Source organism: Brevibacillus sp. NSP2.1 (assembly GCF_000470975.2).
Lineage (GTDB): Bacteria > Bacillota > Bacilli > Brevibacillales > Brevibacillaceae > Brevibacillus > Brevibacillus agri.
On sequence record NZ_CP048274.1, the window covers coordinates 1,800,016 to 1,855,042 of the forward strand.

General features: G+C 53.1%; 67 protein-coding genes and 2 tRNA genes (2 of these 69 running past the window's edge). 40 read left to right on the forward strand and 29 right to left on the reverse strand.

Annotated elements, in window-relative coordinates:
- The 4 genes from M655_RS08890 to M655_RS08905 all read left to right on the forward strand — a co-directional run.
- Window positions 1-628 carry the 3' portion of an ABC transporter ATP-binding protein gene (locus M655_RS08890; protein WP_026557503.1) on the forward strand. It extends 302 nt beyond the left edge of the window, so only the last 628 of its 930 coding nucleotides appear in the window; the start codon falls outside the window, past its left edge; the stop codon is at window positions 626-628.
- Window positions 625-1,620, forward strand: a complete 996-nt coding sequence (locus M655_RS08895; protein WP_007784592.1) for a DUF2705 family protein — start codon at window positions 625-627, stop codon at window positions 1,618-1,620. The genes M655_RS08890 and M655_RS08895 overlap by 4 nt, the downstream gene beginning before the upstream one ends.
- Before the next feature lie 87 nt (window positions 1,621-1,707).
- Window positions 1,708-2,151, forward strand: a complete 444-nt coding sequence (locus M655_RS08900) for a small multi-drug export protein (protein WP_005828934.1) — start codon at window positions 1,708-1,710, stop codon at window positions 2,149-2,151.
- Between the two features lie 81 nt (window positions 2,152-2,232).
- Complete coding sequence (locus M655_RS08905; RefSeq protein WP_026557502.1) at window positions 2,233-2,493, forward strand: DUF2573 family protein; 261 nt, start codon at window positions 2,233-2,235, stop codon at window positions 2,491-2,493.
- Window positions 2,494-2,706: 213 nt separating this feature from the next.
- Here M655_RS08905 and M655_RS08910 read toward each other — a convergent pair whose 3' ends face one another.
- The 3 genes from M655_RS08910 to M655_RS08920 form a co-directional block, all read right to left on the reverse strand.
- The gene (locus M655_RS08910) at window positions 2,707-3,984 is read right to left on the reverse strand and encodes a 2-oxoacid dehydrogenase subunit E2 family protein (RefSeq protein WP_235694719.1); all 1,278 of its coding nucleotides are present in this window, start codon (window positions 3,982-3,984) and stop codon (window positions 2,707-2,709) included.
- Window positions 3,985-4,087: 103 nt separating this feature from the next.
- A complete protein-coding gene (locus tag M655_RS08915; RefSeq protein ID WP_005828931.1) occupies window positions 4,088-4,657 on the reverse strand; it encodes an RNA polymerase sigma factor in 570 nt (189 codons plus the stop codon).
- Window positions 4,658-4,710: 53 nt separating this feature from the next.
- The gene (locus M655_RS08920) at window positions 4,711-6,375 is read right to left on the reverse strand and encodes a DNA repair helicase XPB (RefSeq protein WP_026557501.1); all 1,665 of its coding nucleotides are present in this window, start codon (window positions 6,373-6,375) and stop codon (window positions 4,711-4,713) included.
- A gap of 141 nt (window positions 6,376-6,516) precedes the next feature.
- On the opposite strand from M655_RS08920, the gene M655_RS08925 reads away from it, so the two are divergent.
- The 5 genes from M655_RS08925 (at window position 6,517) to M655_RS08945 (ending at window position 11,867) form a co-directional block, all read left to right on the forward strand.
- Entirely contained in the window at window positions 6,517-7,839 is a 1,323-nt protein-coding gene (locus M655_RS08925; protein ID WP_007784581.1) for a hemolysin family protein, read from the forward strand.
- A 126-nt stretch (window positions 7,840-7,965) separates the two neighbouring features.
- The gene (locus tag M655_RS08930) at window positions 7,966-8,973 is read left to right on the forward strand and encodes an ABC transporter substrate-binding protein (protein ID WP_005828928.1); all 1,008 of its coding nucleotides are present in this window, start codon (window positions 7,966-7,968) and stop codon (window positions 8,971-8,973) included.
- A gap of 90 nt (window positions 8,974-9,063) precedes the next feature.
- Window positions 9,064-10,116, forward strand: coding sequence for an ABC transporter substrate-binding protein (locus M655_RS08935; protein ID WP_005828927.1), 1,053 nt, complete (start codon window positions 9,064-9,066; stop codon window positions 10,114-10,116).
- A gap of 28 nt (window positions 10,117-10,144) precedes the next feature.
- A complete protein-coding gene (locus tag M655_RS08940; protein WP_026557500.1) occupies window positions 10,145-11,077 on the forward strand; it encodes an ABC transporter permease in 933 nt (310 codons plus the stop codon).
- Entirely contained in the window at window positions 11,070-11,867 is a 798-nt protein-coding gene (locus M655_RS08945) for an ABC transporter ATP-binding protein (protein WP_005828925.1), read from the forward strand. The genes M655_RS08940 and M655_RS08945 overlap by 8 nt, the downstream gene beginning before the upstream one ends.
- Before the next feature lie 9 nt (window positions 11,868-11,876).
- On the opposite strand, the gene M655_RS08950 is transcribed toward M655_RS08945, so the two are convergent.
- Complete coding sequence (locus M655_RS08950; protein WP_005828924.1) at window positions 11,877-13,106, reverse strand: MDR family MFS transporter; 1,230 nt, start codon at window positions 13,104-13,106, stop codon at window positions 11,877-11,879.
- A 140-nt stretch (window positions 13,107-13,246) separates the two neighbouring features.
- On the opposite strand from M655_RS08950, the gene M655_RS08955 reads away from it, so the two are divergent.
- The 7 genes from M655_RS08955 (at window position 13,247) to M655_RS08985 (ending at window position 19,684) form a co-directional block, all read left to right on the forward strand.
- Window positions 13,247-15,043, forward strand: a complete 1,797-nt coding sequence (locus M655_RS08955; protein WP_026557498.1) for an SgrR family transcriptional regulator — start codon at window positions 13,247-13,249, stop codon at window positions 15,041-15,043.
- 104 nt (window positions 15,044-15,147) lie between these two features.
- The gene (locus M655_RS08960) at window positions 15,148-15,573 is read left to right on the forward strand and encodes a tellurite resistance TerB family protein (protein ID WP_005828922.1); all 426 of its coding nucleotides are present in this window, start codon (window positions 15,148-15,150) and stop codon (window positions 15,571-15,573) included.
- Window positions 15,574-15,797: 224 nt separating this feature from the next.
- On the forward strand, window positions 15,798-16,607 hold the full coding sequence (gene surE / locus M655_RS08965; RefSeq protein WP_025845854.1) for a 5'/3'-nucleotidase SurE: 810 nt from the start codon (window positions 15,798-15,800) through the stop codon (window positions 16,605-16,607).
- Window positions 16,600-17,640 carry a hypothetical protein gene (locus M655_RS08970; protein WP_026557497.1) on the forward strand — a complete coding sequence of 347 codons (1,041 nt, stop codon included), beginning with the start codon at window positions 16,600-16,602 and terminating at the stop codon, window positions 17,638-17,640. Before surE ends, M655_RS08970 begins: the two co-directional genes overlap by 8 nt.
- 148 nt (window positions 17,641-17,788) lie before the next feature.
- Window positions 17,789-18,271: a hypothetical protein gene (locus tag M655_RS08975; RefSeq protein ID WP_005828919.1), complete on the forward strand. Its 483-nt coding sequence runs from the start codon at window positions 17,789-17,791 to the stop codon at window positions 18,269-18,271.
- Between the two features lie 99 nt (window positions 18,272-18,370).
- A complete protein-coding gene (gene thpR, locus M655_RS08980; protein WP_005828918.1) occupies window positions 18,371-18,967 on the forward strand; it encodes an RNA 2',3'-cyclic phosphodiesterase in 597 nt (198 codons plus the stop codon).
- Window positions 18,968-19,015: 48 nt separating this feature from the next.
- Complete coding sequence (locus M655_RS08985) at window positions 19,016-19,684, forward strand: hypothetical protein (RefSeq protein WP_003842325.1); 669 nt, start codon at window positions 19,016-19,018, stop codon at window positions 19,682-19,684.
- 102 nt (window positions 19,685-19,786) lie between these two features.
- Here M655_RS08985 and M655_RS08990 read toward each other — a convergent pair whose 3' ends face one another.
- The 6 genes from M655_RS08990 to M655_RS09015 all read right to left on the reverse strand — a co-directional run bounded on the left by M655_RS08990 (window position 19,787) and on the right by M655_RS09015 (window position 24,557).
- Window positions 19,787-20,665 carry a M23 family metallopeptidase gene (locus M655_RS08990; RefSeq protein WP_025845848.1) on the reverse strand — a complete coding sequence of 293 codons (879 nt, stop codon included), beginning with the start codon at window positions 20,663-20,665 and terminating at the stop codon, window positions 19,787-19,789.
- A 154-nt stretch (window positions 20,666-20,819) separates the two neighbouring features.
- Window positions 20,820-21,299, reverse strand: coding sequence for a chemotaxis protein CheW (locus tag M655_RS08995; RefSeq protein ID WP_007784566.1), 480 nt, complete (start codon window positions 21,297-21,299; stop codon window positions 20,820-20,822).
- 89 nt (window positions 21,300-21,388) lie between these two features.
- A complete protein-coding gene (locus tag M655_RS09000; protein ID WP_025845844.1) occupies window positions 21,389-21,700 on the reverse strand; it encodes an AzlD domain-containing protein in 312 nt (103 codons plus the stop codon).
- The gene (locus M655_RS09005; protein ID WP_026557496.1) at window positions 21,697-22,440 is read right to left on the reverse strand and encodes an AzlC family ABC transporter permease; all 744 of its coding nucleotides are present in this window, start codon (window positions 22,438-22,440) and stop codon (window positions 21,697-21,699) included. The genes M655_RS09000 and M655_RS09005 overlap by 4 nt, the downstream gene beginning before the upstream one ends.
- Window positions 22,441-23,865 carry an aminotransferase-like domain-containing protein gene (locus tag M655_RS09010; protein WP_026557495.1) on the reverse strand — a complete coding sequence of 475 codons (1,425 nt, stop codon included), beginning with the start codon at window positions 23,863-23,865 and terminating at the stop codon, window positions 22,441-22,443.
- 170 nt (window positions 23,866-24,035) lie between these two features.
- On the reverse strand, window positions 24,036-24,557 hold the full coding sequence (locus tag M655_RS09015) for a hypothetical protein (RefSeq protein ID WP_005828212.1): 522 nt from the start codon (window positions 24,555-24,557) through the stop codon (window positions 24,036-24,038).
- Between the two features lie 99 nt (window positions 24,558-24,656).
- On the opposite strand from M655_RS09015, the gene M655_RS09020 reads away from it, so the two are divergent.
- Both M655_RS09020 and trpB read left to right on the forward strand, forming a co-directional pair.
- On the forward strand, window positions 24,657-25,361 hold the full coding sequence (locus M655_RS09020; protein ID WP_051353912.1) for a TerC family protein: 705 nt from the start codon (window positions 24,657-24,659) through the stop codon (window positions 25,359-25,361).
- A 158-nt stretch (window positions 25,362-25,519) separates the two neighbouring features.
- Window positions 25,520-26,686, forward strand: a complete 1,167-nt coding sequence (gene trpB, locus M655_RS09025; protein WP_005828216.1) for a tryptophan synthase subunit beta — start codon at window positions 25,520-25,522, stop codon at window positions 26,684-26,686.
- A gap of 66 nt (window positions 26,687-26,752) precedes the next feature.
- Here trpB and M655_RS09030 read toward each other — a convergent pair whose 3' ends face one another.
- Window positions 26,753-27,841, reverse strand: coding sequence for an HD-GYP domain-containing protein (locus M655_RS09030; RefSeq protein WP_005828218.1), 1,089 nt, complete (start codon window positions 27,839-27,841; stop codon window positions 26,753-26,755).
- A 160-nt stretch (window positions 27,842-28,001) separates the two neighbouring features.
- Window positions 28,002-28,619, reverse strand: a complete 618-nt coding sequence (locus tag M655_RS09035; protein WP_026557493.1) for a MerR family transcriptional regulator — start codon at window positions 28,617-28,619, stop codon at window positions 28,002-28,004.
- 256 nt (window positions 28,620-28,875) lie between these two features.
- Between M655_RS09035 and M655_RS09040 the strand changes: the two genes are divergently transcribed.
- From M655_RS09040 to fabI, 3 genes are all read left to right on the forward strand, one after another.
- Window positions 28,876-29,604, forward strand: coding sequence for a ZIP family metal transporter (locus M655_RS09040; protein ID WP_005828222.1), 729 nt, complete (start codon window positions 28,876-28,878; stop codon window positions 29,602-29,604).
- A gap of 68 nt (window positions 29,605-29,672) precedes the next feature.
- On the forward strand, window positions 29,673-29,825 hold the full coding sequence (locus M655_RS09045) for a hypothetical protein (protein ID WP_005828225.1): 153 nt from the start codon (window positions 29,673-29,675) through the stop codon (window positions 29,823-29,825).
- 119 nt (window positions 29,826-29,944) lie between these two features.
- Window positions 29,945-30,718, forward strand: coding sequence for an enoyl-ACP reductase FabI (gene fabI / locus M655_RS09050; protein ID WP_005828227.1), 774 nt, complete (start codon window positions 29,945-29,947; stop codon window positions 30,716-30,718).
- A 149-nt stretch (window positions 30,719-30,867) separates the two neighbouring features.
- On the opposite strand, the gene M655_RS09055 is transcribed toward fabI, so the two are convergent.
- Both M655_RS09055 and M655_RS09060 read right to left on the reverse strand, forming a co-directional pair.
- Window positions 30,868-33,351, reverse strand: coding sequence for a UvrD-helicase domain-containing protein (locus tag M655_RS09055; protein ID WP_026557492.1), 2,484 nt, complete (start codon window positions 33,349-33,351; stop codon window positions 30,868-30,870).
- A 104-nt stretch (window positions 33,352-33,455) separates the two neighbouring features.
- Window positions 33,456-34,826, reverse strand: a complete 1,371-nt coding sequence (locus M655_RS09060; RefSeq protein ID WP_005828230.1) for a hemolysin family protein — start codon at window positions 34,824-34,826, stop codon at window positions 33,456-33,458.
- 244 nt (window positions 34,827-35,070) lie between these two features.
- On the opposite strand from M655_RS09060, the gene M655_RS09065 reads away from it, so the two are divergent.
- Window positions 35,071-35,850, forward strand: a complete 780-nt coding sequence (locus tag M655_RS09065; RefSeq protein ID WP_005828232.1) for a YitT family protein — start codon at window positions 35,071-35,073, stop codon at window positions 35,848-35,850.
- Window positions 35,847-36,791: an MBL fold metallo-hydrolase gene (locus tag M655_RS09070; RefSeq protein ID WP_005828234.1), complete on the forward strand. Its 945-nt coding sequence runs from the start codon at window positions 35,847-35,849 to the stop codon at window positions 36,789-36,791. Before M655_RS09065 ends, M655_RS09070 begins: the two co-directional genes overlap by 4 nt.
- On the opposite strand, the gene M655_RS09075 is transcribed toward M655_RS09070, so the two are convergent.
- Window positions 36,761-37,120: a YugN family protein gene (locus M655_RS09075; RefSeq protein ID WP_005828236.1), complete on the reverse strand. Its 360-nt coding sequence runs from the start codon at window positions 37,118-37,120 to the stop codon at window positions 36,761-36,763. The genes M655_RS09070 and M655_RS09075 overlap by 31 nt on opposite strands.
- A gap of 109 nt (window positions 37,121-37,229) precedes the next feature.
- Between M655_RS09075 and M655_RS09080 the strand changes: the two genes are divergently transcribed.
- The gene (locus M655_RS09080; RefSeq protein WP_026557491.1) at window positions 37,230-38,075 is read left to right on the forward strand and encodes a PHP domain-containing protein; all 846 of its coding nucleotides are present in this window, start codon (window positions 37,230-37,232) and stop codon (window positions 38,073-38,075) included.
- A gap of 339 nt (window positions 38,076-38,414) precedes the next feature.
- On the opposite strand, the gene M655_RS09085 is transcribed toward M655_RS09080, so the two are convergent.
- The 5 genes from M655_RS09085 to M655_RS09105 form a co-directional block, all read right to left on the reverse strand.
- Window positions 38,415-38,705 carry a DUF3995 domain-containing protein gene (locus M655_RS09085; RefSeq protein ID WP_286085990.1) on the reverse strand — a complete coding sequence of 97 codons (291 nt, stop codon included), beginning with the start codon at window positions 38,703-38,705 and terminating at the stop codon, window positions 38,415-38,417.
- On the reverse strand, window positions 38,669-38,836 hold the full coding sequence (locus M655_RS09090) for a hypothetical protein (protein WP_242507476.1): 168 nt from the start codon (window positions 38,834-38,836) through the stop codon (window positions 38,669-38,671). The genes M655_RS09085 and M655_RS09090 overlap by 37 nt, the downstream gene beginning before the upstream one ends.
- Before the next feature lie 158 nt (window positions 38,837-38,994).
- Window positions 38,995-39,513, reverse strand: a complete 519-nt coding sequence (locus M655_RS09095; RefSeq protein ID WP_026557490.1) for a TetR/AcrR family transcriptional regulator — start codon at window positions 39,511-39,513, stop codon at window positions 38,995-38,997.
- Window positions 39,514-39,691: 178 nt separating this feature from the next.
- A complete protein-coding gene (locus M655_RS09100) occupies window positions 39,692-40,144 on the reverse strand; it encodes a GNAT family N-acetyltransferase (protein ID WP_007784544.1) in 453 nt (150 codons plus the stop codon).
- Between the two features lie 81 nt (window positions 40,145-40,225).
- Complete coding sequence (locus M655_RS09105) at window positions 40,226-40,735, reverse strand: YjcG family protein (protein WP_005828248.1); 510 nt, start codon at window positions 40,733-40,735, stop codon at window positions 40,226-40,228.
- 149 nt (window positions 40,736-40,884) lie between these two features.
- On the opposite strand from M655_RS09105, the gene M655_RS09110 reads away from it, so the two are divergent.
- Window positions 40,885-41,043 carry a hypothetical protein gene (locus M655_RS09110; RefSeq protein WP_005828250.1) on the forward strand — a complete coding sequence of 53 codons (159 nt, stop codon included), beginning with the start codon at window positions 40,885-40,887 and terminating at the stop codon, window positions 41,041-41,043.
- A gap of 2 nt (window positions 41,044-41,045) precedes the next feature.
- Here the strand turns inward: M655_RS09110 and M655_RS09115 are convergent, their stop codons facing one another.
- Entirely contained in the window at window positions 41,046-41,750 is a 705-nt protein-coding gene (locus M655_RS09115; RefSeq protein WP_005828252.1) for an alpha/beta hydrolase, read from the reverse strand.
- 246 nt (window positions 41,751-41,996) lie between these two features.
- On the opposite strand from M655_RS09115, the gene M655_RS09120 reads away from it, so the two are divergent.
- From M655_RS09120 to M655_RS09140, 5 genes are all read left to right on the forward strand, one after another.
- Window positions 41,997-42,587: a phosphatidylglycerophosphatase A family protein gene (locus M655_RS09120; RefSeq protein WP_005828254.1), complete on the forward strand. Its 591-nt coding sequence runs from the start codon at window positions 41,997-41,999 to the stop codon at window positions 42,585-42,587.
- A gap of 18 nt (window positions 42,588-42,605) precedes the next feature.
- Window positions 42,606-42,746: a hypothetical protein gene (locus tag M655_RS09125; protein ID WP_155808619.1), complete on the forward strand. Its 141-nt coding sequence runs from the start codon at window positions 42,606-42,608 to the stop codon at window positions 42,744-42,746.
- A 210-nt stretch (window positions 42,747-42,956) separates the two neighbouring features.
- Window positions 42,957-43,211 carry a hypothetical protein gene (locus tag M655_RS09130; protein WP_152344101.1) on the forward strand — a complete coding sequence of 85 codons (255 nt, stop codon included), beginning with the start codon at window positions 42,957-42,959 and terminating at the stop codon, window positions 43,209-43,211.
- A 394-nt stretch (window positions 43,212-43,605) separates the two neighbouring features.
- A tRNA-Ile gene (locus M655_RS09135) sits at window positions 43,606-43,682 on the forward strand.
- A 44-nt stretch (window positions 43,683-43,726) separates the two neighbouring features.
- Window positions 43,727-43,802 (forward strand) — tRNA-Val (locus M655_RS09140).
- 97 nt (window positions 43,803-43,899) lie between these two features.
- Here the strand turns inward: M655_RS09140 and M655_RS09145 are convergent.
- The 6 genes from M655_RS09145 to M655_RS09170 form a co-directional block, all read right to left on the reverse strand.
- Complete coding sequence (locus M655_RS09145; protein WP_026557489.1) at window positions 43,900-45,051, reverse strand: site-specific integrase; 1,152 nt, start codon at window positions 45,049-45,051, stop codon at window positions 43,900-43,902.
- Between the two features lie 136 nt (window positions 45,052-45,187).
- A complete protein-coding gene (locus M655_RS09150; protein ID WP_035422766.1) occupies window positions 45,188-45,550 on the reverse strand; it encodes a hypothetical protein in 363 nt (120 codons plus the stop codon).
- Window positions 45,547-46,170 (reverse strand): ImmA/IrrE family metallo-endopeptidase, encoded by a 624-nt coding sequence (locus M655_RS09155; protein WP_035422765.1) that lies wholly within the window; start codon window positions 46,168-46,170, stop codon window positions 45,547-45,549. Before M655_RS09155 ends, M655_RS09150 begins: the two co-directional genes overlap by 4 nt.
- Window positions 46,171-46,234: 64 nt before the next feature.
- Window positions 46,235-46,960, reverse strand: a complete 726-nt coding sequence (locus M655_RS09160) for a DUF5131 family protein (RefSeq protein ID WP_026557488.1) — start codon at window positions 46,958-46,960, stop codon at window positions 46,235-46,237.
- Between the two features lie 55 nt (window positions 46,961-47,015).
- Window positions 47,016-48,074: a three-Cys-motif partner protein TcmP gene (locus tag M655_RS09165; RefSeq protein WP_051353897.1), complete on the reverse strand. Its 1,059-nt coding sequence runs from the start codon at window positions 48,072-48,074 to the stop codon at window positions 47,016-47,018.
- A 119-nt stretch (window positions 48,075-48,193) separates the two neighbouring features.
- Entirely contained in the window at window positions 48,194-48,547 is a 354-nt protein-coding gene (locus tag M655_RS09170; protein WP_026557487.1) for a helix-turn-helix domain-containing protein, read from the reverse strand.
- A 152-nt stretch (window positions 48,548-48,699) separates the two neighbouring features.
- Here M655_RS09170 and M655_RS09175 point away from each other — a divergent pair, with 152 nt between their 5' ends.
- Both M655_RS09175 and M655_RS09180 read left to right on the forward strand, forming a co-directional pair.
- Complete coding sequence (locus tag M655_RS09175; protein WP_026557486.1) at window positions 48,700-48,930, forward strand: helix-turn-helix transcriptional regulator; 231 nt, start codon at window positions 48,700-48,702, stop codon at window positions 48,928-48,930.
- A 26-nt stretch (window positions 48,931-48,956) separates the two neighbouring features.
- Entirely contained in the window at window positions 48,957-49,151 is a 195-nt protein-coding gene (locus M655_RS09180; RefSeq protein ID WP_026557485.1) for a hypothetical protein, read from the forward strand.
- On the opposite strand, the gene M655_RS09185 is transcribed toward M655_RS09180, so the two are convergent.
- The gene (locus M655_RS09185) at window positions 49,152-49,361 is read right to left on the reverse strand and encodes a hypothetical protein (RefSeq protein ID WP_026557484.1); all 210 of its coding nucleotides are present in this window, start codon (window positions 49,359-49,361) and stop codon (window positions 49,152-49,154) included. It abuts the gene before it with no gap.
- Window positions 49,362-49,478: 117 nt separating this feature from the next.
- Between M655_RS09185 and M655_RS09190 the strand changes: the two genes are divergently transcribed.
- The 6 genes from M655_RS09190 to M655_RS09215 all read left to right on the forward strand — a co-directional run bounded on the left by M655_RS09190 (window position 49,479) and on the right by M655_RS09215 (window position 51,629).
- Window positions 49,479-49,712 carry a hypothetical protein gene (locus M655_RS09190; RefSeq protein WP_035422764.1) on the forward strand — a complete coding sequence of 78 codons (234 nt, stop codon included), beginning with the start codon at window positions 49,479-49,481 and terminating at the stop codon, window positions 49,710-49,712.
- An 18-nt stretch (window positions 49,713-49,730) separates the two neighbouring features.
- The gene (locus M655_RS09195) at window positions 49,731-50,045 is read left to right on the forward strand and encodes a hypothetical protein (RefSeq protein ID WP_026557483.1); all 315 of its coding nucleotides are present in this window, start codon (window positions 49,731-49,733) and stop codon (window positions 50,043-50,045) included.
- Between the two features lie 100 nt (window positions 50,046-50,145).
- Window positions 50,146-50,700, forward strand: a complete 555-nt coding sequence (locus M655_RS09200; protein WP_026557482.1) for a hypothetical protein — start codon at window positions 50,146-50,148, stop codon at window positions 50,698-50,700.
- Window positions 50,697-50,873, forward strand: coding sequence for a hypothetical protein (locus tag M655_RS09205; RefSeq protein WP_157797597.1), 177 nt, complete (start codon window positions 50,697-50,699; stop codon window positions 50,871-50,873). The genes M655_RS09200 and M655_RS09205 overlap by 4 nt, the downstream gene beginning before the upstream one ends.
- Window positions 50,870-51,040, forward strand: a complete 171-nt coding sequence (locus M655_RS09210; RefSeq protein WP_173597757.1) for a hypothetical protein — start codon at window positions 50,870-50,872, stop codon at window positions 51,038-51,040. Before M655_RS09205 ends, M655_RS09210 begins: the two co-directional genes overlap by 4 nt.
- Window positions 51,041-51,095: 55 nt before the next feature.
- Entirely contained in the window at window positions 51,096-51,629 is a 534-nt protein-coding gene (locus tag M655_RS09215; RefSeq protein ID WP_026557481.1) for a hypothetical protein, read from the forward strand.
- Window positions 51,630-51,993: 364 nt separating this feature from the next.
- On the opposite strand, the gene M655_RS09220 is transcribed toward M655_RS09215, so the two are convergent.
- Window positions 51,994-52,731 (reverse strand): DUF2634 domain-containing protein, encoded by a 738-nt coding sequence (locus M655_RS09220; RefSeq protein WP_286085991.1) that lies wholly within the window; start codon window positions 52,729-52,731, stop codon window positions 51,994-51,996.
- A gap of 48 nt (window positions 52,732-52,779) precedes the next feature.
- Between M655_RS09220 and M655_RS09225 the strand changes: the two genes are divergently transcribed.
- Together M655_RS09225 and M655_RS09230 are read left to right on the forward strand one after the other, a co-directional pair.
- Window positions 52,780-54,066: an IS110 family RNA-guided transposase gene (locus M655_RS09225; RefSeq protein ID WP_221843694.1), complete on the forward strand. Its 1,287-nt coding sequence runs from the start codon at window positions 52,780-52,782 to the stop codon at window positions 54,064-54,066.
- 409 nt (window positions 54,067-54,475) lie between these two features.
- Window positions 54,476-55,027, forward strand: the 5' portion of a protein-coding gene (locus tag M655_RS09230) for a hypothetical protein (protein ID WP_026557479.1). Its footprint extends 384 nt past the window's final position; the window shows 552 of its 936 coding nt (coding positions 1-552); it begins with the start codon at window positions 54,476-54,478; the stop codon falls past the right edge of the window.

Consider the following 55,027-nt stretch of genomic DNA (forward strand, 5'->3'; position numbering starts at 1 on the left):
GTTTGCCCGCATGAGCGGAGGGATTACGCAGGAGCGGATCGAAGAAATCGTCCGCTTCGTCGACCTGGAACGGGCGATTGACGACAAAGTCAAAACGTATTCGCTCGGGATGCGGCAGCGGCTGGGGATCGCGCAAGCGCTGCTGCACCGGCCGAAAATCTTGATTCTCGACGAACCGACAAACGGGCTTGACCCGGCAGGGATTCGCGAGCTGCGCCAGTTCATTCGCCGTCTGGCCGAGGAGGAGGGGCTTGCGGTCTTCATTTCCAGCCACCTGCTCAGCGAGATCGAGATGATGTGCGACCGGGTGGCGATTATCAAGCAGGGAAAAGTCATTTCGGTCGGACTAGTGCGCGAGTTGATGGAGCAGTTTGCCGACCAGGTGGAATGGACGATCCCGCACGCCCACCTGCCAAAAGCGCTGGATGTATTGCGCGGGCACAACGCCGTGACGGATATTTTGGCGGTCGGGGAGGAAAGCGTGAAGACGCGGATGGATATGGAGCGGGTAGGCGAAGTCAACCAGAAGCTGGTGCAGGCGGGAGTCCCGGTAATCGGGATTGCCACGAAAACCGTGACGCTGGAAGACTTGTTCCTGACGCTGACAGGGGGAGGGGGAGAGAAATGAATCAAAGCATGCTGGGCCTCGTCCAAAACGAAACCGTCAAATTGCTGCGCCGCCGCCGCTTTCTCGTGGTCGTGCTCATCCTGGCCATTCTGATCCCGATTTTTACATACGCCCAGTACCGCTCGGTCGTGACGGCTCAGGAGCGGATGGGCACGACGGACTGGCGGCCGCTCTTGACCCAGCAGATCGTCGACATGCAAAACCGGCTCGCGTCCAGCCGTCTTCCGGAAGAATGGCGCGATTTTATCAAAATCCGGATTCAGCAGCAGCAGTATTACCTCGACCACAATATCAATCCGATGGCGCCCGGAGGCCCGACATTTGCCCGCGGCTTCATGGATCAGGCGATCTCCATGTTTTTGCCGATGATTATCGTCGTGCTGGCGGTCGATATCGTGTCGGCCGAGTTTAGCGAAGGGACGATCAAGCTGCTTTTGACCAGACCCGTGCGGCGCTGGAAGGTGCTGACCAGCAAGTACATCACGCTGTTGCTGTTCACCTCGCTTACGGTACTGATGACGCTCATCTTGGCCTACTTGCTGTCGGGTGTCGTGTTTGGCTATTCCGGCTGGGATTTGCCGATTCTCACAGGCTTCGAGGTGACAGGCGGGGAGCTTGTGACGTCGGGAGCGTTCATGCTGCCGCAGTGGCAATTTCTGCTCATGCAGTATGGGCTCGGCTGGTTTGTTTGCATCGTCGTCGGAACCGTTACGTTCATGGTCTCCGTCCTCATTCGCAGCGCCGCCGCAGGCATGGGCATCATGATGGCGGCGCTCATCAGCGGGACGATCCTGACGCAGATGGCTTCGTCGTGGGAGTCGTCCAAATACTTGTTTGTCGTCAACCTGCAGCTCACCGACTACCTCAATGGCACGCTGCCTCCGATCAAAGGAATGACGCTGCCGTTCTCGCTGGCTGTACTGACGATCTGGGCAGTCGCGGCGCTGATTGTAGCATACACCGTCTTTACCCGCAGAGACGTAACTTCCTGATCTGGAAAAAAACGCTACCTTTTTCCGTTTCATTCGTATTTCATGGAAGGACCAAGAATGGCACCGAGAGGAGATTGGCGTGAGATTATGGACATGTTATGGAAATGCGGGACGGTTGCACTGACGAGTATGCTTGAACTGTGGGGAGCGATTCCGATTGGCTTCATGCTGCAACTGCCTCCGTTGCTTACCGGGATATTCAGTGCCCTTGGCGCGATTGCCAGCGCCGGGATTGTCATCTATTTGGGCGGTTCGCTCAGAAGCTGGCTGATGAAGCGCGTGGAGAAAAAAGCAGGGCGCCAGAGCCGGATGGGCCGCATCTGGGAGAAGTACGGCGTAATCGGCCTCGGATTGGCTTCTCCGCTGTTGACAGGCGCTCCGCTGGGGGCTGCGATCGGCATTTCGCTCGGCGCACCGACAGGCAAACTGATGTGGTGGATGTCGATTGGCATCGTGATCTGGAGCGTCATCCTTACGGCAGCAGTCGCCTACGGTCTGCTCCAGTTCTTGACACCAAAACCGATGGGCTGAAAAATCTCCCTTTTGCCGGGCAGAAATCTTGCATACAATGTTCCAAGAAATGAAAAAGGAAAGGAAAGCGGGGGATGATCCATGAGTGAGAAAAAAGAAGCGCTGGTGCCCGAACTGGATGAACTGCTGCACAAGTTTACCGAGCTGTTGACGGGTGAAGCGACGCCGGAGCGCGTCGAGATGGTAAAAGTATGGTGCCTGTACACCACGATGGCAAAAGCGATGCCGCCGCTCATCCTGCATTGGGGTAGCGAGCCGGAGCACCAGGCTGCGCGCAATCAAATCCGGGAAATTATCGAGCAAATCAAGCAGTGGAACCAGGCGAAAAACCAGACTCAGTAGCTTATAAAGAAGAAACGCCGTCTTTTTGCGATGCAGGGCAAAAGACGGCGTATTTTTTTGCGAAAAAAAGTCGTCACGATTCAGCCGTTGCTGGCGGGACGCGGCGAATTTCTAGATGCCGCGTGGGGGCAAAATCCGCGCGCGAGCCAACAAAAAAGACACGCACCTGATGCGACAGGTCGTGTCTGCCAGAAACGCGTCTTCCGGTTGCGGCTAAGGCTTCCAGGTCATCTGCTTGGAAGTTTCGATCAATTCGTCCAAGGAAATGCCGTGGGCGGTTACTACTACGTAGAGCGACTGGTTATTGGACTGGGCGTTGAAATGAACGGCGTGCTCGGCGACAGAGCTTTTCTTGTCCGGATTGTCAAACGAGACGGCGATGGCCTGCTCGCCGTTTACGGCAAAGAGCTGGGTAGCGGAGAACGTGCCGGGGATCGACAGGCTGCGTTTGCCTTTCGCATTGCGAACTACCTCGATGCGAATCCAGTCGTCGTTGCGCTTGTAATCCGCTGAGAGGCGCGTGACCTTTTGGCTCGTCTCCGATTCGTACTGGACAGAGATCGTGCTCAAGGAAAAGCTGTTCGCGTTTTGCGCAAGCACGGGAACAGGCATATCCGATGCCTGGACGGCTGTATCCGTGTCCGAGAAGGTCGACAGCGTGATCGGCTGCTTGGCTGTCATAGCCAGCGTCGGCCCTACAAGGCCGCTGTCACTGCTTTCCGCTTGTTTCGCTTGTTTGGCTTCCGGTTCGCCCATGGCAGTAATCCCATAGGCTTGCTGGTCTTCTGCGGCGGCTCTGGCTTTTTTCCCGGCGACCAGGTTGTTCTCGGCTCCGTTTGCCTCTTTTGCCAGGGCTGCCTTGGCGTTTGCGCCTTGTTCCTCTGAACCTGTCAGAACGCTGCGGGAAGCTATGGACGCCTCTCCCTCGGCTTGCGGCGCTTGCGTCTGGGGTGCTGCTGTTTTGGGTTCCTGCGTATTTAGCGCAAGCTCATGGCTGGCCGATGGCGAAGCGGCGTTTGGCGTAGCCGGGGAAGCAGGCTGAGACGCTTTGGCTGTTGCCTCGTTTTGCTTTGCCAGCGGTTGCTCGCTGCTAGCATAGGCATTTGCCGCCGATTGGGCAGAGGCAGGCGAGGATGCCGGAGCAGCGTCCTGCATTTGCATCGCTTCGGTGGCATGCGTCGCGATCTGGGTGCCAGCGCCTGCCTGGTTTGCTGCGGGCTGTTGTGACGCTGTCTGGAATTGACCGTCTTGGAGCTGCTGGTAGCTGATGAAGCCCACTGCCAAAAGGACTGCCGCTGCGCTGACCCAGGCGAATGAAGGGAAGCCTTTGGTCCGACGCTTGCTGGGCATAGGTGCTGCCGCTTGCTGTGGAAGCACAGCGACGGTTGCGGCGTGAGGGGGCACACCTTGTCCGGCGTTCTGGTAGATGGCCTGCATGATCCTCTCTTCCAGGTTCGCTTGAGGCGGTGGAACCTCTTTCAAGAACTGCACCTCCTCTTCGGTTGTCATTTGTGTTTCGATCCATGCGATACAATCCTCACAGGTCTCTATATGGGAAAAAATATCGCTATCCGTGTCATCTAGCCATGCTTTTCTAAATGCCTGGCAGTTCATGTACGAGCCCCCCTTCCTTGCGTGATAACAATTTTGCGAGTTCTTGGCGAGCGCGCAAGTAACGGACGCGTGCTGTAGACTCGGCGATGCCGAGAAGAGTAGCAATTTTTTCGAACGGATATTCATGCGTGCAGCGAAGGACGATCACTTCCCGGTAGGAATCCGACAGCAAGGCGAATGCCTCCTCGATCTCCCTGCGCTGCTCCTTGTTCATGAGCGATTCTTGCGGAGACTCGTCCCGCGTATTGGACGGCACATACGCCAACTGCTCGTCGGAGTCGTGAAACTTCCGTCTGCGTAAAAAGTCAATGCTCTTGTTGCGAGCAAGCGTATGTAACCAGGATGAAAACTGAGAGTCGCCTCGGAACGTGGACAGCTTCTCATACGCCTTCACGAACACTTCCTGAGTCAGATCCTCCGCATCAGCGCGATTGTTCACCATTTTGTAGATGAATACGTAGATCATATGCTGATATCGCTGGATGAGGTCGCGATACCCTTCGATGTCGCCCTGAAGAATCCGCTGAATGATTTCGGCGTCGGATTGCATTGAATCTCCGGCCTCCCTTCCCTCTATGTGACGCTGGCTTTTTCCGAAACGTTTCAGACCAGCATCTCGTTTTCTATAATTTCGTATGGATAGCCTTGCTCGACGAGAAAAAGCTGACGGTGGAGCGAAAACTCCTGCTCTCTCGTATCGCGTGTCACCAGTGTATAAAAGTGAGCGGTGTTATTTTCGGTTTTTGGTCGCAAGATTCGTCCCAGTCGCTGCGCTTCTTCCTGGCGGGAGCCAAACGTGCCCGAGATTTGAATCGCCACATTGGCGTCCGGCAAATCAACGGCGAAATTGGCCACCTTGGAGACGATCAGGCGTGTGATTTCCCCTTTTTTAAATTGTTGATACAGCGTCTCGCGCTCTTTTTCCGGCACTTTGCCCGTAATCAGCGGCAGTTGCAGGGCAGTCGCCATCTGTTCCAGTTGGTCGACGTACTGGCCGATAATCAGCACCCGGTCGCCTTCGTGGCGCTCCAGCAGCTTTTTGACAACGTCCAGCTTTTTCGGGTTTTCGGCGGCGATCCGGAACTTTTGCCGTGCCGTCGCATGCGCATACGCTTCCCGCCACTTCGGCTCAAAAGGCAGCCGGATTTCCCGGCAGCGCGCTTCCGCAATCCAGCCCGCATCCTCCATCGCTTTCCAAGGAACCTCGTACTTTTTCGGCCCGATCAGCGTAAAGACGTCTTCTTCCCGGCCGTCTTCCCTGACGAGCGTAGCCGTCAAGCCCAGTCGGCGTGTCGCCTGAATCCCGGAAGTAACACGAAAAACAGGTGCAGGCAATAAATGCACCTCATCGTAAATAATAAGCCCCCAGTCACGCTCTGAAAAGAGTTTCATATGAGGAAATTCATCCAGAGAGGTGGGGCGGTATGTGAGAATTTGATAAGTTGCCACAGTTATCGGCTTTACTTCCTTGTGATCGCCGGTGTATTCGCCGACAAGCTCGGGATCAAGATCGGTTTTGTCCAGCAGCTCGGCGATCCATTGCCGCACGGAAGTCGTATTCGTCGTCAAAATAAGCGTAGCAGTCTGCAACTGGGAAATCGCGCCAATGCCAATGACGGTCTTCCCGGCTCCACAGGGCAGCACGAGCACGCCGCTTCCGCCTAGAGCGGAGCCGCCGCGGTAAAAGGCGTCTACCGCTTCCTGCTGGTACGGGCGCAAGGCAAATGGCTTTCCCGCAGCGCTGTTCGCCCGCAAGCTGACCGGGCACGACTCGCCTTGCGAATAGCCCGCCAAATCCTGGACAGGCAGCCCCAACCGGATCAGCTCCTGCTTGATGAGGCCGCGCGCGTAGCTTTTGAGCACGTAGCCGTCTTCGAGCAGGGCCGCGATCGACTTGTATGCGGCAAGCTCCGTGAGAACGAGCGGATCGTCGCTATGTAAAACGAGGTCGTCCCCGCGGCGTTCGAGCCGGATCAGACCGTATTTGCGCATCGTTTCGTCGATTTCCTTGACGATGGTTGGCGGCACGCTGTATTTGCTGTACGCGCCGAGGATGTCTGTCACCTCGTGCGGCTGCATCCCGCTCGCGGCCGCATTCCAGAGCGACAGCGGCGTCATCCGGTACGTATGGATGTACTCCGGGCTTTTCAGCAGTTCGCAAAACCCGCTGATGGCCTGTCTGGCTTCGGCAAACTGCGGATGCTGCGTTTCCAATAAAATAGTGCGATCGCTTTGCACGATCATCGGCAAGTCTGGACGATAAGACAAGAGATTCACCTCGTTACAAACGGCATATGAATCAGCACTATGGTATCACAATCCGGAAAAGAAAGAAAAACGAACAGGTAACATTTACGGTTGGATGGGAAACAATATCCCAAAGCATGGTCGGAAAGGAAGGCGAGGAGCATGGGAACGTGGGGAAGCTTGTTCAACTTGGGATTGGTCTTGATCCTCGTTTTCCTCAACGGGTTCTTTGTCGCAACCGAATTTGCCGTCGTAAAAGTGAGGGAATCGAGGATTGCCCAACTGGTGGCGGAAGGGAACAAGCGCGCCGTAAACGTCGAGCAGGTCATCCAAAATTTGGACGCTTATTTGTCTGCGTGCCAGCTTGGCATCACGCTGGCGTCTCTCGGGCTTGGCTGGCTGGGCGAGCCTGCGGTGGCTCATCTGCTGCATCCCGTTTTTCGCTATTTTCAGCTCAACGAGACGCTGGTGAGCAGCATTTCCTTTATTATCGCGTTTTCGGTCATTACCTTTCTGCACATTGTACTGGGGGAGCTGGCACCGAAAACGTTGGCGATCCAGCGCACGGAAATGGTCGTGCTGGCTGTGGCCCGGCCGATTCAACTGTTTCACAAAATCATGTATCCGTTCATTGCGCTCTTGAACTGGTCGGCCAGCCGCTTTCTCGCGCTGTTTCACATTTCGATGGAGCCGCATCAGGAAGCGCATACCGAAGAAGAAATCCGCATTCTCGTCAACGAAAGCCACAAAAGCGGGCTGATCGACCAAACCGAGCTGATGCTCGTCGACAACATCTTCGACTTTTCCGAGACGATGGCCCGAGAAATCATGGTTCCGCGCACAGACATGGTGGTGCTGAACTTGCGCGATCCGTTCGAGGAAAACGTCCGGCTGGTGCAAAACGGCCGTTTTACCCGCTATCCGGTCGTGGACGGTGACAAGGATCACGTCGTGGGGAGCTTGCACATCAAAGATTTGCTGACGGGTCTGTTGGAGGGCGAGCACAAAGATTTGCAGACGCTGATGCGCCCGATCCTGACTGTGCCCGAGACGATCTCGATCAGCCGTCTTTTGACGATGCTGCAAAAACAGCGGGGACAACTGGCGATCATCATTGACGAGTACGGCGGGACAGCGGGGCTGGTCACGCTTGAAGATATTATGGAAGAAATCGTCGGAGACATCCAGGACGAGTTTGACGATGAGCGCCCGGAAGTCGAGAAAAACGACGGGATTTTGTCGCTCGACGGCCGGATGCTCCTGGAGGAAGTGGGCGACTACCTGGACATTGATCTGGAATCAAGCGAGGTGGATACGCTTGCCGGCTGGATTTACATGCAGATTGACCACCCGCCGCGCGTGGGCGACCGGGTGCGCGAAGGCAAGTACGAGTTCGTGGTCGGGGAAGTCGATCATTACCGGATTACCAGAGTTTTTGTCAAAAAACTGGCGAACGTCGAGGAAGAAATCGGTACGAAAGATTGATGAAAAAAGCTTTTCAGGACGCAATAATATGCTATAATGGGACACAAGTTGCACAAATGCAAAAAGGCCCGGCCGCCGGAGGGTGGTCAGTGGCTAAGAGAGCAGAGCTTAGAGGAGGAAGTACAGATGAGACGAGCAGTCAGTATGGTACTGACCACATTGCTGGCCTTTTCTTTGGCAGCATGTGGAAATCAAACAGGTGGACAAAGCGAGGCTACCACGGCTAATTCCGGCCAGGAGCAAACCGTGAAAATTGGCCTGACGCAATTCGTAGAGCATCCGGCACTGGATGCGATTCATCAAGGAATTTTGGATGGCTTGAAGGAATCCGGCTACGAAGAGGGCAAAAATCTGGAGGTTGACTACCAGAACGCCCATGGCGATATGAACAACACGGTATCAATTGCGCAAAAGTACGCCGGAGACAAAAAGGATTTGGTCGTAGCGATCGCTACCCCGTCCGCTCAGGCTGCAGCCAAGGCGATTGCCGACAAACCTGTTGTGTTCAGTTCCGTAACAGACCCGATCTCGGCTCAACTGGTCAGCAGTCTGGAAAAACCGGACAAAAACGTGACCGGTACGAGCGACAAAGTATCCATGGAACAGCAATTGAAGCTGGTCAAAACCTTCCTGCCACAGTTGAAAAAGCTGGGCGTCATCTACACCACCTCTGAAGTAAATTCGGAGGTTCAGGTAAAAGAACTGGAAGAAGCAGCGAGCAAAGAAGGCGTAGAAATCGTCAAGGCGGGCATTTCCCAGCTCTCCGAGGTGCAACTGGCAGCTCAGGGACTTGCTGGAAAAGCAGACGCCATGTTCATTCCGATTGACAACACCGTCGTGTCTTCGTTTGAGGCCGTACTGGGAGCAGCGGAAGCGAACAAGATTCCTGTCTTCGCTTCTGACACCGACACCGTCAAGCGCGGCGCAGTCGCCACGTACGGAATCGATTACTACCTGATTGGCAAACAAACAGGAGAGATGGCTGCCCGCGTCCTGAAAGGACAAGCGGTCGCCGACACTCCAGTCGAAATTTCAAAGCAGGCCGACCTGTACATCAATGAAACGGCTGCCGGGAAGTTTGGTCTCACGATTTCTGAGGCACTCAAACAGCAGGCGAAAGAAATCATCAAGTAAAAAGAGAGCGTCAAGCTCTCTTTTTATTCTTTTAAAACTGTTTTATCCGTGTTAAAATTAGTAAAAATTTTTCAAGGGGGTATTTATCGCATGGTTAAACAAAAAAAGACTATCAGAAAAATTCAGAGTATTTTATTTCCTTTGCTGCTTTTGTCTGTTACCGCATGTGGACAGCAAAGCGCTACTCCGGCGAACAACGGGCAGGAAACCCCTGCTGCGAATCAGCCGGCGCCTTCTGCTGAGAACAAGCAGTTTACGATTGGCATTTCCCAATTCGTAGAGCACCCTGCCTTGGATGCAGCGCGTGAAGGATTTGTGGCGCAGCTTGCGAAAAACGGCTACGAAGACGGCAAGCAAGTGAAAATTGACGTGAAATCGGCGCAGGCGAGCATGGACACAGCGATTTCCATCGCGCAAAAATTCGAGGCGGACAAAGTAGACCTCGTGCTGGCGATCGCCACTCCAACCGCGCAGGCAGCAGCGCAGACGAGCAAAGAAATTCCGATTTTGTTTACGGCAGTTACTGACCCGGTCGAGGCTGGTCTGGTAAAATCAATGGAGCAGCCAGGCGCGAACGTGACAGGTACTTCCGACATGAACCCGGTCGAAGAGCAGCTCAAGCTGGTAAAGGAGCTGAAAGCGGACGCGAAGTCGGTAGGCGTCATCTACAGCTCGGGTGAAGTAAACTCCAAGGTACAGGTAGACGCAGCCAAAGCGGTTGCGGACAAGCTCGGCCTGACCATCCAGGAAGCGGCAATCACGAGCGCGACAGAAGTGAAGCAAGCGGCCGAGTCGATGGTAGGCAAAGTCGATGCGTTCTACGTGCCGACCGACAACATGGTCGTATCGTCCATCGCGGCTGTACTGGGCGTAGCGGAAGCGCAAAAAATTCCGGTGATCGCAGGCGAGGAAAACTCCGTGAAGAGCGGGGCGATTGCCACTTACGGCATCGACTACACCAAATTGGGCGAGCAAACTGCGGACATGGCCGTGAAAATTTTGAAGGGCGAAGCGAAGCCGGCTGACATGGCGGTTGAGATGCAAGCAGACATGAAACTCGTCTTGAACAAAAAAGCAGCGGAGAAAATGGGAGTGACCATTCCGCAATCCATGCTCGACCGCGCAGGCGAAGTGATCGAGTAATAAACGCAGCAACAGGAGGATTTCTTCTATGAATTTGGCAATAATGGGAGCCATCGAGCAGGGCTTGCTATTTGGAATTTTAGCTCTGGGCGTGTATTTGACCTTTCGCATTCTGAACGTACCTGACTTGACGGTAGATGGCAGCTTTGCCCTGGGCGGCGCGATCGCAGCCAAGTTTATCATCGATGGAACCAACCCGTACCTGGCTACCCTCTTGGCGTTCGTCGTCGGAGGCCTGGCAGGGGCATTTACCGGCGTTTTGCATACAAAAGGGAAGGTCAACGCACTGCTGGCAGGGATTTTGACGATGATCGCCCTTTATTCGATCAACCTGCGGATCATGGGGAAGGCAAACTTGCCTTTGCTTCGTGAAGATACGTTGTTCACCTATGTAAAAGACTTGAGCATTCCGAATTTGACAGTAAACGGAGTCACTTTGCTGACAGGCGTGTCCGTCGTGTTTCTCGTCGGGATTTTGCTGCTCAAGCTGGTAATCGACTGGTTCCTGCACACCGATCTTGGCCTCGACCTGCGCGCGACGGGCGACAATCCGAAGATGATTCGCAGCTTCGGTGTCAACACCGATACGACGACCATTATCGGTCTGGCGCTGTCCAACGGTCTGGTAGCGGTATCTGGCGCATGGGTTGCCCAGTACCAGGGCTTTGCCGACGTCGGCATGGGGATCGGGATGATCGTGATTGGTCTTGCTTCTGTTATTGTCGGAGAAGTGCTGTTTGGCAGCTCCTCCATTTTCAGAGTCACGCTCGCCGTCATTCTCGGCTCGATCGTGTACCGTCTGGTGATCGCATTGGCTTTGCAAGCAGGGCTGAATCCGTCGGACATGAAGCTGATTACCGCTTTGATCGTGATCGTGGCACTGACCGTCCCGACCGTTGCCAAAGGCATCTGGAGAAAGCAAGCGGTACGCACGGCAAGGGGAGGAAACGGACATGCTTAAAATTTCGAACGTCAACAAAGTGTTCAACGCAGGCACGGTGAACGAAAAAATCGCCCTGCGCAACGTCAACCTGCACGTCAAGCGCGGAGAGTTCATCACCGTGATCGGCAGCAACGGGGCCGGAAAATCGACAATGATGAACATGATCTCCGGCGGGCTGTTCCCGGATAGCGGAACGATCACGATTGACGGCAAGGACGTGACGCGCCTCGGCGAGCACCAGCGCGCCGAGCTGATCGGGCGGGTGTTCCAGGACCCGATGGCGGGTACTGCGCCGAACATGACGATTGAAGAAAACCTGGCGATTGCGCTCGGCCGCGGCCGCCGCCGCACACTCGGCTTCGGGGTGAACAACCACAAGCGCGAGCTGTTCCGCGAGCAACTCAAGCAGCTTGACCAGGGGCTGGAAAACCGTTTGAAGACAAAAGTCGGATTTCTCTCCGGCGGTCAGCGCCAGGCGCTCAGCCTGTTGATGGCTACTTTTACGGAACCGAAAATTTTGCTGCTGGACGAGCATACAGCGGCGTTGGACCCGAAGCGGGCGCAGCTCATCGTGGAGCTGACCGACAAGATCGTCGCGCGCCACAAGCTGACGACGATCATGGTCACGCACAATATGGAGCAAGCGTTGAACATGGGGAACCGCCTGCTGATGCTGCACGATGGCGGCATCATTCTCGACATTCCGGACGAGAAGAAGCGGACGATGAAGCCGCAGGATTTGCTTCGCGCGTTCGAAGCAGCCCGTGGCGGCGAGAGCTTCAGCGAAGACCGCTTCCTGTTGACCTGACGCTTTTTATCAGCCTTCCTGCGCATGCGGGAGGGCTTTTTCTTTGCTGCGCAAATAGTGGTGCATCGCCCACGCTCCAATCGCCAAAATGACGGCGACAAGGGTGAACAGAAGCGCACCGCCATTGTGCAGCAAAACAAGGCTGCCGAGATACGGACCGAACGTGCGGGAAATGTCCCAATGCGTTCCGGTGATGGCAAAGTACCGTCCGCGCATGGAAGGCGGGGAAATGCGTGTGACAAAAGCCAAAAGCTGTGTCAGGCCGACGCTTTCGCCGATGACGAGCAGCACTTGCATGGCGAGCAAAAGCGGCAAGTAGTCGATGTAGGCATAGCCAAGCGAGACGAGCATGAAGCAGCCGTACGCGCCAGTAATCAGCAGGCGGGCAGGCAGATGCTGGGTCCATTTGACCAGCAGAAATTCGAACAAAATAAGCAGGACGCCTTTGACGGCAATGAGCAGCGCAAGTGCGTGCAAGTAGTCAGGCAGTGTATGTTTCAGGTGCAACTGCAAATTCGTCTCGGTTTGCGCGTAAAACAGGCTGATCGGCAGCGACAGCGTCATGATTGCGAGTGCCGGGCGATACGCTTGCCAGCTTTCGCGCTTGCCGCTACGGGCGTTTTCTCCGGCTTGGGCAGGCAGGTCAGGCAGCGGGGTTTGCGGAATTTTCCACCAGACGGCAATCGCGTAGAGCAAGAGCGAGATAGCGGTGAGCAAAAACGCCATGGCGGGATCGTACTGGTACAAAATGACCCCGATGAGCGGGCCGATCGCCGCCCCGATGCTGCTGGACGTATTCAATAGCGCAAAGGCGCTCGCCATCTGCGCGGGCAAAATCGCGTCGGCCAGATGGGCGCGGCTTGCCGGGATGAACAGGGAGCGGCCAGCGCCATTGATGATGTACAGCACCGCGAAAGCTGCGATAGAATCCGCAAAGGCCATTCCGAGCATGGCGAAACCTTGGATGAGCAGCGCTGCAAGCATGATCGTTTTGCGGCGAATCCGGTCCGTCAACCCGCCTGCAAACAAGGTCAGAACAATCTCGGAAAAGGGCTGCAAGCCAATCACCAGCATGGTCACGGTGACGGAGCCGCTGACGTTTTCGCTCAAGTACAGGACCAGAAACGGAGCGATCATCGTGCTGGACAGGGACGTGAGCGTTTCCCCGAACAGGCGGACCCACAGCAAGGGCGGATACGCAGCAAGAAAACGGGCAAGGGAAGCGAGTAACAGATTCATAAGTGTGTGTCCTTTCTCCGGTTTTTTTCGGTTTGGCTTTGTTTCTTTCGAGAATTGTAAGCTGGCGCAGTCAGGAGAAAAAGCGTAGGATTAGGAGAAGCATTTTTTCATGTTTTTTGGCGAAATCGGTGGTGAATCTCGTGCAGCTTGTTGAACAGTACATTCGTTTATGCGCGGCCAGGCCAAAGGAAGCGTTTGGTCGGCCGCTGGACATTACATTGGCAGAGGTCGCGGCGATCTTGTGTTGTACGTTGCGCAACGCTACGCTGACCCTGAAAAAGATGCAGGCGCGCGGCTGGCTGCTCTGGCAGCCGGGACGAGGGAGAGGGAACCGTTCGGTGCTGACGCTCGTCCTCGACCCGGCAGACTTGCTGCTGTCTGTGGCCAAGGAGCTCGTCCAAACCGGCGAGATTCGCGCTTCGCAGGAGCTGTTGGAGCAATACGGGCAGGCTTGGCCGACTTTTGCCCAACATTTTTCCCGCTGGATGAATATCCAGTTTGGAGCGCGGATTACCCGGGAAAAGGGTAGTAGTGGCCGAGTGGATACATTGCGTCTTTTTTTCGACCGACCGTTTGCAGGGCTGGACCCGATCCACGTGTTGCTGCGCTCGCAGACGCATTTGGTCAAGCATTTGTTCGATACGCTGGTCCGTTTCGATCCGGCAACGAAGCGGGTGGAGCCGCATCTCGCCTTTTACTGGGAGGCGGATGAGGACGGGACGCGCTGGACGTTTTATTTGCGAAAAGGGGTGCTGTTTCATCATGGATGCACGCTGACGGCTGACGATGTGCGTTTTTCCCTGCTGCGCCTGATGCAGCAATCGTTCAAGCACCGCTGGCTTGCCCGCTCGATTGCGGCGGTGGACGTCTGCGATGACTATGTGGTGACGATCAGGCTGAAGCAGCGGGATGAGCTGTTTTTGCAAGCGCTGAGCAGAGAGCAGATGGCGATCGTTCCGCGCGATTATGCCGAGCAGATGGGAGAGCAATTCGCCCGGCTTCCGGCAGGGACAGGGCCGTTTCGGGTTGTGCGCCATGACGACTCCATGCTCGTGCTCGAAGCGTTTGCGCCGTACTTTGCCGGGCGGCCGTTTTTGGACCGGATTGAACTTTGGTGCGTCCCTGGGATGCGCCAGCCGGAGCTGACCGAGGAGAGCATGCTGGTCGTGGACAAAGCGCATCCGGCCTATGAGCTGGCAGATGCCTCCTGGAGAGACGTCGTCCGCCAGGAGCAATGCTTTCAATACGTCAGCCTGAATGCAGCCAAAAAAGGGCCGCTCGCAGACGATGCGTTCCGCGCCTTGGTCGCCAGCATGCTATCTGGCGCAGCGCTGAGAGCGGCGCTGCAAGGCGGAAGAGAGCAGGCTGAGGTATGGGGAGAACGGATGCAGCAGGATACACGTCTGCCCGATGCCAAAGAGGCCGCGCGCTTGATTGCAGCCAGCGGCTACCGCGGGGAGAAGCTTGCCCTGTACACCTACCCAGATGCGGACCACGTGGAGGATGCCGAGTGGATCAGGGAAAAGGCGAAGGAATACGGCATCGTCATCGAAATCCGCTACGCGTCGCCTGAAGAGCTGGCCCAACCTGCCGTGCTGCAGGCAGCCGACCTGGTCGTGGACAGCGCCAATGCGGATGAACGCACAGAGCTGTCGCTCGTTGAATTTTTGCGGGCAGAGGCGCTGAGCATTACGCACCACCTGGACGAGCGGACAAAAGCGGAGGTCGAGCAACTGATTCGCCAGATGGGGCAAACTACAACGACAGAGGAGCGGCAGGCTGTCGTGCGCGCGATCATGGACAGGCTGAAGGCCCGCCATCTGTTTGTTCCGCTGTACGCGAACCGCATCGAGATGATCGCGCACCCGCGATTGTCGGGGGTAAGCCTTGACGCATACGGCTGGATTGACTTTCGGTCCGTTTTTTTGAGAGAGTAGCATAAATTTGTCACATAATCGTGTGAAACCGCTTTCCTCTTTCATCGTATTATTAGATGTAGATATTATCGTTTGTTACTTAAGCTCGGAGGAGGAACCGCACGTTGTATACGAGAACAGAAAAGGACAAACATATTTTGTTTGCCTCCATTCGTTTGATGATTTGCGTTGGGCATGCCGACGGTTATATAGGTTCAAGAGAAGTGGATCGCATTCATGACATCGTCAATTCGGAACATTTTACCTTGAAAGAACGGCAAATTTTAATGGATGACATCGACTATCCGAAGCGCCCGGAGACGATTGTGGAGGATCTGGTTGACATGAGCCAAAGCGAGAAGCTCGTGATGATGCGCAAGCTGTATCACATGGCTTTGATCGACCGGAAGCTGTCGCCGTCGGAGACGAAGGAAATCGCGCGGATCGCCTGCCTGATTGGCATCTCGGAGGAGAAGCAGGCGCAGGTTGAGGAGTGGATTCGCGAAGGCATTGCCTGGCGCGACCGCTGGAAGGACATTGTCGGTGAATAGGCAAGGCCCCCGTTGTTGGGGCCTTTTTTTTCATACAGATAAGTATAAGGGCAACGAAGGCTGCGCCAAAAGCTTGGCGCAGCCAAGTTTTCTAATAGGCAAAGAGGCGGCGCTCTCGACCGGAAGCTTCTGGAAGCTTGGCTTGGCAAAGCTTTCTAAAGTACAATAAAAGGAAGCCACGTGCAAGTGAAGATGGGCGCCACGATGAAGGAGGAGATCTTGTGTTGCGAATTTTAGTGACGAATGACGACGGCATTGATGCTCTGGGCATCAAGCGATTGGTGGAAGCACTGCTCGTACTGGACCAAGCGGAAATCTTTGTGGTGGCTCCCGTTGAAGAAAAAAGCGGTGTCGGTCATGGGGTAACCTATCGTACCGCACTGGCACCGGAAAAACGCGACTTTTACGGTCTTCCCGTCAAAGCGTGGGCCGTGAACGGCAATCCGGCCGACTGCGTCAAGGCGGCGTACCATTTGCTGTTTGCCGCGGACGAAAAACCGGATATCGTCTTTTCCGGAATCAATGTCGGAACGAATCTGGGGCGTGACATTTATTACTCCGGCACGTGCAGCGGGGCGCGGGAAGCGGTCATTTTGGGCGTTCCTGGCGTAGCCCTGTCCTACGATAACTGGTATGACCAGGAAAATTACGGCGATGTCGTGCAGATGATTGAGCCGCTGGTGAAAGAGTTCAGCGAACGGGCAGTAAAAGGCGAGCTGCCCCCGGAAGTTTTCTGGAACGTCAACATCCCGCACGTTCCGTTGGCGCAGGTGAAAGGCATCGTCCCGGCCACGCTTTCGCTGCATCATTATGAAGACAAGTACAGCGAGGAAGCGGAAGGGTACTTTTTGACACGCGAGTATCCGCAAGTCATGCCGATTGCCGAGCCGTTTGACTACGACCTCGTGAAGCATGATTATATCGCCATCACGCCTGTGCACATTGATGCGACGGACCGTGCGCTGCTCGCGCAGATGGATGGCTGGCCGCTGATGCAGGCGTGGGCAAAACAGGGGGAGCAACCGGATGAGTGAGGACTTTTATCCTGTGCTCAGCCCGGACCCTGCCCTGCGATCGCCCGAGGCGGCGACGCAGGGCGAGGTGCTCGACAAGAGCGCGTACCGTGATTTGTACGAGCTTGCGAGCGAGGCCGGGCTGCCCTATTTTGCCCGGTTGAACGGGCAGGGCGAAGTCGAGCTGTACCTGGTGTTTGAATCGGTGGACGCCTTCGTCGAGCAGACGCGCGATGCTGTCTCCGTCGAATTCAAGACGTACCAGGGAAAGCTGCTCGGCGTGATCTGGACTTTGTCCGATCCGCTGCAGCCGCTCGGCTTTCCGCTCACTTTTGACATCCGGCAGGCGGAGCAGCGGGGCATGGCGCTGAAAATGCTGGAGCAGCCGCGCACCTTTTTGCACTATTTGGCTTACGAGGGAGGCGAGCTGACGCACATATACTCCGAGGCCATTTCGTTTTCCACAGCAGAGGTTGAGCGCACCCGGGAAATGATTCGCTCGCTGTTCGAGGGGAGAAGCGAAGCCATACCGCAGGAGGCGCAGGTGCGCGAGGAGGAGACGCTCAGCATCCCGGCGCTTTCCTTGCCCGACGCTGTGCTTGCAGAAGAAGGGCTGGCCTTTGTTTTCCGCTACAGGCGGATGGTTGAGGCACATGGGGCAGAAGGCGCGCAGCATCTGTTAATGAGTACGGTCCGCCAGGCGGTCTGGGTGATGCGCAGGCACGCGCGCAGCGAAGTGAGGGAATCGTCGTTTACGGTCTGGGTCGCAGAGCGCGGCGAGCTGCTGGAGCTGATTGTGACGCCCGGCCTGTCCGATCTGTTTGAAGTCGTCCATATGTCCGAGGACGAGGCGAACCCGTTTTCCCGTTTCCTGCTGACTTTGCCGGAGTATGTGGAGACTAAAGAAGTTTCGCCTTTGCGCTTGGGAGCGTTTCCCTTTTTGCGCTATGAAAATGGCGCACTCTACCAATTGGAGCTGGACGAGCGTGTACAGGAGCACCTGCGAGCCCTGTTTGTGAAAGCGTTTCCGGGAATGCCCGTCCCGTACGAATGAATGTTGCAACATTGTGAAAAAGAATTTTCATAGGAATCTTTTGCCCTTCGAGGAAATATGGGTAAATAAGTCATTTTTCAACAAAGGATACGACAAGGGGAGTTTCGAAGTAGTAAAGCAGATAATCCGTTGGGGAGAGGTGACGACGATGTACGCTGTAGAGCCCGATTTGTTCCAGGCTGTTTCCGAATGCGCTCACCGTTTTCAAGGGGAGATCGAACTGTTGGCAAAGCGTCATGCACTTACGATTGAGGGAGGACTTCCGGCTCTTGAGCTGCAGGTTCAACCGCAATGCCAGGCTTTGCTGGAGTACAACTTGTGGGGAGAAGCGGGACTCGTCGCGATCCACGGCAAATTAAGCTTGCGGGATGGGATCAAAAAAGATTCGTTTTCCATCATGATGAAATTCTCGTTGTCTCACGATCCTGATCTGGACATCGAAGGCAAGAAGCAGCGCATTGAGGAAATTTTGTACGGAGAAGCGGACCTTTTCTGGAACATTCCTCCTGCGGGACATGTGGGACATGTCGAATTGACGCTTCGTTTTACGTATCAGCCTGGCTCCGGGCGACTCGGCGAATATGTGCGCAGCGTTTTGGGCATCGTAACCGGAAAGATGATGGCTGCCTGACGCGGCGTGGATGTAAAAAATGGCTCTCCGTCACAGGGGGGCTATTTTTCGTTCGCGGCAAGGCAGGCGTTTGGATAAAAAGGAGGCAGGAATCCGTCTATGCGTTTGTTCGTGGCCCTGGACATTCCCGAAGAGGCTGTCCGCTATATTGCCGATGTACAAAAGCGGCTGAAATCGGAAGTACAGGCAGACAGATGGCAGCCGCTGCACAATCTTCATTTGACGCTGCATTTTCTCGGCGAAGTCGACGAAGCGCTCGTCCCGGCCATCTGTGAGGACATGGACATCGTCAGCGCGATTATCGAACCGTTTCAACTGCGCATCGGCGGCTTCGGGGCGTTTCCCCATGCCCAGCATCCCCGCGTCCTCTGGCTCGGCCTGCGCGGGCAAACGAATCCGCTCAAGCAGCTTCACCTGCTGCTCGGCAGACGGTTCGAGCTACATCAGGGGGTGTCGTATGATCGCAAGCGCTACCGTCCGCACATCACGCTCGCCCGCGGACCGCAAGCATCGCCGGAAGGGCTGCCGCTGCTCGACTGGAACGAGCGGTACTTGGCAGCCGACGCGCCTCGCTGGAAGGTGCGGCATGTCCATCTGTACCGTTCGGAGCTTTTGCCGGAGGGAGCTGTGCATACGGTGATCCACACGAGCACGTTTGATAAAGATCACAGCAAAAAACAAGCGGTACCTGAATAGACTAAGAAAAGGACCAGGGAAAGCTTTCCAGAAAGCGGTGGAAAACGGATGGGTGAGTTCACGACCGGCATTCTTTATCCACGCAAATACGAACCGAAAGTGCTGATTGCCTTGTCCAAGTCTTCGCAACCGTACTTCCACAGAAGCATCAATGGCGACTGGAACGCATTTTTCCTGCAGGATGAGTGGATTGAAACTTCCTCGACGCTTGAGTTTTTGCTTCAACTGTCGAAGCAATTCGTGCCGCTGCTTTGGTTTCACGACGCAGAAGACAATGGCTGGGGGTTTCGTCTGTTCGATGCTGGTTTCGAAGTCTCTTCGGCGACGATCAGCTATTCACTGGATGTGGAGATGGCGGAGGCGGAGTTCGGCAGACTTTATCCGGAGATTGACCTGCAGGAAGGGATTACAGACAGCGAGGACGTTCGGCAAAAGTATGAAGACATACTGGACCGGGTTGTGCGTTCGGAGTTGTATCGGCGAGAGGTAGGCAAAGGAATTACGCGAATCAAGCCGCAATCGTTCAGTCGGATCGCGGGGCCAAAACAAGTGCAGCAGTTGCGCTCGCTGTTTGATTTGCAACTGCTGACAGATGTAGACGAAGAAACCGGCGCTTCGCTTTTGTACGATTCGGTGGATCTTTTCAAAGAGATTTTAGGGATCGAAGAAATGGTCTGGGTGAATTATGCGTATTTGGCAAGTGGGGGCAGGGAGTAGAAAACAGAAAGGGCGGGATGGCTCCCGCTCTTTTTTTGTACAGATAAGAATTGTGCCGCCAAGTTTTCCAATCGGGAAGCAAGGGAGTCCGCGATCGGGGAATCAGCCACGGACAAACATCCCTTGGACGATCGCAGCGTGCGACTGAAACCGGATCGGAATCGAGACGGCGGTGTACGGGTCGAGGGCGTTGGAGACTTGAAAATGCAGATGCGCTTCGCTGGAATTGCCCGAGTTCCCGCACCGCCCGAGCACATCCCCGGCTGCGACCCGGTCGCCTGGCCTCACCGTGATGGAATGCTGCTGAAGGTGGGCCAGCACGCTAAATTCGCCCTGTCCGTGGTCGATCTCGACGAAATTTCCGGCAGGTTGCTGCTCGTTCATCACCCCGACGGGCGAATTGTCCGGCACGTCAGCGACTACCTTGACCACGGTTCCGGCGCACGGAGCCACAATCGGCTGCCCGAAGGCGTAGTAGCTCTCGTTGACAGAAGGATCGCCGCTGCAGGAACGGCCGTCCTTGAGCAGCAAAAAATCGTAGGCGTAGCGCTGGTTGTCATACGCGTAATGGTAGTTGACCAGCTCGTTCATGCCGCCCCAAAAGGTGAACCATTCGCCCCGAAAAGGCAGGCGGTAAAGGTGGCGGCTGACGATGCGATCCGTTTCCGGATGGGGCGTCAGATGGGCGAGGCGAAGCCCGTGGATGGTTCCTTGCGAGTCGATCGCCGCGGACAAGCCTTTTTGTCCATCGCTTGTAGTCCAGACGAAACGGCTCATCCCCGCAAGCGGCACGACGGAGAGTGGCTGTTCCGCATATGGGGTGCCATCGCGCTGAAAGTCGGAGGCGAAGGAAACAAATTCCTCCAGACTGACCTCGTCCCGAAAGGCCGCGCTGCACATGCTGTACAGCGTTTTATACTGACCGCAGCAGAGAGCGAGCGGAATTGCTTTTGCCAGCGGGAAAAGCGGATGAGTATGCACAGGATTCACGCTCCGTTAAAAAGAAAATGATTGCAACGAGTAGTACGCATCAAGCTGCCGCCAGGTTTCGCAAAGACCGCCGTCCAAAGCGGCAGGACAACCGTACAAAAAAACCAGTACAGTTGTCATGTACTGGTTTCGCTCAGGCTATCGCCTACACTTTTTTCCATTGACCAAAAATTTCATCGACATCCAAAAGCATAATCAACTTATCGTCCAGGCGGGCAATTCCTTGCAAATACTTGCCCTCTACGCCAGCGACGATCGGTGGCGCCGGTTCGATCAGATGCTGTGGAATGTTCATCACTTCGGACACCGCGTCGACGATGATGCCGATATTCAGCCCTTCCAGTTGCAAATCGACAAAGCGGGTGTCATCCGTCTGGGCAATCGGCTCCAGGCCGAACATTTTGCGCAGGTTCACGATCGGCAAAATCCGCCCGCGCAGGTCGATGACGCCTTCCACGTACACAGGCGACTTGGGGAAACGGGTGATGGGCAGTGGCTTGATGATTTCGCGCACCAAAGCAATGGAGAGCCCGTAATACTCGCTTCCCATTTTAAACAAGATCGATTGGGCCGTCGCCGCTTCTGCCTCCCAATCTGTACCGTTGCTTCGTTTTGTCAGTTCCATTTATACAATTCCTCCCCGGACCGCTTTCCTATGTCTTTACCCACATTGTACCATGGACAAACCTCTGCGGCGGCATTTTTTCCGCCAGGTTAGGGCAGGAGCTGCAGCGAGGCGATCACGACAATCGCCATGCTGACGCCAAAGCTGAGAAAGGCGTTTTTGCTGAGCAGCATGACGATGAGGCAGGCGATCCCGGCGACGAAGAATATCGGCTGGAAGACGAGCGACTGGTTTTGCACGAACAGCGCCGGGAAAATGAGCGCTGCGAAAATCCCTACCGGAATGTAGCTCAGCCCGCTTTTCAGCCGTGGCGACATCCAGTGGCTGGGCAGGCGCATGAAAGCGCGGCGGGAGAAGTACGTGGCGATACTCATGAGGACAAACAGCCAGAACAGATTCATGCAGTCTCGACCCCCTGTGCCGATTCGGCTTGTGGCGATGAAGCGGCTTTTTCCTTGGCAGGCAAGGCGAATCCGATGCAAAAGGCGACCAGTCCCGCTACGAGCAGATGCAGCCCGTTTGGCAAAAGCAAGGCGACGCCGACGGCCAGCCCTCCGCACAAAAGAAACGTGAGGATGCGCGAAAGCGAGGTGAGCTGAAAATAGGACAAGGCGATGAACATCGCGATATAGCTGAACCCAAGGCCAAGCGCCCCCGGATCAGGAATCCACTCTCCGGCGAGGCTGCCTGCCCACGTGCCCAACACCCAGCAAGCGTGCAAAGTCAGGCTGACCCCGTACAAATAAGCCGCCTCGCTCTGATGATGGCGAAACCGATTCAGTGAGACGGCATATTGTTCATCGGTCATAAAAAAGGCCAGGACGTTCACGTGGGCAAGCGGCAAGCGCTGGTAGTACGGAGATACCGACAGTCCCATCAAAAAATGGCGCGTGTTCAACAGGAACGTCGTGAGAAGGATCGCCCACATGCCTGTATGCTCCGCAATCATCCCGACCGCGCTGAACTGGGCCGCTCCCGTGTAGATGAACAGCGACATCGCCACGCTCTCCCAGACGGTCAAGCCAGCGGCAAGCGCCATCATCCCGAAAATGATGGCCGACAAAATGTAGCTGGCCGCAAGCGGCAGCGCGTCCCAGGCTCCCTGCCGAAACAAGCTGGCTGAATGTTTGGACAGCTTCATTTACGCTTCCTCCTTTTGACGCGTGAGAATTTCGCTGATGATCGACATTCCCCGCTCGATCTGGCTCGGCGGCTCGTGGGTGAAGCAGAGACGGATGTAGGGCTGCTCGGCATGGCGCAGCAAAAACATGTCCCCGCACGTGAACGACACGCCTTTTTGCCTGCACGTTTGCATCAGCTTGCGCGCTTCGACGCCTTCCGGAAGCGAGACCCAGAAGTAAAAGCCGCCCGCTGCTTTTTCATATTGCAGACCGAGTGCTGTCAGCGGCTGTAGATGGGCTTCCATCACTTCGGCCTGCTGCCGGTACAAGTTGCGTGAACGAGCGAGATGAGGCGTGAGCGCATCGGCTTTCAAGTAGTTGGCAAGAGCGATCTGTCCCAGCATGTTGGTAGAGATGGACAGCTCCTTGAGCCTACTTACAAGCTGGATAAAATGCTGATTGGCGGCGATCCAGCCGATGCGCAGCCCGGGGAACAATAGCTTGGACAGCGTGTTTAAATAAATGACGTGGCCGGCTTGGTCCAGTGCCTTGAGGGCTGGCGGCGGCGGTGTGTCCAGATGCAAGTGGCGGTAGGCGTCGTCCTCCACGACCGGGATGCCGTAGTGCTCGGACAGCGACAGAAGATGTTTGCGGCGCACCAGGGAAAGCGTGTAGCCAGTCGGGTTGTGAAACGTCGGGACTGTGTAGATGAAGCGCGGGCGGTAGCGGCCAAGAATGCCTTCCAAAATATCCGTCTTCATGCCCTCCTGATCGAGCGGAACGGGAATCACCTGGATGCCCAGCGACTGAAAAAGCTGCAACGAGCCGAAGTACGTTGGCATTTCCGTGACGATGCAGTCTCCGGGCCTGGCGAGCATGGACGTGATGAGGTACAGCCCTTCCTGCGAGCCGCTAGTCACGCAAGCTTGCTCGGGCGAAGAAACTTGTTCGAAGCCCATCCAGCGGACGAGTTGCTCGCGCAGCAGGGGAAAGCCCTGGACCGATGTGAAAAAGTAGGAGTTGATCTGGTCGGCGGCGCTTTTGACATAAGCGGGAAAGCCGGAAGTGACGAGCGTATGCTTGCCTCCGTCGCCATGCGCGAAGTTGATCGTGTCCGGGTACGTATCCGTAATCGCCAGCAGTTCAGCCATATGAGGCGGCGCGGCGTGCAGATGCGTGTAGTTGTGCTGGCTGCTCCAGTGGATTCTGCTCAAGGCCGGGGCAGGCGGGAGAGCCTCGACGTAGCGGCCGCTGCCCATTTTTCCGGCGATGAAGCCTTCCACCTCCAGCTCGGCATACGCCCTGACGACGGTATTGCGGCTGACGCCGAGCCTGGCAGCGAGCTTTCGCTCCGGCGGCAAATGGGAGCCAATTGGCAGCTCGCCGCTCAAAATTTGGTACCTGAGCTGGTTGTAAACGCGGGTGTAAATCGGAGTTCTCCCCATAAAAACGGCTCCTTTGTTCCCTTTCTTTTGTCTCACTATACGCATAAAAAAATGAGAATAAAAGAGCCAATTTTCTTCGGATAAAAAGCCATAATAGAAAACGAACAGACCAACAAGCACAGGCTCGTCAGTCTGTTCGTCTGTTTTTTGCGGGCATGCTTTCGCAACTTTTACGGCTCGCGCAGGTCGTTGAGCGAGATGCCTTGCTCCAGGGCGAAATCGAAATCATCCACATCGTAAAATTGAACAGGTACGATATATTCCAAAATCCGATCCTGAAAATCGGGCTGGTCTGTGAGCAGCGGGACTTCAAAACGTACGGACGTCAGCAGAAGCTGCGTCTCGACGGGATCAAAAATTTCTCCCCACATGGCGTTGTCCTCCACCTTGATGACCGTCAGCGTGACGCCGTTCGGAAAGGTGAACGGAACTTTGGACCAGGGGGCAATCAGTCCTTTTTCCAGTCGCTTGCGATTGAATGGATCGGCAAAAAACTGGCTCATTTCCTTCATGACCCGACGCACGTACTGATCGTCGCCGGAGTAGGGCATGATTGGTTCAGGACTCTGGATAAATTCGTCCAATTCATAGATTGTCGACGCGGGTATCAGGTATTCTACCGGTTGCGATGGGACCATCAACTCCCCGTAGATAGCCAACATGATCGCTTCAATAACGAATTGTTTCGACATTTCGACAACCCTCCTCGTTACCATCATACTGAAATCGCCCAGTGACAACAAGCCCGGACACGGCGGGAGAACCGGCTGTTTTTGCTTGTGACCGTAAAAATGACAGATTTTACGCAAAAGGAAACGGAGGGAAATTCATTGTTCGAGCCTGGTTTTTACTCTTCGCTTTTGCTCATTATTACAATCAATATCGTCCTGAGCGGAGACAATGCCGTCGTCATCGCCATTGCCTGCCGCAAGCTGCCTGTCGCGCAGCAAAAAAAGGCGATCATCTGGGGGACGATGCTCGCCGTAATCGTCCGGGTCATCGCTACGATCCTCGCGGTGTACTTGCTGAAAATCCCGTACTTGTACCTGATCGGCGGGCTGATTTTGCTGTGGATCAGTTACAGGCTGCTGCGGGAGGAGGACGGGCAGGAGGACATTGACGCGAGCGAGGATATCGTGCAGGCGGTGAAAACGATCGTCGTGGCCGACGTCATGATGGGGCTGGACAACGTTCTCGCCATCGCAGGAGCGGCGCAAGGGAATATCATCCTCATCGTCATCGGGCTGCTGATTAGCGTGCCCTTGATGGTATTTGGCAGCCAGTTGATTTTGCGCGTCATGGAACGGTTCGCCTGGCTCGTCTATGTCGGGGCTGGAGTGCTTGCCCTCGCTGCAGCCAACATGATTTTCACAGAGGAAGCGGTCCGCGAATGGATCGTTCCGGTGCCATGGCTGGTGGTGCTGTTTAAGGTCGTGTTGGTGGGCGCAGTTTTGCTGCTCGGGTACTGGCAGCGTTCGCATGCAAAGGCGCGATGACAAGCCGCCTGGGCGGGAGCGGGAAAGCGTTTTGCCCGTTTCTGTCCAGTAAACAAAGAAGTTTCAGAATAAACTTTACATTCGTTGACAAACGCTCTTTTTATCTTATATGATTGAAAAAATTAGAAGAGTCCAGTAATAGCTGAGGAGAGATGAGCATGTCTTTGACAGAGCAGACCAAAAAGGGATATTTCGGTGAATTCGGCGGGAGCTTTGTTCCCCCAGAGCTGCAGGAAGTATTGGATTACTTGGCAGAGCAGTTTGAGACGTACAAGGACGATCCCGAGTTCAACGAAGAGTTCCGGTATTATTTGAAGGAGTACGTCGGACGGGAAAATCCGTTGACGTATGCCCGCCATTTGACGGACAAGCTGGGCGGCGCGAAAATTTACTTGAAACGTGAAGACTTGAACCATACAGGTGCCCATAAAATCAACAACGTCATCGGGCAAATTTTGCTCGCCAAGCGCATGGGCGCCCACCGGATCATTGCCGAGACGGGAGCGGGGCAGCACGGCGTGGCGACGGCGACAGCGTGCGCGATGTTTGGCATGGAATGCATCATCTACATGGGCGAGGAAGATACGAAGCGCCAGTCGCTGAACGTGTTCCGGATGGAGTTGTTAGGGGCAAAAGTAGTGCCTGTGTCCAAAGGGCAGGGCCGATTGAAAGACGCGGTAGACGAAGCGCTGAACGATTTGGTGCAAAACTACCAAAACACGTTTTACTTGCTAGGCTCTGCTGTAGGGCCGCATCCGTTCCCGACGATGGTCAAGCACTTCCAGGCGATCATCAGCGAGGAGTCGAAGCGCCAAATTTTGGAGAAGGAAGGGCGGTTGCCTGATGCCGTCATCGCTGCCGTAGGGGGCGGAAGCAACGCGATCGGTGCTTTTGCCCATTACATTGACGAGCCTTCCGTGCGCTTGATCGGAGTGGAGCCAGACCAGGCCCCGACCTTGACCGAAGGGGTTCCGGCTGTCATTCACGGCTTCAAATGCCTCGTGCTGCTCGATGAACAGGGAGAGCCGAAAAAAACGTACTCGATTGCTGCCGGGCTGGACTATCCGGGCATCGGGCCGGAGCACAGCCAGCTCAAGACGAGTGGGCGGGCGGAATATTACACCGTGACGAACGAAGAAGTGCTCGCCGCTTTCCAGGAGCTGTCCCGGACGGAAGGAATCATCCCTGCCTTGGAAAGCGCCCATGCCATCGCCTACGCGCTGAAGCTTGCCCCGACGCTGTCGCGGGAGCAGATTGTGATCGTCAACCTGTCCGGTCGCGGCGACAAAGACGTCGAGCAAGTATTTCGCCTGTTGCGTGACTAGAAAATAGCGCAAACAACAGCAGCCCTTCCGATAGCGGAGTGGCTGCTGTTTCTATGACTGGAATTGTTACAATGTTTTGACAATCGTGACGCTCATCCATTCTTTGTCGTACAGGTTGATTTCAAACGGCGCAGCGACCTCGGAGCCGTCCTCGTTGGTCAGGATGCGTATCGTCGGCCGGTTGACGGCGAGCGGATTGACCCGCGAGACGACGCCCGTATGTCCCGAACTGAGCTGAACGGTGGAGGAAATCGGGAAAATGGCGACGTGCTGCAAAAACAGCTTGAGCAGCTCCAGATCAAAATACGTATTCCCCGAAGCAAACAAATACTCGGTCGCATCCGAGGGGGAATAGCTTTGCCGAAAAGGGCGCGGCGAGATCAGCGCGTCGTAGACGTCCGCAATCGCGACGATGCGCGCGTATTCGTGAATGTCCTTGCCACAGAGCTGCCGCGGATAGCCCGTCCCGTTGTAGCGCTCGTGATGCTGCAGCGCACAGTGCGCGGAAACGACGGAAATATTATGCTGGCTGCGCAGGAGGTTGAAGCCTTCTTCGGTGTGGTATTGCAGGCGCTGACGCTCTTCGGCTGTCAACTCTTTGCGCAAGCTCCACAGCTCTTTTGGCACTTGGGTCATTCCGATGTCAAACAGCAAGGCGCCGATGCCAAGCTCCAACATCTGTTGCTGGTTGTAGCCTTTTGCCAGGCCAACCACACCTGCGAGCACAGCGACATTGACGGCGTGGTGAAAAAAATAGCCGTCCATTACGTGGAGATTGGACAGATTGACGAGCACGTCTTTTCTGCTGCTCAAGTCTTGCAATATCTCTTTGAACACCTTTTGAAAAGCGCTTCCAAAATCAGGCAGAGAGGTACGGCGTTTCATGTGCGGCTGGTCCATCAGGGTGGTCATCTTCTTGTACACGGCATCGACCGCCTGTTTGCGCGTCTCATCGCGAATGACGTCTTCCGGGATAATGTCGTCTGTACGCTTGTCCTGAATGTAGAGCGTATCAATCCCTAATTGCTTGAGGCGTTCGATGTAGCGTTCCGTCAGTTGTACGCCCATCCCGAGCAGGACGTTCCCGTTTTCCTGAAAAATGCTTTTGGCAATAACATCTCCTGGCTTCACTGAAGTAATATGCAATTTTCTCACAACGAAAGCCCCAGTCCTTTGTCGATAGAATGTAAAGAGTCCTGATATTCTGCCAGTTCGCTTAGTACAATTCTATCATATGGAAAGTCTAGGGCACTACTGCTTGCCGTCACTTCTTAAAATTGTCGTTTTTTCCCATTCTGTCGTTTTTTCGCCAAACTCACTGTTCTGCCGCCCGGTCGGAGCGGGTAAACCAGCGAAACGGATTCAACGACCAGCGTGGCTCGTGGCGGGCGTACCGTTCCTTGCGGCGGGTCAGTCGCTGCTGCATCAAATCCATCTCGAAGGTGACGCGGCGCATCTCCAGGCGCAGCGATTCCTGCATCTCTTCGATGTCGGCGATTTTTTGCAGGATGGCCGATTGCATGTTGTTCAGCGAGGAAAGCTGGGCCAGCTCCTGCTGGAACTTCAGCAGCGTCTCGTGAACGGCCAGCTCCATTTCCTTCACGCCTGCTTCCAGGTTGCTTCCGGAACTGAGGGCTACGGCTGTTTCTTCCGCACTGGCGTACTCTTCGGCAGTCAGCATTTCTTCCGACAAACGGCCTTCATCTATGAGCTGTCGCTGAATTTCCTTGAGCGAGCTGTTTCCGCTATCTTTGCGGTCCTTCACTTCTTTCAAGAGGGCAAAGCCCGCTTCGCTAATCAAATAGTGACCCTGCGGATTTTTCAGACGTTCCTTTGCGGGTACGAACAAGTCCAGCCAGTTGCGCAGCGTACGAACATGTACGTCAAGGCGATCAGCTACCTCTTTCGAAGCCATCCAAACTTGTACATCCATCCCGAATCACTCCTTTTTTCCCCTCGGTATTCCCGGTGGACTCATTATAGCACCATTTTTTTCCGGGTAAGAGAGAATCGACAAAGGTTCTAAAAAGTAGTGGCATTTCGCCCGTTTCGGACAGGTGCTCCGTTTTTTGTCATTCCGTCACGAGCCGGACAAATTGTGGCTGGCTCACTCATATTGACCCGGACAGGCGCGTACATATGGAAGGAATACACGTCCCCATACTCATGCGGGATGAGGAGAGGACCGTATGATGCAACCTTTCTTTTGGCTTGTTTTGCTTGCTGCGGCGCTTGCGAGCTGTATCGGCGGGCTTCTGCTCTGTCTTCGCGCCTGGTCGCGCAAAGCGCTGTTCGCGATGATTAGCGCAGGGGCCGGATTGTTGCTGGCGATTACGATGCTGGACTTGATGCCGCACGTCATCCAGGGGGAAAGCTCGCGGATGATGCCGTTTGTGCTCGTAGGCTTTGCCGCGTTGTTCGCGCTGGAGCTGCTCGGAAAGGCGGCCGGAGGGGAAATCGGCTCGACGGGCGTGATCGGGGTGCTGGGCGGCTTTTTGCTGCACGCTTTTGTCGAAGGGGTGTCGCTCGTGGCGAGCTTGAAGGTGGACGCAGAGGTCGGCATGTCTGTCCTGCTGGCGATGCTTTTGCATAAAATACCGGATGGGGTCACGGTAGCCTCCTTGATGCTCGCCGCGACGAACTCCCGGAAAAAAGCATTGTGGGGCGCGACTTCGCTCGGGATTGCCACGATAGTGGGGGCATGCAGCTTCGGGCTTGCCGAACGGTTTTTTCCGCCTGACTGGTCGAGCGTGATGCTCGCGATGACGACGGGAATTTTTTTGTACGTGTCAGCAAGCCACCTCGTGCCGTATATCGTGCAGGCGAGGCGGGCGGAATACGGCGTCTACTTTTTTGGCGCGGTTCTGATCTACATTGTGCTGTCGGCGTACATGCATGCCAATCATCTGCATGCATAAACAGGGGCGCTCCTTGCCAGCCTAAGAAAACAATGGAATCGCAGCAGGATGGAAGGAGTCTTGTGAGCATGAACCAGCCCAATCTGAACCAGTTCGACGAAGCCGCACAGGGAGTAACGGAGTTCCCGGTCATGGGGACGTCGCTGAATCCTTTTGACGAAACGTGGGGGACGTTTGCTTCTGCAAAGCCGCTGACTGAACAGGATGGAGCCGCCGAGTAACAGCCAAAAAGCCGCTGTCGAAACGAAGCGTTTCGCGCTCTTTTCTTCCGCCCCTCTCGTAACGAAGGACAAGATCGGTTATAATGGCGGGGAATAGCTTGGGAAGGGGCGAATACATAATGAATACATTGTTGCAAGGCAAAAATATCGTAATCATGGGTGTAGCGAACCACCGCAGCATCGCTTGGGGAATTGCGCAATCTTTGCACAACGCAGGAGCGAACCTGATTTTTACCTATCAGGGAGAGCGTCTGCGCGAAAACGTGGCAGAGCTGTCCGCCAAACTGGGCAAGGAATCGCTCTTGGTCAACTGCGACGTGACCAAAGATGAAGAAGTGGAAGCGGCGTTTGCGACGATTCGGGAAAAAGTCGGCGTCATTCACGGCTTGGCGCACTGCATCGCGTTTGCCAAAACCGAGGAGCTGGAAGGCGAATTTGTCAACACTTCCCGTGACGGCTACGCGCTTGCGCAAGACATCAGCGCGTTCTCGCTGGTGGCGGTTGCCCGCGCAGCTCGTCCGTTGATGACAGAAGGCGGCAGCATCGTGACCTTGACTTACCTGGGCGGCGAGCGCGTCGTGCAAAACTACAACGTCATGGGCGTAGCCAAAGCAGCGCTGGACGCATCGGTGCGCTACCTCGCGAACGATCTCGGCAAGGAAAACATTCGCGTCAACGCGATTTCCGCAGGTCCGATCCGCACCCTGGCGGCAAAAGGCATCCGCAATTTCAACGCGGTTCTGAAAGAAATCGAAGAAAAAGCGCCGCTGCGCCGGACGATTGACCAGACCGAAGTAGGCGATACAGCCCTCTTCCTGTTCAGCAACCTGTCCAGAGGCATTACGGGCGAGATTTTGCACGTAGACGCCGGATACAACATCATCGGCGGCTAAGCGGCCAAGTTTTGCGCCCATACGAATGAATAACAGGCTCCCTTTGCTCGCATACTAACCAAAATGCGACGAAGGGAGCCTGGCTTATGTTTCCATTGATTACGAACATGGAAGAGTTTCTGATTTACATGGGCGGCGGCTATCAGTATTTACCGGCCCATTTCGCTGATGAAACGGGAGGGGCGGGTCTTGCGTCCGAAGCGCTCCCGGGGGATACCGATACACAGGCTGCGGCGGGCCCGGGTAATCGCCACGTATAGCAGACGCCGTTCTTCTTCCAGGGCTGTCGACCCGCCTTTGCGCAGCTCGTCCAGCGTGTACTCGTGCGGCAGGGCGCCTTCGACCAGATCAGGCAGAAAGACGTGATCGTACTCCAGCCCTTTTGCCCGATGAATACTCAATACGTGTACAGCTTCATCCGGGAGTGGCCGCAGATTGCGCCACTCTTTTTCCTGTCTAATCATCTGCTCGATGTAGGCCAAAAAGTCGCGGATCGTCGCGTGGCGCTTGGCGGCAGAGAGAAGTTGCTGCAGCTCGTCACTCCAGCGTTCCCGGCCATCTTCCCGGTCACGCGCCCGCTTTTTCAAATATTCGCGGAGCTTGCCGTCCTCGTAAATCAGCTCCAGCGCCTGGGCAGGAGGGCAGTCTTTGCAGGCGGCGAGAATGTCGTTGATCGCTTGCATATGCTTGCGCTGGTAGGGCTTGAGCTGGGTCAGATGCGGGAGGATGTGCAAAATCGGCTTGTCCTCGAGAATCGCCTGGCTGCGCACGGCATTCCAGGCATCGCCGGAGATGTAGAGCGTCGGCAAAATTTCTTTTAACGCGTCTGTATCGTCCGGATTGAGCGCCAGCCGCAAATAGTGCAACGTCCAGCGTACAGTCTGGCGCTGGTAAAACGAGTCTTCCTCCTGCGTGTAGTGAAACGGAATGCCTGCCTCGCTCAGCCGCTCCAGGATCGGCCGGGCCGACTCGTTCGTGCGGTACAGCACCGCGCACTCGCCGAACGCCGTTCCTTGCTCGCGCCGATGCACGATTTCATCCACGATTCGGGATGCCTGCTCTTCTTCGTCGTCCGGTTCGAACAAAAACGTGTCGCCTTCTTCGCGATGGAACGACCGGCACGCTTTTTCCCAGCGAGATCGGTTGTGGCCGATCAGCGAATAGCCGAGGCTGACGATCGAGGAGTGGGAGCGGTAGTTGACTTCCAGCGTAATCGTGGAAGCTTGCGGAAAATCTTTGGTGAAGCCCAATATGTACTGGGGGTCACTGCCGCGAAAGCCGTAGATCGACTGGTCATCATCGCCGATGACGCACAGGTTGTTTTGCGGTGCGGCGAGCAGCTTGACCGTTTCGTACTGGATGCGGTTAATATCTTGAAACTCGTCGATCATGACGTGGGTGATCCGCTCCTGGTAGCGTTGCAGCAGATCGCGGTTATCGCGCAACAGCTCGTAGCAGCCGAGCAGCATGTCGTCAAAATCAAACCACTGGTGCTTTTTTTTCGCGGCCTCGTAGAGCGGGTAAAGCTGGGCGGCCCGTTTTTCCGCATCGGTCGCCGCCTCGCGAAAAGCCGCTTCCTGCGGGAGAATGTATTCGTTTTTCCAACGGCTGACGATGCTGAGCGCTTCGGTGATGTCCGTTTCTTTCAGCGCCATAAGCTCGTCATGGCCGAGCAATGCTCCGGTTTCGCGCAGCAGCCGCCACTTTTGCCAGTCCTTTTTCAGCAGCCGCTGCTGATCCCAGCCGTTTGGCTGATGGTGCAACAGCATGCGGTAAAAAATGCTGTGGAACGTTCCGGCAATCAGCTCGCGAGCCTGGCCGGACGGCAGTTGCCGGGCGATGCGCTGGCGAATTTCCTCTGCTGCTTTGGTCGTAAACGTCACGACCATGATCCGTTTTGGCTCCACGCCCAAGTCTTTGATGAGATGAGCGGTGCGGGCCGTCATGACCCGCGTCTTGCCGCTGCCGGCTCCGGCGAGGATCAAAAGCGGGCCGTCAGTCGTTTGCACGGCTTGCTGCTGGGTAGGATGAAGCGGCTGGTCCAACTGCTGCTCGGCCAAATGCGCAATCGTCTTTTTGGGCATAAACCGTTTGCGAAAGACCGGAGGCTTTGGCGGAGGCGGTGCAGGCGTGACCGTGCTGCCAATCGCCCTTTTTTTCGGCAAGCGAAAAGAGCCGATCATCGCCGTGTCTTCTTCCCGGGCAGCAGGCTCGTCTGGCGTTTGTGCCGGAGCCGGGACGGCCGCATCCGAAAAGGCGAGCGAACTGTCGACAGCAGCCGCGTGCTCAGGCGCGCGCGTATGCGGATCATCAGCGAGAGCGGGCGCAGCGTCAGTCGCAGCACCAGGGCTTGCGCCAGTCACAAGCGGGTGCAGAACGGCCGCAGCAGTCTCGTCCAAAGCTTGCAGCCACTCCATGGAAGCAGAGCTGTCTTGCGCCAAAAGCGGGCAGACGGCTCCCTCCGGATGCGCGAAGTACGGCTCAAAGCTGATTCCGGCAATCAGGCGCAGCGCGGCGGTACAGGCTGGACAGCGAACCTTGTCCTGCCGGGCGGCCATGCGCCAGTACGGGATGCGGTTGTAAGTCTCGGGCTGCAACAGGATAGGTTTGTTGTCTAGTAACGCATAGTTCATGATGACACCTCGATAAAGCAGCTTCTTTGTCAAAGTCGTACGCGGACCGTGGAAACAAGAAGTGCCCCCTGGCGGCAGGGGACACGTGCCAAAAAAGTCGTTCTTTACGATTGGGCGTGCAGTAAAATCGTATCGTCGGGAAGGGCGGCTGAATCTTCCTCATCCAGATGGGTGATCGCTACACGGGTGATGCGATGGTTTTCCAGCTCGCTGATGGTGAACAGATAGCCCTGGTACATGACGGCTTTTCCGAGCGTCACTTCCTCGTTTAACTGGCTGTAGAGCCAACCGGCGATCGTGTCGACCTCATCGGAGACGATCTCGATGGTCAAAAAATCGTTCAGCTCGGCCAAAAGCGTTTTGCCGGAAACGGAGAGGGCATTGCTTGCGCTTTCTTCGATTTCCGGGCGCTCGTTCTCATCAAATTCGTCCTGGATGTCGCCGACAATTTCTTCCAGAATGTCCTCCATCGTCAAAATACCCGCCGTACCGCCGTACTCGTCAATGACGATCGCAATTTGCGAGCGGCGTTTTTGCATCAGCCGCAATACGTGACTGATTTCCATCGATTCCGGCACCGTGAGCAGGGGACGGAGAAAATCTTTCAGCTCGGCTTTCCCGGTTGTCAGCGCCGACAGGAAAAAGTCGGACGTGTGAACGAAGCCGATCAGCCTGTCTTTGTCTTCGTGCGCGACAGGGAAGCGCGAATGGCGGGATTGCCGGATAATTTGGAGATTTTCGTCAAATGTGTTGTCGTCGTACAGGCAAATCATGTCGATGCGCGGGATCATAATTTCCCGGGCAAGGCGTTCGGAAAACTCGAACACGTTGTCCACGAGGGCCATTTCCGTCTGGTCGATATGCCCGCTCTTATGGCTCTGGTTGACGAGCAGCCGGATTTCTTCCTCTGTATGGGCCGGATCGTTTTCCCGGGCAGGCTCGATGCCCAGACGCCGGATGAACAGGTTGGCCGCGCCGTTTAAAAACCAGATGAGCGGATAGCTCAGCTTGTAGAAAAACATGAGCGGAGCAGCCGTCCACAGCGAGGTTGCTTCCGCTCTCTGGATGGCAAGCGACTTGGGAGCAAGCTCCCCGAACACGATATGCATGAATGTGATGATGGCAAACGCGATGGCAAGCGAAACGGGCCCCACCATATAGGACGGGAATTGAAAATAGGCCATCATGGGTTCGACGTAATGGGCGATTGCAGGCTCACCAACCCAGCCTAGTCCAAGCGATGCCAGCGTGATGCCGAGCTGGCAGGCGGATAAATAGGCGTCGAGCTCGCGGGTGACCTTTTGCGCGTAGTGGGCACGTTTGTTGTTGCCCTCACTGACGAGCTGGGCCAGACGAGTTTGGCGAACTTTTACCAACGAGAATTCTGCTGCGACGAAGAAGCCGTTCAGAAGGACCAAAAACACCACGAGCAGCAGATTCAGCGTAATCTCCCCTATCGGACTCTCCAAGCGCACCTCCAGCCTCCCGCGGTGCGAAAGGCGGAGAATTCACCTCCGTTACGCTAAGTGTATTTTAAATGTACGAACAAAAACGGCTAAATATTCGTATCTTCCTTGTTACAGGTAAGTATACCAATAGGTCAACCGAAGAGTCAAAACGTTCCGATTTGCTCTGGCGCATTTTGCACATTGTCAGGACATACCCGAATCTGTCTTTTCATACACATAAGCGAGCAGTTGTCCGGGGGAGGGGAGGCGCGTGTACTGGCTGCAAAAAAGTGTGGCGATCATCGTCGGAAGTGTGCTCGTTGCCATTGGCGTCAACCTGTTTTTGGTGCCGCACCGCCTCATGGATGGGGGAATGATCGGGATCGGGCTGCTTGCGACGTATTACATGCAATGGCCGCCCGGAATGGTGATGATGGGTGTCAGTATCCCGGTTTATGTCCTCGTCTTTTTTTATGACCGCAGGCTGTTTTTCCACAGCTTTCACGGAATGCTGATCTCTTCGTTTTTTATCGACGTGCTCTCGGATTTGCGCGGCTTCAACAGTTGGTCGACGTCCGCATCAGCGGTGACGGGCGGGGTGTTGATCGGAATGGGCGTCGGTCTGATGCTCGCTTTTGACACGAATACAGGGGGGACCGACCTGCTGGCGCAATTTTTGGCCAGGCGCTTCAACATGTCTGTGGCGCTGCTGATTCTCGCCATCGACGGGTTGATCGTCCTCTGTTCGCTGCATACGATCGGGCTGGAGCGCACGGTGTTTTCGCTTGTGACCATCATCGCGGTAGCGGCGACGACGCACATGTTCAGCGGGCTTGGACGGCAGCAGCCTCCCTATACGATCATCGGTCCGCTGCATACTTGGCAGGCAGGCACACGCGAGAAGCGCGGGCCTGGCCTGTCGCTTTCGCCGATTGCGCAAAGAAAAAGCGGCCCAAGCGAGCCTGTTCGCGCAAAAGCGGCAGGGAGATCGGCAAACAGGGCAGGGGAAGCAGACATTTTGGAGAAAATAAATAGGAAAAGGATGAAATGAGGGACAACATCGTGTCTGCCTATACACCGCAAATGATAACCGAGCGGGTCGGCTATTTTCCCGGTCACGTCAACATCGGCCTGGTTATCGGCAACAGCGGAGCGATTCTGATCGATTCCGGACTGGAGGCGCAAACCGCCAAAAAAATCAAAAAAGGGCTGGACGCGATTGCCCAGCCCTTGTGCGCGATCATTCAAACACACGCTCATGCCGATCACTTCGGAGGAAACGCCTACCTGCTCGGATGCTGGCCCGAAGCCAAAGTATTCGCGCCACCGCTGGAAGAAGCGATCATCCGCTATCCGGTTCTGGAACCCATCTACTTGAACATGGGAGCAGAACCGCTTGCGGAGCTGAAAAACAAGTTTTTGCTGGCGCAAGCTTCCCGGGTGGACCACCTCCTTCCATTAGAAGGGATGCTGGAAATCGACGGTGTGCCGTTTACGATCCTTTCTCTGCCGGGGCACAGCTATCAGCAGGTCGGTCTGATCTGCGAGGACATTTGCTTTGCCGCGGACAGTTATTTGGGTGAAGAAGTATTGGAAAAGCACAAGCTGCCGTTTCTCGTAGATGCACATGAGACGATGAACAGTTTGCGCAAGCTCCTGTCGACCGATTGCAGAGGATATTTGCCCGGTCATGGAGCGTACACCACCTCCTCTCAAGGTGCGGTGCACAAAAATATGGAATGGCATGAACGGATTTACGCCGTCATCGAAGACATTTTAAGAGAGGAGCGCGGAGTAGAAGACGCTCTCGCCCTCCTGTGTGAACGCTTGCACATTTCCATCGAGAACGCGACAAGCTACGCCCTGTTCCGGACGGCTTTCATGGGCTATCTCGTCGGCCTGGCAAAAGAAAAGAGAGTGGCGTATCGGTTTGCTGCGAACAGATGGCTGTGGAGCACGGTTCAGGATGGAGCGGAGGGAGAAGACAGGTAATCGGCAATCTCTGCCAGTTTGTGCTCGGCTGCTTCCCGAACGGATTTCGGTATGAAGAAAATTTCTTCCGAGGTGTTCATGTAAAATTTCGCTTCCAGATACGGATGACCCAGCTTGACAGTCATCTCGCCTTTGCCTGTTGACGAGTTGGTGAAATTGGTGGGAATGCGCAGGAAATACGTGCTGCTGCTGGCAGAATCGTACATGACGACATCATACGTGGGCATGCCGTCCCCGCCTGATCGGTGAAACCCCTGCTGTCTGAGCATTTTGTCGACATAGGAGAGTGGCTGCACGACACCGGTCAGGGTCTTGTTTTTTAACCGCATGGACATCCTCCTCGGCTCAACCTGTGAGAAAATTCGGGTTTGGTACCATCCTATGAGCGGTGGGCGGATTTCAGACTTAGAGAAAACGAAAAGAAGGAGTGGAAGCAACATGCTCAAGCAAGCAGACTTACATACTCATACGAAGGCGTCAGACGGCACCTGCGAGCCTGCGGAAAACGTGCGCCTGGCAAAAGAAGCCGGACTGGCTGCTCTTGCGATTACGGACCACGATACGGTGGCAGGCGTAGCCGAAGCGATGGAGGCGGGAGCGAAGCTCGGCGTGGAAATCATCCCGGGCGTGGAGGTAAGCTCGGTCGGCAATGGCCAGGACATTCACGTGCTCGGCTATTTTGTGCCTTACGAAGATCAGGCGTTCCAGGAGCGGCTGGTGAGCCTGCGCGAGACGCGCCATCAACGCAACCAACTGCTGATCGCCCGCCTGCAGGAGCTGGGCATTGCGATCACGCTGGAAAACGTCTACCGCCGCAAGCAGGGGACGGACAAAAACATCGGCCGTCCGCACATCGCCGAGGAACTGATCGAGCTTGGCGTCGTCGCTACGATGGAAGAAGCGTTCGACAAATACCTGGGAAAAGGGGGAGCGGCGTACGTCAACCCGCCGCGCATCACGCCGCAGGAGGCAATCACGCTGATTCAGGAGGCGGGCGGCGTAGCCGTGCTGGCGCACCCGGGACTGTACGACGATGACGAGCTTGTGCGCGAACTGATCGCATTCGGGCTGGACGGAATCGAAGTGAACCACCCGGACAACGACGAGCTGCAAAAGCTGCGCTACAGCAAATGGGCCGACGAGCACGGCCTCGTCATGACAGGCGGCTCGGATTTTCACGGCTGGCGCGGCGAGGAGCCGTTTCACGCCATGCTCGGCTCGCACACGGCGTCGGTGGAGGTCGTGGAGCGGTTGCGGGAGTTAGCGCAGAAGCGGAGGGGGTAACGGGCGGCCCAGGACAATGATTGGGGAGCGAGAAAGGCGAACGAGTCATTCGCCCGGAAGTGAAAGGGCACGGTGTTCAATCACTCGGGAATGAAAAGGGGAAACGAGCCTGAATCAATAGCTCGCCAGTGCAAAGCACAGAACGCCATGCCCCATCGCTGGACGGCAAGACTAACCAAAGCGCAGGAGCCTTTTGTCTCATCAGAAAAAAGTCAGCCCCCTGTCTGTAGCCAGTTTGGCTAACCCAGAAGAGGGGGCTTTTTGTACAGACAGATCGGCTTTTCCATCCCAGTCCCAGGGCAAAAAGCAGCAGGCGAAGCTCCCCGTTTGCTGCTGCTCCTAGAGCAAAACCGCCACAAACGCGAACCCAAGCCACAGGCACAGCGGACTAAACAGCCGCGTATCCTGGCGGGCGAAGGCAGTGTGCGTCACTTTCTTGAAAAAGCCCACATAGCGAAAGTCGCCCATGGCGCGCAGCAAAAAGACGGCGGCGCAGGCGATGCAGCCCCATTGGATCAGGGCAGGCGCGATCAGTGGCGCAAGGTAGCCGCTTTTGGCAAGCAGCAAATAGTCGACGAACAGCAGCAAGCCTGCTACTGCGAGCGTTCCCGCTTTTCCCGGGCGAAACAAGGGGCGGGCACTGTCCGCGGATACAGGAATGGCGACAAGGCTCCCCAGCTTCCGCCAACAGCCCAGTAGACGTGCAGCAGCGATACAGCAGCGAGTAAAAACGCGGCGGACAGGACAAACAGAGTGGTCATGAAAAACGCCTCCTTGGGGTTGCCCCCGTTTTGGTGTCGGCTTTCCCTTTTATCCTCTTTCACACAAAAAGATACGCAATCGTATGTTTCGGCCGTGAAAAACTCCTTTTTGCGGGAGCTTTTCGCGAGCAGAGAAGCTTTTCCAAGCAAAGAAGCTTTCAACAGTCCCACGTCAAAAAATGCTGCAAAGGCCCGGAGATGTCAAAAGGCTCATCCAGATCACCGCGCACCAGCCAGCCGATGTAGACGAGGTAAGCCAGGTGGGCACGGGCAGATGCGTCGGCGGAGGACAGCCCCTTTTTTTCGTGCAAGGCCGCGACGTAGCCGATTCTCCGTTTTTCAATTCCGACCAACCGCTTGCCCAAGTCCGGGTTTTGTTTGGCCCACGCGTACATCGCCGCTTCGACTTTGCGCTCTGTCGTAAAAACAAACGACAACAGCCGCTCCAAAGTGGCGTCGTCCGCTTGGGGGGCCGCGATGATCCGCTCTGTGGCGTGCTCCTCCCAATAGTCGATCACGGCGTCGAGCAAATCGCGGCGGTCCTGAAAATGGTGGTAAAAGCTGCCTTTGCTAATTCGCAGCTTGCGCGCGATCGCTTCCACGCGCACAGCCTCGATGCCGGACTCGCCAAGCGTATCCAGCGCTGCCCGGACCCAATCCTCGCGTGTGTATTGCATCGTTCACCTCTGAAAATACGGTAGCGTATGTTTTGGTTCCATCCTATTCCAGATAGCGAGGGCATGTCAAGACGAAAGGCGACGCGCCAGCCAAAAATACAAACAAACCCTCCGCTCCCATTGTGAAGGAGGGCGGAGGGCGAGACGAACAAGTTTTGCAGTCTGGCGATGAAATCGGTTAGCGCAACGCTTTGACCATCGCGATATGCTCGATGCCGGCTTCATCGAAAACGTCGCCGTGCGGCTCGTAGCCGAGCTTTTCATAGAAACGTTGCGCGTGCGTCTGGGCGTTCAGCTTGAGGCTGTCAAAGCCGAGCTCTTTGGCGGCTTCTTCCATGACGATCATGATCTGGCGCCCCAGTCCGGTGCCGCGCTCGTCTTTTAGTACCGCCACGCGCTCGATTTTTCCCACGCCAGGCTCATACGGCCGCAAGCGGCTTGCCCCGACTGGTTGCTGCTCGTTGTACGCGACGAAATGAACGGTGCCGCTTGCTGGCTGGTCATGCTCGTCAATCTCCAGGTCGGCGGGAACCTCCTGCTCATCAATGAACACCGCTTTTCGCACAGCGAGGGCATCCTGCATTTCCTGGTCCGAGTTTACTTTTTGGATCACATAAGATTGCTGCTTCATAGAGGACACGTCCTTTTCTGTTTTGCGGTAAAAAGATCCCTCCCTGCAAGCCAAGCTCACGGGGAGGACGCCAATCTTGCTTTATTTTTTCAAGAGGAAGGTCTGGTAAACGCTCCAGATGCCGTCTTCCAGTTGGTAAATCAGGTGGAAGCGGTCAATTTCGCTCGTCAGGTCGATTTTGGCCATGCTCAATTGTCCGGTTACATCACGCAGTTCATCGTCGGACAGGTCGCGCCCGATGGTCAGATGCGGTACGTACGCGTAGGTTTCTTTTTCCGACACACACTGGTTCACGATCTTTTCGTGCAGGGCGTGGAATGGCTCTTTGTTTTGCACAGCCAAATAAATGACGTTCGTCGTCGGATGGAAAGTAGAAACCCGATGGAAATGAGCAGTAAAGCTTTCAGTAGAGGAGGCAACCTGCTCCAGATGGCTCACCAGCTCTGGCAGCTTGGCTTCTTCAAGGTCAAAGGCTTCTTTCAAACGGATATATGGAGGTACCAATGCGTATGCAGGGTCATAACGCTTCCGGTAAGAGTTGGCCACTTCTTGCACCTTGCTGGATGGAAAGATTACGATACTATACATCATGAGAACCACTCCTCCTTGCTATCTATCATGCATGCTCTACAAGAAACTATTTTAACAGAAAATTCTTCATTTGTGTAATGTTATGCGTCGAACCGTATATTCCGGCCGCGTCGGGACACACTGTGTAGTGCAAGGAGGTGCCGCACTGCATGTACACGGCCATGATGATAACATTCATTTTTCTCGTCCTGCTCCTGTTGTCAGTGCTGACCTTCACCATTTTGTCGGCGATTCGCAAAGGAGAGTTCGAAGAAGCACTCGTTTCGCCCTTAAAGGATGAAGGCCCGCAGGAAGAACAGCCACGGTAAGTTTACCCGTAAAGCGTACGCAGCATACGGGGGAGGTTTTGCTGCCAGTGGCCCCACGTATGGTCACCCTCGAACGTTTCGTAGAAGAGGGTGGCCTTTTTCGTCTGCAAAATGGCTCGCAGCTCCTCATTGGCCGCATACAGGTTCAGGACGCCGCGCGAAGAGTTCACAGCGGTTTCTTCCGTCCCGATTTCCAGATAAAACGTCTGCGGCACCGTCAGCTCAGCTTCCGCGACACGGCGGTTCAGCCGTTCGTCCATGGCCCCCGACTGGCAGGCCACCTGTCCAAACGTATGCGGATAAGCCAGCGCCGTAAACAGGGAAACGACGCCACCGAGCGATTCCCCAAGCAAGGTCCGCCCGTTGCCGAGTGGGTGCGTAGAGTAACGGGAATCCACGAAGCTGACGACTTCATCAGCCAGAAAGCGGGTGTAAGCCAGATGCTCCTTGCCGTCCGGATGGTAGCGGTCAAAACGCTTTGTTTTTTCGACGGGAAGAAAAACGGCAATGAGATCGGGCAGCTCTTTGTCCTCGATCATCCGATCCAGCAAGGTCGCCATTCGGCCCATGGCCAAATAATCGTCGCCATCCTGCACGTAGAGGACCGGGTAGGAGTAGAGCGGCGAATAGCGTTTGGGGGTGTAGACAATCAGTTTTTCCGGCGTTCCCAAATGCCGGCTGTCCAAGACGATTTCCTCAAGGGCCACAGCGAAGTCCTCCTTATGGATGTTTACGCAAAAATTATTATACAGGAGAGCGCATGGGCTGCCCAATGCTTTCGTGTGCTGCGAGAACCATGACGAGAGTTGGTTCGTGGGCAAAGAGCTTTTCGACAAGCGGACGGCAAGGTTGTCCGCATGTTCTTTGGGCGAAAGATTGTCGCAATTTTGTCACCGTGTGATACTATGGTAGGAAACGACTTCACTCGATTTGTGGAAGGGGTTGTCTCTTATATGAAGAAGCAAGTACACAGCATCGAAGTCAGAAACGCTGCTCTCAATCGCCTGGCAGAACGTGGCGTCACGGTGGAGGACATCGCGGAGATCGTCTATCTCATGCAGTCTCCGTACCATCCCGGCCTGACCATGGAGCCGTGCATCGAGAGTGTGAAAGCCGTCTTGGAAAAAAGGGAAATGCAGCACGCCATCTTAGTTGGCGTTGAGTTGGATACGTTGGCGGAAAAGGGCCTTTTGTCCGAGCCGCTCCAGTCGATCATCGCAACAGACGAAGGCCTGTTTGGGTGCGACGAGACGTTGGCTTTGGGATCGGTCTTCGGATACGGCAGCATCGCCGTCACAACCTTTGGACATCTGGACAAACATAAAGTCGGCGTCATCAAAAGACTGGACACCAAGTCCGCCGAGGGCCGCGTACACACATTCCTCGACGACCTGATCGCAAGCGTGGCGGCAAACGCTTCCAGCCGAATGGCCCACCGCATGCGCGATGAACAGGAAGCCGAGCTGGCCCGCTCCGAGGCGGAAGCGCTGAAAGCCGAGCTGCGCGTGGAGGATAAAGGTGAAGGGACGGAGCAGGCCGGGTAGCAGGGGAGCTGTGGAGTTGTGGAACTGCTGAACTGCGGTTTGGAGGTTTACAGGCTTGCAGGCTTGCATCCAGACTTACTTGCCTGGATTGTTACCTATCTATCTTTGTGGTTTGGGTGTGGCGGTTTTGGCGGGTTTTTTGCTCTGCAGGATTTTTGATGACAGGTTTTTTGCGTTTTTTTCATTGCAGTTTTTTGTCTGTTAAGGTTTTCTCTTGTTAGGGTTTTCTTCTCTTAGGATTTTCGCCTGTGAGGCTTTTCCGTTTCGCAGGGGAAAAGGTGTTTGCAATGGATGAGCGAGAGCCATTTTTTCGTTGGTGCTGTTCCCATGTTCGGGGCGCCCGCCGTTTGAGTGAGCGGGGCCGGGAGTGTGGGGAGAGTAGCGGCGGGGGGATGGCTTTTTGTTTTGGGGTGGATGGGGCGGGGAGTGGTCATCCGGCGCTCTATTCGTCTGTTCGCCTGTTTAACTGTTCATTCGTTCATCCGTCGTTTACTCGGACTTGTTCCTGTTCTTTCTGGTGCATTGCTGATAGGAGTTGTGGGGGGCGATGAAAGCTTTGACAAAGTCTTCAACAAAAAGCTTCAACAAGGCTTTAACAAAGGCTTTAACAAAAAAACTCAATGAAAAACTCAATCGAAACCTTAACATGAAAGCCGAACCCCGAAGGCCGAACCCCGAAAACCGAAAACCGAAAACCGAAAACCTAACCCCGAAAACCTAACCCCGAAAACCTAACCCCGAAAACCTAACCCCCTAACTACCATCATCATCAGAGAGACACTAGAGAAGGAAATATCTTTCGTAAAAACTTTTTCGTTCTCGGCGATTTTTTTTCGAGAAGGAGTGTGTACAAGCTTGATTTTTAGGGGAGAAGAGCACGCTGAAAGGCTGATTTTACGCGGTTTTTCATGTGCTTTTGGTAAGAGTGAAAAAAATTACAAGAAATTATTCATTTCCTCTTGAAATCCATTTCAGGATGCTGTATAGTAATAAATGTGATCGGCGTCCGGTGCGATTCGGGCCCTTAGCTCAGTTGGTCAGAGCGGTCGGCTCATAACCGATTGGTCGTAGGTTCGAGTCCTACAGGGCCCACCATTAAGCGAGTACATAAGATGTTTAAGATCACATACATATCCCATGATCCGGTAGCTCAGTTGGGAGAGCACCATCTTGACAGGGTGGGGGTCGCTGGTTCGAACCCAGTCCGGATCACCATAAAAAAGCCTATAACGGCGCGGTTTCTCGAAAAGAGAGACCGCGCTTTTTACATAAAAAAGTGCGGTTTGCAAACGAATTGCAAACCTTTATCGTACTAAAGCGCGCTTTTGCCGTTTTTGTTGTCATCATCCTTATTAAAAAGTGAGTCTCCAAACTGCTTGGCTGCTTCACTCTGCATGTTGGGAAGAACATGAGAATAGGTGTCCAATGTTATTCGGATGTTGGCATGTCCGAGACGCTCCTGGGCGATCTTAGGATGCACTCCCTTTTTAAGCAACAAGGTAGCGTGGGAATGCCTGAGATCATGAAAACGTATTTTTGGAACGTCAGCCTTTTTCAACAAGCGGTAATAAGTGCGGATCAGGTTCCGTGGTAATACCTTTGTCCCAACAGAGGTACAAACAACCAAATCGTTATCTTGGTACACGGATCGAGCTAACAATTTCTCCTGAGCAATTCTCCTTTTGTGTTTTTTTAGTTCAGCTACTGTTTGCTCTGGCAAAGCAATTGACCTTTGGGCGCTTTTTGTTTTCGGTTCCTGTAATTCATCACCTTTATTTGAAAGGGTCTGCTGAACCGATATTTCCCCATTTTCGAAGTCAATATCTTTCCACCGAAGGCCAAGAATTTCCCCGCGTCTCATCCCGGTTGTAATTGCAAGGAAAAAGGCAATGTAGAGTCGATCTTCCCGTGCAACATCCAGAAACTGCAATACTTCCTTTTCATTCCATACTTCCATTTTCTTTTTACTGAAACGTGGTTTATCCACCAATTTTGCAACGTTCTTTGCAACGAAGCCTCGTTCGTGGGCACGAGTCAGAACAGCATTGATGATTGTATGAATTTTTGATATTACTTCGTCCGACAGAGCAGACTCATCCTTTTTTAGCTTTCTATAAAAGGACTCGATGTGCATGGGATTCAGTTTTGATAATTCATACTTCCCAAGATGTGGGAGAATGTGATTGTTGATGAGCCATTCATAGTTGCGGAAGGTAGAACTGCGCACACTCATCTTTTTGTTTTCCAACCAGCTAGTCAGAAACGAGGCAAACATTTCCTTAGAAGGCTCTATAAATGTTCCCTGGTTAATTTCCGTTATCTTTTCAGCCATTGCCTTTTCAGCTTCCTTTTTAGTTGCGAAGCCGGAGAACCATTTTTGCTGTCGTTTACCGGTGGTTTCATCTTTGCCAAGATCAAGCACGAAACACCACTTGGCTCCGCGTTTTCTAACGTGACCTTTCATATAACTTCCCTCCTGCATCTCATACTTCCATCCATCTAAAGATACCTGTCTCCGCGAAAGAGAATGGTGAAAATTATAAGAATGTACGTTCTGGTTTGTGGCTATAAGAAAAGCCCATAGTGGGCGTTTGGTAAACTTACGCTATGCGTTCACTAAAAACATTCATCTGCAGCAATTCCTCAATGTTGCAAGCTTGTAAGATCAATTGTTCAACTTCCCAATGGTCGACGTTAGCAGCTGCGGCTCTTTGTCGTAATGAAGGCAGGTGTATACCGAATTTACCAGGCTTTTCATGGTTCAGAGTTAAGTCCCCAAGTGCAACGGAAAGGCCCAATCTATCAGAGTGAAAATCTTCCGCGCCTTGTCTTTGAAAGGGAGCTTCTATAGGGATGTAAAGGGTGTTTTTGGACCAATCAAACTCACCCTTACGGAAACCCACCACGTACCAAATGGGAGCCAGTTTTTCTTCCAGAAAGTCATAATAAACAGTGATTTTCATCGTACGACAACTCCTTGGCCTTTTTGAAGTTTTCTTTGTATTGCTAAACGGAAGAGTTTTTTTGTTTCATCTGACCAGTTGGCTGGATCTGCTTTGCTATATTGGCTTTGGAGAACAGATACAAATTCTTTGTGGAGGCGAGCCTCATAGATTCGTCGCTCAATTTGTTCCAGTCGGCGTTTGGCAAGACGGGTAGTGACCCCAAACTGCTGGGCTAGGAAGCCAATTGCCTCATTCTTATAAGGTGGAAGCTTAATCTCTTTAACCATGAAAAAAGGCATAGCTGCGTATAGTTGGAATTGATTAGCCTGCGTCTCCTGAAGTTCACGGAAGATCCGTGGAAGCATCAACTGATCACCAGCATGGCGTAGCGGATGGCATAATTCATGAAAAAAGACTTCTCGAATTTCCTCGATTGATTTGTTTGAATTAAGGAAAATTGCAGCATTGTCGTCATTCCAAATCGCTTCTTCTTTGGCGTTTGGTAAGTAAAACAGATCAATACCAAAAGAATGCGCAATCACGTCCATAACGAGGTCGGCAGGAGATTGGATTCCAATTGACTTGTATCGAGTTTGGATCCATTGCTCAAGTGGGGTGGTTTGGTAAAATTCGAACATAAATACCTCCATATATACAAACATACGTTCGAAAAGATGTGCAATAGAAAAGCCCTTTATGGGCTTATCTAACCATCAATATCTCGTCTGGATATTCATCATATGTCCTATTATCTAGCAAACGTCCGGTTCTGTGTTTTTGAACCCCGCCCCATTGCTTAAAGAAGAAAGCAACTTTTTGCTCGTCACATTGGTTTCTTATACTTCTTACCCATTCTTCTTGCATTGGCCGAGCTCCTGCACCGGATTCACCGCCCACGATAACCCAATGAATGTCTGTCAGGTCAAGATGATCTAACGGACCCAGAAGAGGTTCTAGTGATAAAAAACGAACATGCGACGGAACTTTTCTTAAGTCCTCGATACGGAATGATACGCTTTCGTTTTCCACACTTACGCCTTGCCAAACATTTTTAGGCCAAGGGAGGTGAGGAGCCAGTTCAGCAAGACGATCAGATCTTTTCGTAAGTATCTGGAACGTATGCCAAGATGCCTTTTCCATTGTTTCAAATACCTGAAGGATAAAATCATCAGGCACATCCTTATGGAACAGGTCAGACATTGAGTTTACAAAGATCCGTTTAGGCTTTTTCCATTTAAGAGGCAGCTCTATCAGATCATGGTGTAACGTCACGTTAAACCCGTTCTTATAACGAGGATTATTCATAGCGACTAATCTTTTTGCCATAGCTGCGGCGTAGCAGTGACGGCAACCTTCGGAAATTTTAGTGCATCCAGTTACGGGATTCCATGTTGCCTCTGTCCACTCAATTGTTGAGTTGGTGGCCATTTGAACATCCCTCCTTCGGTTACCATTATACCACACAGGGAACATTCGTTCTACATCATGATGGGAACGAGATTTTTGTTCCTGACGGGAATCCTGATTTACCTGTACGATTTACAGAAATTATACCTTCTTTTTCGAGAGGAGTCAGGGTTTTTCGTCGGATGTGCGAAGTTAAGTAAGCAGTTTCGGTGATAACAAATTGTTCAATGGTCTCTATACTTACAGTTTTTCCTGCAAAATTCTCAAGAAGTTCACGTCGAAGTGGAGATAAATCCGGTTCATCTTCAAAAAGGACCATTTGCCCTTTGTTGGTTGTATCCCTAAAGGTGAAGTTTCCTTGCGGATCAGCTTTCCACATGGCGGTCTTCATTTTATCTAACCCTATCTCATTGTTAGTGGCGTAAATAAGATCAAATATAGTTGCATTTCTTGTGTTTCTGATATCAAAAGTTCTTACATATTTAACTTTCGCTTCAGTATTAAGCTGATTAGCATACAAGCCAGTAAAAGCTTCATGTTTGTCAGGCCCAGTGAGATCTACAAATTCCTTCCACTCATCTGTACCATAGAGTTCAGTATGGTCAGTTGTATGTACTGAACGAACAACTCCAGAATACATGTGATTAAAGAATACTTCACAACTTTTATACGACATGATTCTTTTTACCAAGTCAAATGGTACTCCTTTTGTTCCGAAAGGATCAATAAATGCAAATGTGGGAGCCAGACTATTTTTGCCAAGTTTGTCCAATCCATCACTTAATACATCAGCGAACTCACCATGTTCAACCATAACTTTAAAATTATTCGGAAGCGTTAGGTCATCAATTTCTTCAATCAAAGATTCGTAATTGGACTTACTGGCCTCTGTAAACAAAAATACGAATTCTTTGTTCTGTAGTTTCGCTTTATGCGTGTTGTAAATATCATTGGCGATATTTAAGGCCATTATGGGTGAACCATCTTCACCGCCTGTGTAACGTCCCGGACCAGCAAAACCATCGATATATACAATTCTCGGGTTTGTAAAAGCCATGATCGGAAACCAAGCATTCAAATAATTTCTTAAGATTACGTGCTTAGCACGTGTATGTGCTGGCATTTCCCATGTCATGAAATTCCCTCCATTTATGCTAAAAGGCTATATTTTAGTGACAATTTTGTGATTATTCTAAAACCTTAGAAAAAACAAAAACACCACTACAAAGTGTGTCGTGATGTTGTGTCGTGGTGTCATTGTTTACTGTTTTTCTCTTTCAACTTCCTGAAAATCTCCAACTGCAGATCCAACTGAGCCTGGAGAAACTCCTTCTCTTCCTCACTTATGTCGTCCGGTAGTTCCAGAAAAGCTCGGTTCACGGGCTTGTCCTTCTGGGCGGAGGGCGAGGGATCGGTGGTGCGGCCAAGAAGGTAGTCAATTTGGACATCAAAAAAATCAGCCAGTTTTTGGAGGGTTTCGTTGTCCGGTTCTCGCTTATTTTGTTCGTACATTGCGTATGTAGTTCTGGCGATGCCGATCTTAGTTGCAACATCTTCCTGACGTAGCTTTTTCCCAAGGCGTTGTTCTTTCAAGCGTTCACCTAACAACTAGATCACCTCCTGAATACATTATAACTACACAATGAGTGACATTGAAATTAATGTCACGAAAAGTGTATTTTTCGGTTGACATGTCACGAATTGTGTATTAAAGTAAGGATAAAGATACACGGTTTGTGACAAGGAAAGGGGGTCTAGAAATGAGAAATTGGCTGATTGCGAAACGCAACGAACTTAGCCTCACGCAAGAAGAGGTCGCAAGTAAGGCAGAAATTGCACGTACGACATATGCAATGATAGAACAAAATAATCGAACGCCAAGCGTTAATGTCGCAAAGCGTATCGCGAAAGTGTTAGACGTTGATTGGACGCTTTTTTTTGAACAAAAATGTCACGAATTGTGTAGTGATTCGAAAGGCAAACCCGCCTAATGGGGTGATGAAAGGAGATGAGGTTTGTGAACCAAAACGAGCAAGTGCTTCTTGATATCACTCGTACCACACGATCTGTTTTTAACTGGATTCAGGACAAGTGTGAAAATGGAACCTCCAGCGAAGAGTTGATTGTCTTGCCGGAGGTGATAAAAGGAGCTGTTGAATTAGGCAGCTTAATCCATCGATTGATGGAGGATGGATACATCATCAAAAAATAATCAAATCCATCCAGAATTACCCTTTCCTCGTTCATTGAGCTTTTGCAACTGTTCTGACTTCATACCAGCTTTGGATGCCGATAATTCATTTTTAATTCGGTAATAGTTTTCGAGGTAGATCCTCGCATAGTCCTCTGGACTTTGATAGTCAGACAGTTTTACAGAGTTTTTCATATAAAGGATTGTTAACTCACGGATAGTTTCATCCATATTCCCACCCCTTTCGTATCCGACATCAGAAGAACGCCACTCGCCAAAGTTCACGTTCTTCCGACAATCAGATTCGGCGGGAAGAGTGGAAAATCCTACAAGAAAGGAGTGATTGCAATGGCAAAACAAAAGATTACCGATGTCGAGCAACTGCCTCTGATGATGAAAATGCGCGATGTTGCCAACGTAATGGACATAGCATTGCGCCGGGCGTACGAACTGGCCCAAGATCCAACATTCCCAAAAATCGTTGTAGGCAAGAGTATTAGGGTGCCGCGCGATGCATTCTGTCGCTGGGCGGGGATAGAGCTTCATGTATCCCAACATAAGCCAACTGAAATTTCAGCTTAGAGAAAGGAGGAAAGCAAGATGTCCGAAAAAAGAGCGATTCCGGAACATTTGAAAAGTAGTCGGCATTGGCGCAGCATGATCTTCCTGTTCCAAAATCACTCCAAGCTTCAAAGATATTTCAACACGAAATACTTTGACCTTGATGCAGAACGAGTGAAAATCCGAGCTTTGAAACAAGAAGCAAAACCTTGGTCCGACAGTGAGAAATTCATGTTGGACCTTGCACTCCACTTATTTAACGACTCGAACAAGGTCGATCTTGGTTACATGGATTATCTGGACCATAACAACACCCGTTTGGCGCTGAAAGCAATTGAGCTCCGTTATTTATAGAAAGTCCCCCGGGACGGCGATCCGGGGGAGAGTCTGGAAGATGAGCAACTTCATTGTATCTCAGAAAACTACATATCGAGGGTAAGGAGTGAACGAACAAATGAGCGCAAATGAATTCGGTCATCAATTGGGAAATGCGCTGATGGAAGCCAACATGACGCAAATGACTTTTGGGTTTGAGGCACACGTAAGTAGAGAAGCGGTCTCTGCTTACAAAAACGGGCGCGCCGTAGCGCCACCGGATGTGAAATCAAAATCGATTCTTCTTACTGATAACGCGTTTCTGGCAATGGCTGCCGCTCACGAATCTACCGCGGGGACAAGCCCGGTGATCCTTGACGGCGATAACGTGGAACTCAACCGGCACACAGCTGTTGCCAAGACGATCGAGGAAGTAGAAGAGCTCCTGGATGCGATCAAGAAGGCACAAGCGATTCTAATTAAGCCGCCGAAGAGCCTCACGACGCAAGAACGCCAGCAGCTGGAGCAATTGATTCAGGAAACTCTCGACGTGATCACCTCAACCACCAACATGGCCGCGGTAATTTGCAGAGAGGTCAAGCTTTCATGGGTCTATCAATGGACACACCATAAAGCCAAACTTGCCAAACGCGGATTTCTAAAAATGGTGACCGGGGGAGGGGGGGTGAAATGACGAAGGCCCAGGAATGGAATCGCCGGGTGCTGGAAGTTTTGGAGCAAACCTATCCATATGACGCAAGGTTGATGGCTCTCTTTGTACAAGAGGGGGATAAGCAAAATCAGCTGTATGCTGAACGGCTGAACGAATTTCGGAAACAAGTTGAAGCGAGGGAGGGAACAGCGTGAATATCCAAACACTGCGGATGCAGCTCCACTTTTATCAACGGATGATGATCATTGCCAAAACTGCAGGAGACTTGGTTGCTCATGAAGTCTACAAGCAGATCACGCGGGAATTGACCGAACAAATCCAAGACAAAGAAAAAACCGCCTGCTCGCAACAGACGGCCTAACGAAAATATTCGATACCGGAAGAATACCACATTCCTTAAAGGGAGGGCAACCCATATGAAAAGCAGCACGCTGAGCAACATCACTAGAGCTCGTTCGCTTATTACAGAGACCACCAACCTGAATGCGCTTCTCAATGAAGAAAAGCAGGCCTTGCAAGATACGGAGCAGCAGTTGGAGCAGCTGGCAAAAAAACAAATCGATGTGCAAAACAAGGTGAACCATTTGGACATGTCCATCGGCGATAACATTCTGGAGCTGGTGACCATTTTGGCAAAGCTGGTCAGAGATCGCTTGGAAAACGTGTATAGCAGCAATCCTGAGCGGTTCGTTGAAGACGATGGAACGATTGATTTGCAACAGGACGACCTCTTTGCCCAGGAGACAGAGGAATTGCTGGACCTCTTTGAATATCACGATCAGGTTTACAGCCGCGAATACATTCGTGATTACGTGTGGGAGAAGTTGGATCATTCCGTGTTTACAGATGCAGAAGCAAACATTCGTGAAATCTATCAGGATTCCGCGGCATATCGAAAAAATTCTCTCGGGTACCACGGATTAAGCCAGCGTGATTTTCTCGCCGGTTAAAGAGTCGAAACTGGGGCACTCCGCCTCAGTTGCAGGGAAATGACCATCCCTGCCTGATGAGACAGGTCATATATAGCGAGGTCACAACGGGAGTAGGCAAGGAACTACAACGGCCGCCGTAGAGGTTGGGATGGTGGCGACCTCGTGACTAAACGAGAGGAGGTGAAATCAATGCAACTGACCGAGCAGCGAATCCGCGAGATCGTGCGGGAGGAATTACGTGTGATTCTAGAAGAGAGAGCCGTCGGAAAGACGGCTCAAAAGGAAGAGTACCTAAAGGTAATGATGGAAGCCCTACCGGATGATGTAGATAAGCAATCCGGTTCGATAGCTACTGACATCGTAAAAGAATTAGCTGAATTACTTACCACCACGGATAGGGGACACGAATTACCAATACATGATCCACGCCTGATGCTCGCAAGGATATTAACAAAAAGTCTTTTCCATTAAGCGTAGTTTTTTCAATACTTTCGATCGCTTCGATAGTATGGCCTAAACCGTTTAATGAACCAGGTTTTGAGTCACTAAGCACCTGAGAAACCAAACCATTCGCTAAGTCTATAGCTTCAGCAACAAATTCATCTTGGTTGCTAGCCTGAAAGATCTTGTTCATAAGGCCATAGGAGAACTTGTCTTTTTCGGTAAGAGTGAACTTTACCACTTTTTGAATAAAAGCATCGATTCCCTTTACCGTTCCAAAATCTCCGTTCTCCAGTACTAAGTCGCCTTTTTCAAAGTCAAACTTCATGTCTCTTAGATAGTCATTGGCGCTTAGTCTTTCTTGAATAGTTGATACAACTGGGGTAGCAGGCAACCATTTCATAATTTTCACCATCCTGTTTAGTTGTTGGAGAACGCCCACTCGCCAAAGTTCACGTTCTTCCGACATAAAGTTTCGACAGAATGGTTGGAAAGTCCTGTAAAAGAATAAAAGACCCAGCGCTGCAACGCTGAGCCTTTGGTCTAAAGCACGATTGGGAATCAATTCAATCGTAGCGGATAGACCTCCAAAAAACAAGAGGAGCCATTCCTGTAATGAAGAAATTTGAGCTTTGAAAGAAAAAAGCGCCTCCTGTATGCTGGGTCTTGGAATGGTCACATTCACACTGCCCTAATGAAAAGGAGGACGCTCTACATGAAGTATAAGCTGAAACAGAAACAGAATCAACGGATTACACGAATTACCGAAAAAACACTGGTTGTTGGCGCGGACATCGCCAAAAAGATTCATGTAGCTCGAGCCGTGGATTTCCGAGGCATTGAGCTTGGGAAAGAATGTGTGTTCCACAACGATCAGGAGGGGCTAACGAAACTGGCTGCGTGGATGAAGGAGCTTGGCCGGATACATGAGAAAACCGACATCGTATTTGGCATCGAGCCTACCGGACACTACTGGTTCCCGTTAGCGGCATTTTTGAAGGAGCAAGACATCAGGGTCGTCGTCGTGAATCCGCACCATGTGAACAAGAGCAAAGAACTTGAGGACAACTCGCAGACCAAGAGCGACTACAAGGATGCGAAGGTCATTGCCGACCTGATTCGGAGCGGGAAATATTCAGAGCCCAATTTGCCGACCAAGGAATATGCAGAGCTACGCATTCTGATGAATTTTCGGGAGAAGGTCATGGTGAGCTTGAATCAAGTGAAAGCTCGGATTACAAACTGGTTTGACCGCTACTTTCCGGAGTATCCACAAGTGTTTAAGGACTGGGAAGGCAAGGCATCACTGATGACCATGCGCCAGTTTCCCACTCCAGAGGAGATTGTCTCGATAGGCGCCAGAGGCGTTCTCACACATTGGAAGACGGAAATCAAGCGTGGGGTGGGCATCAAGAGAGCGGAGCAGCTCTATGCTGCCGCTACGGTCTCTATCGGGCTTACCGAGGGGCTGACAGCTGCCCGAATCGAGCTTGCCGCCTTGCTGCAGCAGTACGATCTGTACTGCAAGCAAGAAGAAAGCATTATGACGGAAGTCCTGCAGATTCTGGAGAAGATCCCCGGAACGAAGCAAATGCTGAGCATCCCAGGGATTGGCATTCTGACCGTCGCCGGCTTCTTGGCGGAGGTTGGCGATCTGAACAACTACGACCATGGACAGCAGATCATCCGTCTGGCTGGGCTGAATCTGACGGAGAACAGCTCTGGAAAACGTAAGGGAAAGACCGGAATCAGCAAGCGGGGGCGCTCTCGCCTAAGAGGCATCTTGTTCCGCTGCATGCTGCCGATGGTAGCCAAAAACAAAGAGTTTAAAGCGCTCCACGAGTATTATACAACGCGTAGTCAAAATCCGCTCAAGAAGAAGCAATCGATTATCGCCTTATGTGGAAAACTGGTTCGCGTCCTCTATGCACTGGGGACAAAGCAGAAAGAGTATAACGCAAACGAAGTATTGGGGCCGATTCGACAAGCCCAGCTACAACAAAGTGCTGCATAAAGCTTATCAACAAACCTGTCATCTCGCTTATTCACATGTGTACAACCATGACAACGGAAGCACCGGAGAAGCCGAAGAATTATAATCCATAAGGGCAACGACCCAGTCGAGGAGCTAGAATCGGCCTCCACCCCTTGAGAGGTAGAACGAAGGAATGTAAGGGCATAGACCCAGCGTGACATGGGAGGGTAAACCCCGAGGGCGGATGTGGAGATCCACTGTGCGATCATACCTTTTTATCCACAGTCTGGAAACTGGTGATTGCAGGCTCTATTCCCGCCACAGCCCTTACAGAAATATTTGTATCTCCTTCAATCTTCCGACAAGAGCTTTAAGATGTCAAAGTTAAAAAACAGAGAATGAGCGAGAAAACAGGAGAAAACATTACTTTATAGTGGGAGGTACGTAAATGAGTAATGAACTGGCGGTAATCACAAGCCTTGGTGACGGTAATGTTTTTGTCAAGAAAACGGATGGAGGGCAAATTCGCTCTGTCAAAGGCAGAATGGCCCTTTCCGAAAAGCAAGGCGAAATCGCAGTGATTCAAGACAAAGGGATGGTAACGGCAAAGGGATTTAACAAACTGAATCAAATTGCTGGCCTTTCCATTGTAACCCCCGAAAAACTAACGCTTCCTGAAGGGCATACGGTGGTCAATCCTTATCCGATCATTGATCCCGAGAGCGGAACGATTAGCAAGGTATGGGTCAAAAAGCTTGCGATCGGCTTCAGCCCTATCGGGAACCTCGTGATAACATCTGCAACACTTCTCTACGACGTCAATATGTATTTCATTCAAGACCTGACCAATAAAGTCAAATATAACAAAGACGCTGGTCGGGTTTGCATGGAGGCAATGCTGACGGAAGAAGAAAAGAGAAGCGGCGGATTCTACAAAATCCAAGGCCATCTTGGTGTATACGTTGATTTCTCCCACAAAGAAATTCTCAAAGCAGTAGAT

Coding starts and splice junctions, on each gene's coding strand:
- M655_RS08895 (WP_007784592.1), top strand. CDS start 625: ATGAATCAAAGCATGCTGGGCCTCGTCCAAAACGAAACCGTCAAATTG.
- M655_RS08900 (WP_005828934.1), top strand. CDS start 1,708: ATGGACATGTTATGGAAATGCGGGACGGTTGCACTGACGAGTATGCTT.
- M655_RS08905 (WP_026557502.1), top strand. CDS start 2,233: ATGAGTGAGAAAAAAGAAGCGCTGGTGCCCGAACTGGATGAACTGCTG.
- M655_RS08915 (WP_005828931.1), bottom strand. CDS start 4,657: ATGCAATCCGACGCCGAAATCATTCAGCGGATTCTTCAGGGCGACATC.
- M655_RS08925 (WP_007784581.1), top strand. CDS start 6,517: ATGGGAACGTGGGGAAGCTTGTTCAACTTGGGATTGGTCTTGATCCTC.
- M655_RS08930 (WP_005828928.1), top strand. CDS start 7,966: ATGAGACGAGCAGTCAGTATGGTACTGACCACATTGCTGGCCTTTTCT.
- M655_RS08935 (WP_005828927.1), top strand. CDS start 9,064: ATGGTTAAACAAAAAAAGACTATCAGAAAAATTCAGAGTATTTTATTT.
- M655_RS08940 (WP_026557500.1), top strand. CDS start 10,145: ATGAATTTGGCAATAATGGGAGCCATCGAGCAGGGCTTGCTATTTGGA.
- M655_RS08945 (WP_005828925.1), top strand. CDS start 11,070: ATGCTTAAAATTTCGAACGTCAACAAAGTGTTCAACGCAGGCACGGTG.
- M655_RS08950 (WP_005828924.1), bottom strand. CDS start 13,106: ATGAATCTGTTACTCGCTTCCCTTGCCCGTTTTCTTGCTGCGTATCCG.
- M655_RS08970 (WP_026557497.1), top strand. CDS start 16,600: ATGAGTGAGGACTTTTATCCTGTGCTCAGCCCGGACCCTGCCCTGCGA.
- M655_RS08975 (WP_005828919.1), top strand. CDS start 17,789: ATGTACGCTGTAGAGCCCGATTTGTTCCAGGCTGTTTCCGAATGCGCT.
- thpR (WP_005828918.1), top strand. CDS start 18,371: ATGCGTTTGTTCGTGGCCCTGGACATTCCCGAAGAGGCTGTCCGCTAT.
- M655_RS08985 (WP_003842325.1), top strand. CDS start 19,016: ATGGGTGAGTTCACGACCGGCATTCTTTATCCACGCAAATACGAACCG.
- M655_RS08995 (WP_007784566.1), bottom strand. CDS start 21,299: ATGGAACTGACAAAACGAAGCAACGGTACAGATTGGGAGGCAGAAGCG.
- M655_RS09000 (WP_025845844.1), bottom strand. CDS start 21,700: ATGAATCTGTTCTGGCTGTTTGTCCTCATGAGTATCGCCACGTACTTC.
- M655_RS09005 (WP_026557496.1), bottom strand. CDS start 22,440: ATGAAGCTGTCCAAACATTCAGCCAGCTTGTTTCGGCAGGGAGCCTGG.
- M655_RS09010 (WP_026557495.1), bottom strand. CDS start 23,865: ATGGGGAGAACTCCGATTTACACCCGCGTTTACAACCAGCTCAGGTAC.
- M655_RS09015 (WP_005828212.1), bottom strand. CDS start 24,557: ATGTCGAAACAATTCGTTATTGAAGCGATCATGTTGGCTATCTACGGG.
- M655_RS09020 (WP_051353912.1), top strand. CDS start 24,657: ATGACAGATTTTACGCAAAAGGAAACGGAGGGAAATTCATTGTTCGAG.
- trpB (WP_005828216.1), top strand. CDS start 25,520: ATGTCTTTGACAGAGCAGACCAAAAAGGGATATTTCGGTGAATTCGGC.
- M655_RS09035 (WP_026557493.1), bottom strand. CDS start 28,619: ATGGATGTACAAGTTTGGATGGCTTCGAAAGAGGTAGCTGATCGCCTT.
- M655_RS09040 (WP_005828222.1), top strand. CDS start 28,876: ATGATGCAACCTTTCTTTTGGCTTGTTTTGCTTGCTGCGGCGCTTGCG.
- M655_RS09045 (WP_005828225.1), top strand. CDS start 29,673: ATGAACCAGCCCAATCTGAACCAGTTCGACGAAGCCGCACAGGGAGTA.
- fabI (WP_005828227.1), top strand. CDS start 29,945: ATGAATACATTGTTGCAAGGCAAAAATATCGTAATCATGGGTGTAGCG.
- M655_RS09055 (WP_026557492.1), bottom strand. CDS start 33,351: ATGAACTATGCGTTACTAGACAACAAACCTATCCTGTTGCAGCCCGAG.
- M655_RS09070 (WP_005828234.1), top strand. CDS start 35,847: ATGAGGGACAACATCGTGTCTGCCTATACACCGCAAATGATAACCGAG.
- M655_RS09075 (WP_005828236.1), bottom strand. CDS start 37,120: ATGCGGTTAAAAAACAAGACCCTGACCGGTGTCGTGCAGCCACTCTCC.
- M655_RS09080 (WP_026557491.1), top strand. CDS start 37,230: ATGCTCAAGCAAGCAGACTTACATACTCATACGAAGGCGTCAGACGGC.
- M655_RS09090 (WP_242507476.1), bottom strand. CDS start 38,836: ATGACCACTCTGTTTGTCCTGTCCGCCGCGTTTTTACTCGCTGCTGTA.
- M655_RS09095 (WP_026557490.1), bottom strand. CDS start 39,513: ATGCAATACACACGCGAGGATTGGGTCCGGGCAGCGCTGGATACGCTT.
- M655_RS09100 (WP_007784544.1), bottom strand. CDS start 40,144: ATGAAGCAGCAATCTTATGTGATCCAAAAAGTAAACTCGGACCAGGAA.
- M655_RS09105 (WP_005828248.1), bottom strand. CDS start 40,735: ATGATGTATAGTATCGTAATCTTTCCATCCAGCAAGGTGCAAGAAGTG.
- M655_RS09110 (WP_005828250.1), top strand. CDS start 40,885: ATGTACACGGCCATGATGATAACATTCATTTTTCTCGTCCTGCTCCTG.
- M655_RS09120 (WP_005828254.1), top strand. CDS start 41,997: ATGAAGAAGCAAGTACACAGCATCGAAGTCAGAAACGCTGCTCTCAAT.
- M655_RS09145 (WP_026557489.1), bottom strand. CDS start 45,051: ATGAAAGGTCACGTTAGAAAACGCGGAGCCAAGTGGTGTTTCGTGCTT.
- M655_RS09150 (WP_035422766.1), bottom strand. CDS start 45,550: ATGAAAATCACTGTTTATTATGACTTTCTGGAAGAAAAACTGGCTCCC.
- M655_RS09155 (WP_035422765.1), bottom strand. CDS start 46,170: ATGTTCGAATTTTACCAAACCACCCCACTTGAGCAATGGATCCAAACT.
- M655_RS09160 (WP_026557488.1), bottom strand. CDS start 46,960: ATGGCCACCAACTCAACAATTGAGTGGACAGAGGCAACATGGAATCCC.
- M655_RS09165 (WP_051353897.1), bottom strand. CDS start 48,074: ATGACATGGGAAATGCCAGCACATACACGTGCTAAGCACGTAATCTTA.
- M655_RS09175 (WP_026557486.1), top strand. CDS start 48,700: ATGAGAAATTGGCTGATTGCGAAACGCAACGAACTTAGCCTCACGCAA.
- M655_RS09185 (WP_026557484.1), bottom strand. CDS start 49,361: ATGGATGAAACTATCCGTGAGTTAACAATCCTTTATATGAAAAACTCT.
- M655_RS09190 (WP_035422764.1), top strand. CDS start 49,479: ATGGCAAAACAAAAGATTACCGATGTCGAGCAACTGCCTCTGATGATG.
- M655_RS09195 (WP_026557483.1), top strand. CDS start 49,731: ATGTCCGAAAAAAGAGCGATTCCGGAACATTTGAAAAGTAGTCGGCAT.
- M655_RS09200 (WP_026557482.1), top strand. CDS start 50,146: ATGAGCGCAAATGAATTCGGTCATCAATTGGGAAATGCGCTGATGGAA.
- M655_RS09205 (WP_157797597.1), top strand. CDS start 50,697: ATGACGAAGGCCCAGGAATGGAATCGCCGGGTGCTGGAAGTTTTGGAG.
- M655_RS09215 (WP_026557481.1), top strand. CDS start 51,096: ATGAAAAGCAGCACGCTGAGCAACATCACTAGAGCTCGTTCGCTTATT.